This is a genomic window from Bradyrhizobium sp. AC87j1 (genome assembly GCF_002936975.1).
In the GTDB taxonomy this organism is placed as follows: Bacteria; Pseudomonadota; Alphaproteobacteria; order Rhizobiales; family Xanthobacteraceae; genus Bradyrhizobium; species Bradyrhizobium shewense.
The window spans coordinates 1-57671 of record NZ_PTFE01000016.1; the positions used below are offsets into that span (position 1 = coordinate 1).

General features: G+C 57.8%; 44 protein-coding genes (1 of these 44 running past the window's edge). 19 read left to right on the forward strand and 25 right to left on the reverse strand.

Annotation, left to right across the window (positions count from 1 at the left end):
- Window positions 1–273: 273 nt before the first annotated feature.
- From CV770_RS11205 to CV770_RS11230, 6 genes are all read right to left on the reverse strand, one after another.
- On the reverse strand, window positions 274–765 hold the full coding sequence (locus CV770_RS11205) for a hypothetical protein (RefSeq protein WP_104462374.1): 492 nt from the start codon (window positions 763–765) through the stop codon (window positions 274–276).
- Between the two features lie 696 nt (window positions 766–1461).
- Window positions 1462–2013, reverse strand: a complete 552-nt coding sequence (locus CV770_RS11210) for a MarR family transcriptional regulator (RefSeq protein ID WP_245453722.1) — start codon at window positions 2011–2013, stop codon at window positions 1462–1464.
- A 401-nt stretch (window positions 2014–2414) separates the two neighbouring features.
- Window positions 2415–2858, reverse strand: a complete 444-nt coding sequence (locus CV770_RS11215) for an SET domain-containing protein (RefSeq protein WP_104462376.1) — start codon at window positions 2856–2858, stop codon at window positions 2415–2417.
- 702 nt (window positions 2859–3560) lie between these two features.
- The gene (locus tag CV770_RS11220) at window positions 3561–4679 is read right to left on the reverse strand and encodes a hypothetical protein (protein WP_104462377.1); all 1119 of its coding nucleotides are present in this window, start codon (window positions 4677–4679) and stop codon (window positions 3561–3563) included.
- Window positions 4680–5349: 670 nt separating this feature from the next.
- Window positions 5350–5583 carry a hypothetical protein gene (locus tag CV770_RS11225; RefSeq protein WP_104462378.1) on the reverse strand — a complete coding sequence of 78 codons (234 nt, stop codon included), beginning with the start codon at window positions 5581–5583 and terminating at the stop codon, window positions 5350–5352.
- Complete coding sequence (locus tag CV770_RS11230; protein WP_104462379.1) at window positions 5580–5843, reverse strand: hypothetical protein; 264 nt, start codon at window positions 5841–5843, stop codon at window positions 5580–5582. The genes CV770_RS11225 and CV770_RS11230 overlap by 4 nt, the downstream gene beginning before the upstream one ends.
- A 699-nt stretch (window positions 5844–6542) precedes the next feature.
- Here CV770_RS11230 and CV770_RS11235 point away from each other — a divergent pair.
- A complete protein-coding gene (locus tag CV770_RS11235; protein WP_104462380.1) occupies window positions 6543–7652 on the forward strand; it encodes a hypothetical protein in 1110 nt (369 codons plus the stop codon).
- 18 nt (window positions 7653–7670) lie between these two features.
- A complete protein-coding gene (locus CV770_RS11240; protein ID WP_104462381.1) occupies window positions 7671–9044 on the forward strand; it encodes a DUF2272 domain-containing protein in 1374 nt (457 codons plus the stop codon).
- 120 nt (window positions 9045–9164) lie between these two features.
- Here the strand turns inward: CV770_RS11240 and CV770_RS11245 are convergent, their stop codons facing one another.
- The 6 genes from CV770_RS11245 to CV770_RS11275 are packed head-to-tail and all read right to left on the reverse strand — an operon-like array spanning window position 9165 to window position 15993.
- On the reverse strand, window positions 9165–9935 hold the full coding sequence (locus CV770_RS11245) for a DUF3616 domain-containing protein (RefSeq protein WP_146101270.1): 771 nt from the start codon (window positions 9933–9935) through the stop codon (window positions 9165–9167).
- A 27-nt stretch (window positions 9936–9962) separates the two neighbouring features.
- Complete coding sequence (locus CV770_RS11250; protein ID WP_104462383.1) at window positions 9963–10721, reverse strand: hypothetical protein; 759 nt, start codon at window positions 10719–10721, stop codon at window positions 9963–9965.
- 14 nt (window positions 10722–10735) lie between these two features.
- On the reverse strand, window positions 10736–11521 hold the full coding sequence (locus tag CV770_RS11255; RefSeq protein WP_104462384.1) for an ABC transporter permease: 786 nt from the start codon (window positions 11519–11521) through the stop codon (window positions 10736–10738).
- Window positions 11522–13363, reverse strand: a complete 1842-nt coding sequence (locus CV770_RS43225; protein ID WP_245453723.1) for an ABC transporter permease subunit — start codon at window positions 13361–13363, stop codon at window positions 11522–11524. It abuts the gene before it with no gap.
- Complete coding sequence (locus tag CV770_RS11270; RefSeq protein WP_146101272.1) at window positions 13364–14380, reverse strand: ABC transporter ATP-binding protein; 1017 nt, start codon at window positions 14378–14380, stop codon at window positions 13364–13366.
- Between the two features lie 56 nt (window positions 14381–14436).
- A complete protein-coding gene (locus CV770_RS11275; RefSeq protein WP_245453724.1) occupies window positions 14437–15993 on the reverse strand; it encodes an ABC transporter substrate-binding protein in 1557 nt (518 codons plus the stop codon).
- 243 nt (window positions 15994–16236) lie between these two features.
- On the opposite strand from CV770_RS11275, the gene CV770_RS11280 reads away from it, so the two are divergent.
- Both CV770_RS11280 and phnF read left to right on the forward strand, forming a co-directional pair.
- Complete coding sequence (locus CV770_RS11280; protein WP_104462387.1) at window positions 16237–17736, forward strand: alkaline phosphatase family protein; 1500 nt, start codon at window positions 16237–16239, stop codon at window positions 17734–17736.
- 19 nt (window positions 17737–17755) lie between these two features.
- Window positions 17756–18556, forward strand: coding sequence for a phosphonate metabolism transcriptional regulator PhnF (gene phnF, locus CV770_RS11285; protein WP_104462388.1), 801 nt, complete (start codon window positions 17756–17758; stop codon window positions 18554–18556).
- A gap of 250 nt (window positions 18557–18806) precedes the next feature.
- Here phnF and CV770_RS11290 read toward each other — a convergent pair whose 3' ends face one another.
- A complete protein-coding gene (locus CV770_RS11290) occupies window positions 18807–19598 on the reverse strand; it encodes a phosphocholine cytidylyltransferase family protein (protein ID WP_104462389.1) in 792 nt (263 codons plus the stop codon).
- Between the two features lie 312 nt (window positions 19599–19910).
- Entirely contained in the window at window positions 19911–20768 is an 858-nt protein-coding gene (gene aepX, locus CV770_RS11295) for a phosphoenolpyruvate mutase (protein ID WP_104462390.1), read from the reverse strand.
- Window positions 20769–21370: 602 nt separating this feature from the next.
- Here aepX and CV770_RS11300 point away from each other — a divergent pair.
- The 5 genes from CV770_RS11300 to CV770_RS11315 all read left to right on the forward strand — a co-directional run bounded on the left by CV770_RS11300 (window position 21371) and on the right by CV770_RS11315 (window position 27329).
- Window positions 21371–21583, forward strand: coding sequence for a response regulator transcription factor (locus CV770_RS11300; protein WP_018321443.1), 213 nt, complete (start codon window positions 21371–21373; stop codon window positions 21581–21583).
- A 219-nt stretch (window positions 21584–21802) separates the two neighbouring features.
- Window positions 21803–21985, forward strand: coding sequence for a hypothetical protein (locus CV770_RS44215; RefSeq protein ID WP_502693595.1), 183 nt, complete (start codon window positions 21803–21805; stop codon window positions 21983–21985).
- Between the two features lie 1412 nt (window positions 21986–23397).
- The gene (locus tag CV770_RS11305) at window positions 23398–25251 is read left to right on the forward strand and encodes an alpha,alpha-trehalose-phosphate synthase (UDP-forming) (protein WP_245453725.1); all 1854 of its coding nucleotides are present in this window, start codon (window positions 23398–23400) and stop codon (window positions 25249–25251) included.
- A gap of 1043 nt (window positions 25252–26294) precedes the next feature.
- Window positions 26295–26906, forward strand: a complete 612-nt coding sequence (locus CV770_RS11310) for a prolyl oligopeptidase family protein (protein ID WP_104462437.1) — start codon at window positions 26295–26297, stop codon at window positions 26904–26906.
- Between the two features lie 216 nt (window positions 26907–27122).
- A complete protein-coding gene (locus tag CV770_RS11315) occupies window positions 27123–27329 on the forward strand; it encodes a cold-shock protein (protein WP_201759801.1) in 207 nt (68 codons plus the stop codon).
- A gap of 410 nt (window positions 27330–27739) precedes the next feature.
- Here the strand turns inward: CV770_RS11315 and CV770_RS41540 are convergent, their stop codons facing one another.
- From CV770_RS41540 to CV770_RS11330, 4 genes are all read right to left on the reverse strand, one after another.
- On the reverse strand, window positions 27740–28003 hold the full coding sequence (locus CV770_RS41540; RefSeq protein ID WP_146101273.1) for a hypothetical protein: 264 nt from the start codon (window positions 28001–28003) through the stop codon (window positions 27740–27742).
- A gap of 552 nt (window positions 28004–28555) precedes the next feature.
- A complete protein-coding gene (locus tag CV770_RS43230; protein ID WP_245453726.1) occupies window positions 28556–29659 on the reverse strand; it encodes an omptin family outer membrane protease in 1104 nt (367 codons plus the stop codon).
- Complete coding sequence (locus tag CV770_RS43235) at window positions 29643–30260, reverse strand: outer membrane protein (RefSeq protein WP_245453727.1); 618 nt, start codon at window positions 30258–30260, stop codon at window positions 29643–29645. Before CV770_RS43235 ends, CV770_RS43230 begins: the two co-directional genes overlap by 17 nt.
- Window positions 30261–31010: 750 nt before the next feature.
- Window positions 31011–31568, reverse strand: a complete 558-nt coding sequence (locus tag CV770_RS11330) for an MATE family efflux transporter (protein ID WP_349627973.1) — start codon at window positions 31566–31568, stop codon at window positions 31011–31013.
- A gap of 788 nt (window positions 31569–32356) precedes the next feature.
- Between CV770_RS11330 and CV770_RS11335 the strand changes: the two genes are divergently transcribed.
- The 4 genes from CV770_RS11335 to CV770_RS11350 all read left to right on the forward strand — a co-directional run bounded on the left by CV770_RS11335 (window position 32357) and on the right by CV770_RS11350 (window position 37154).
- Entirely contained in the window at window positions 32357–32656 is a 300-nt protein-coding gene (locus CV770_RS11335) for a hypothetical protein (RefSeq protein ID WP_104462394.1), read from the forward strand.
- A 1005-nt stretch (window positions 32657–33661) separates the two neighbouring features.
- Window positions 33662–33970, forward strand: a complete 309-nt coding sequence (locus CV770_RS11340; RefSeq protein WP_104462395.1) for a hypothetical protein — start codon at window positions 33662–33664, stop codon at window positions 33968–33970.
- A 626-nt stretch (window positions 33971–34596) separates the two neighbouring features.
- Window positions 34597–35895, forward strand: coding sequence for a glycoside hydrolase family 28 protein (locus CV770_RS11345; protein WP_104462396.1), 1299 nt, complete (start codon window positions 34597–34599; stop codon window positions 35893–35895).
- 257 nt (window positions 35896–36152) lie between these two features.
- A complete protein-coding gene (locus CV770_RS11350; protein WP_104462397.1) occupies window positions 36153–37154 on the forward strand; it encodes a pectinesterase family protein in 1002 nt (333 codons plus the stop codon).
- A gap of 828 nt (window positions 37155–37982) precedes the next feature.
- Here the strand turns inward: CV770_RS11350 and CV770_RS11355 are convergent.
- Entirely contained in the window at window positions 37983–38606 is a 624-nt protein-coding gene (locus CV770_RS11355; RefSeq protein ID WP_104462398.1) for a J domain-containing protein, read from the reverse strand.
- 2063 nt (window positions 38607–40669) lie between these two features.
- On the opposite strand from CV770_RS11355, the gene CV770_RS41545 reads away from it, so the two are divergent.
- Window positions 40670–41011, forward strand: coding sequence for a hypothetical protein (locus CV770_RS41545; protein WP_146101274.1), 342 nt, complete (start codon window positions 40670–40672; stop codon window positions 41009–41011).
- 137 nt (window positions 41012–41148) lie between these two features.
- Here CV770_RS41545 and CV770_RS11370 read toward each other — a convergent pair whose 3' ends face one another.
- Window positions 41149–42975 carry an NEL-type E3 ubiquitin ligase domain-containing protein gene (locus CV770_RS11370; RefSeq protein ID WP_104462401.1) on the reverse strand — a complete coding sequence of 609 codons (1827 nt, stop codon included), beginning with the start codon at window positions 42973–42975 and terminating at the stop codon, window positions 41149–41151.
- 688 nt (window positions 42976–43663) lie between these two features.
- On the opposite strand from CV770_RS11370, the gene CV770_RS11375 reads away from it, so the two are divergent.
- From CV770_RS11375 to nolL, 3 genes are all read left to right on the forward strand, one after another.
- Window positions 43664–45385, forward strand: coding sequence for an NEL-type E3 ubiquitin ligase domain-containing protein (locus tag CV770_RS11375; protein WP_104462402.1), 1722 nt, complete (start codon window positions 43664–43666; stop codon window positions 45383–45385).
- A 662-nt stretch (window positions 45386–46047) separates the two neighbouring features.
- Window positions 46048–48180, forward strand: coding sequence for a hypothetical protein (locus CV770_RS11385; RefSeq protein WP_245453728.1), 2133 nt, complete (start codon window positions 46048–46050; stop codon window positions 48178–48180).
- A gap of 666 nt (window positions 48181–48846) precedes the next feature.
- Window positions 48847–49953, forward strand: a complete 1107-nt coding sequence (gene nolL / locus CV770_RS11390; protein ID WP_104462404.1) for a nodulation factor fucose acetyltransferase NolL — start codon at window positions 48847–48849, stop codon at window positions 49951–49953.
- Between the two features lie 770 nt (window positions 49954–50723).
- Here the strand turns inward: nolL and CV770_RS43240 are convergent.
- The 3 genes from CV770_RS43240 to CV770_RS11405 all read right to left on the reverse strand — a co-directional run bounded on the left by CV770_RS43240 (window position 50724) and on the right by CV770_RS11405 (window position 55043).
- Window positions 50724–50789, reverse strand: a complete 66-nt coding sequence (locus tag CV770_RS43240) for a hypothetical protein (protein ID WP_349627974.1) — start codon at window positions 50787–50789, stop codon at window positions 50724–50726.
- Window positions 50790–50823: 34 nt separating this feature from the next.
- Window positions 50824–52635, reverse strand: coding sequence for a hypothetical protein (locus CV770_RS43245; protein ID WP_245453729.1), 1812 nt, complete (start codon window positions 52633–52635; stop codon window positions 50824–50826).
- 1004 nt (window positions 52636–53639) lie between these two features.
- Entirely contained in the window at window positions 53640–55043 is a 1404-nt protein-coding gene (locus CV770_RS11405; protein ID WP_245453730.1) for a carbohydrate porin, read from the reverse strand.
- Between the two features lie 479 nt (window positions 55044–55522).
- Here CV770_RS11405 and CV770_RS11410 point away from each other — a divergent pair, with 479 nt between their 5' ends.
- Window positions 55523–55705, forward strand: a complete 183-nt coding sequence (locus CV770_RS11410; RefSeq protein ID WP_104462406.1) for a hypothetical protein — start codon at window positions 55523–55525, stop codon at window positions 55703–55705.
- Between the two features lie 270 nt (window positions 55706–55975).
- Here the strand turns inward: CV770_RS11410 and CV770_RS42110 are convergent, their stop codons facing one another.
- Entirely contained in the window at window positions 55976–56272 is a 297-nt protein-coding gene (locus CV770_RS42110) for a hypothetical protein (protein WP_161499986.1), read from the reverse strand.
- Between the two features lie 102 nt (window positions 56273–56374).
- Between CV770_RS42110 and CV770_RS11420 the strand changes: the two genes are divergently transcribed.
- Window positions 56375–56893, forward strand: a complete 519-nt coding sequence (locus tag CV770_RS11420; RefSeq protein WP_104462407.1) for a hypothetical protein — start codon at window positions 56375–56377, stop codon at window positions 56891–56893.
- 406 nt (window positions 56894–57299) lie between these two features.
- Here the strand turns inward: CV770_RS11420 and hemN are convergent, their stop codons facing one another.
- Window positions 57300–57671: the end of an oxygen-independent coproporphyrinogen III oxidase gene (gene hemN / locus CV770_RS11425; protein ID WP_104462408.1), read on the reverse strand. The gene runs 966 nt beyond the window's last position; 372 of the gene's 1338 nt are visible here — the last part of the coding sequence; the start codon falls outside the window, past its right edge; it ends in the stop codon at window positions 57300–57302.

Consider the following 57671-nt stretch of genomic DNA (forward strand, 5'->3'; position numbering starts at 1 on the left):
CGAGATGCACACCTGTTGAACGCCATCATGCGGCGGCTGTAGAGACGACCGCGGAAAGAACCATGAACCCGGCAGTGGATCACTTTTGTCTATCGGGGTTGACATCGTGCCCGCGATTAAAGAACGGACGACTATTTCGCCGTCGCGGCGGTGCTCTTTTGGGGCGCTCTCTATTTTCTACTCTGTTTGGAAGTTGCCGTTCTAATCGTCGCGCTACCTGGTCTCACCCAATTTCATTCCGAATCGGCGCTCTCGCAATATTTCCGGGTACTTTCAGTCTTGCGTCGGCCCGAAGTCGCTCGCCAGGAATTGCTCGTGGGTCCATTGCTTCAGCGCATCGTCGTTGAGTACCGAGTTGACCAAGGCATTCCAATTCTCACCTGCCTCTCTCCATTTCGTTTTTCGGTCCGGAAGGTTACGCAGCAACCGAAATGCGCTCGTTGCGAACTTGCTTGCCTCTTTCCCTTCAGCAGCCTCGCGGATCACGTCTTTGAACAATTGTTCGGGAAAGGTCCACCCGGCGGCTGTGAAGCGGTCGGCAAACATGTATTCGAACGAGGCGCGAAACATGACCGCGGCTAGCGCATCTTCATATTCCGTGCCTGCGCCGCGCAGGTCGAACCATTGCAGCAGTCTTCGAACGGCTGCAGCAGGCGATAGCTGGCAGTCTCCGAGCGTGAGAGATACGAACATATACGCGATGTCTGATTGAAGTTCGTCGTCCAGGGACACGTACCAATGTTTGATTGCTGTGATAGGAGTCATGTGACAATTGCTATGGAAACGCGAGAATACAGGATGCGCCCCCGCTCAGGTGCGCTTGATCACGTAGCGCCATGGCTCTCAACCAGCCGGCTGCCGGCAGGGGCAGTTGTCCAGGAATCCCTGCTTCTCTGCTTTTAGACATCGACGATGGTGCTCGCCGCAATTCGATGGCAAGTCGTGGTTGGCTGCAAAAAAATGCGTTCTTAACAGAAGAGAAGTATCAAGCATGTAGGGTGCTGCCTCGTGCAAAATGAATCATCTCGGTCAGTTGTCCTCACATTAGGTTGTCCTCACATTAGACGGTGAAATCATTCTTTTTAGTCCAAACTGCGCAACCGAGAACGACGCCACGAGGTGTCGAGGATAGCCCATAAGCCCTGGGGCGGCGCTCGTAGAATACCGCGCCTCCGAGCAAGGGACTGGCCGAATGCCGCAGAGTTATCGCTTATCAGTCTCACGGTACAAGATGCAGAAATGATTGCTAGAGTCGACGTAAATCGCTGCGTTGGAGTTCTGTCGGCGCATGGCTCCTTCAGCATGCGCACAGCCATAGTTTGGAGCACCGAATTTGGTCACTCGGTTCCTGCTCGAGCTGTTCAGAGCGGCAGAGGATATCCAAGCTCCTGATCCAGGATTGGGGTTGTGCTCGCTGTGATCGCGCGGCGAGTAGGTCCGTGGTCTCAAGTTGTTGACCCGCTAGGCGTCCCGCAGCTGCTGCTCTCTTGAAGGTTCTTGCATCTTTAACGCGGCGTGCAGGCGGGCCTTTTCCAGCCGTTGCCTGACTCCGCTAAGGCAACTAGCCAGCTTTGCAAAGTCCGTAACATCGAGATAACCAGAAACAAACTCATCGAGTTCTTCCTGGTGCGCCGCGATGCTCGCAAGTCGTCTGCGAGCGCTGTCGGTTAGCGACAGGTTGACGATTCGTGCATCGTTCGCGCAGCGCTTACGTCGCACAAATCGCTTATCCTCAAGCTGTTTCGAATGCTTCGTAATGAAGGCCGACTCAACCTTCATCAACTTTGCAACCACGTTGACCGGAACACCGTCGCCCTGTTCCAAGTCGATCAACGCCATCAAGATCATCATTTGTGGTGCAGCAAGGCCCAGCGCATGCGCCTGGAAATAGCGAAGGTCGTCCAGACACACATTAATGGCTCTGATCTCCCATGTGAATCGCCTGAGTACATCCTGACTCGCGGCAGGGCTCTTCCCGAGCCGTCTTTTCATTCCTGGCAGCTTGGACGGCATCAGATTTCAGGGAGCCTCCATCCTCAAACTATTCCGGGCGAGAGAGCGTAGTTGGCGGGGACCACACATGCGCCTACTTCGAAGCGTCGAACCTCGGGTCAACAAGCAATCCCACCAACTCGCCTCCGTCCCAACCTTCTTTGCAGACAGTCCGGTGCCGAAGCTGCTTAGGTGCAAAGCAGCTTCACACACGCGCTCTGGTGAAATCACTCAAAATACAACTTTCATATGCAGAATTCCTGCTTCGCGAAGCGCTTTTGCACGCGATTACAGCGTCTAACGCCTGAACGTCGCGAGTCCGCTCAAAAGGCGACACTGCTCCGCCGCGTGATTGGACGGCGAGAACTTTTAGGTTCGAGAGCTGCTCACTGAATCACTAGAACAACGCGTACGCCGCAGGATCAACCTGTCGGAGCCGGCTCCGGGCTTCGAAAGCAGGAGCTGGAGATCGGCAATAGCTCCTTATTCCACGATAAGTCACACCCTGGATCGAAAGACAAATAATCACAAGTTAGTTCTTCACCAGGTTGTACGTCACGGGCTGTGAAAATTCTGCAATGATCGTCTTGATATGTGTTTGGATGGCTGCTGTGGTTCATGAAGCGAGCGTTGTCAGCATTATACTCTACGACGCCGTCATTAACCTTGTGGTCTCTCGGATAGGCATGCTTATCAAGTAGAGCTTGAAATGTTGGAGCTAGAGCTTCGTATTGTTCGCGCGTCACCGCAATGTCAACGATAGGGTTGTGAATCCAAAGTAGCGCGCCTTTAGGCAAACGAGTCGCGGAGAAAAGTCCAATGCCGCCAAACTGGTCTGGCTTCAAAATTGTCTCAACAATCAACATCGAAGAAATCTCCCAAAGTCACTAACACCGAGCAAGCTAACTGACGTGAGCTGCGAAATCTCCTGCACGAATTGGTAGGTCATCTATCCGCGCCTTCATCACGATTTGGTGTTCCTCAGGATTGGTTTCAGCTGCATGCTCCGGATCGCCTTCCGCGGCACCGCCATCGTAGTGATGCTGGAAGGGGCTGCAGGTCGGAGGGATTCCGGGCAAAGATCCGCGCCGATCAAGGAGGCGTGTGACTGTGACCTGTGGACTCTCACCTCGGCGGTATGCCAGACTTTCTCGCGACCCTGCAAGCCGCCGACAAGGCCTTCATCAAGGCCTTCAAGAGCAGGGGCCGATTGCGTCAATGCCCATTCGTTCCTGCGCCTTGCCAGAAAGAAAGTGGAGACATGGGCAGACATTATAGCGACGAGGGGCCCCTGAGGGGGCGGCAGTCGCCTTCGATTTTACTGCACTATCACCTCGCCGCAACCAGCCCGCAACGTGATCGCGCTCCTCACAAACAAGAAGGGGCCACGGCTGGGCGGCTCAACAAGGAGCCGCTAAGCGATGGCGCCCGCAAGTTCGTTGGGGCCGGCAGCGCTTATCCGCACCGCCCTGAACCCCACTAAGCTCGCAAGAGTCGCTGAAGCAAGCTATCGTCCATCAACATGTCCGCTACCTGAACTACCCTCACGTAGCGACTGTCCCTGGTGTCTAGTTCTGTGGATGATGGATGAGCCGAACGTCATTGGGCCCTCCCGGCCCTAAGAGGGCGGTGTAACGCTCGCCGCGAATGTCATATTGCTTCATCGGCTGCGCTGCGTCCGGCAAGAGGCCCCAGTGGCCGAGCTTTGAGATCATCGTGATTGGGGCGGGTTGGGTCCCGTGCGAAAAGGCCTCAGGAACGGCGAATGATGCAGCGTAAATCTCGCGGGCCGCGGGCGGCGTCGTCTCAGCTCTCGCGGACGCGGGAGCTGCTTGCTCCATCGTCTGTGCAAGCAGTGTTGGCGTGGGCCGATTCGCCGGCTGTACGCTCGGCTGCGAAACGCTTTCCGTTGGAGATCCGAAATGAATGGGTGCGCCTGACAGATTGAGTGGGGATCTGCCCCTCATCGCCGCCGCGGGCACGAACAGCGCCGTGAAGCGGTCGTTATGAACTATGAACGGAGCGGGTGGGGTGTCCTGGCTCGGGGGGACGCTGCTACCCTCATGCGCGCCTGACGTGCGCTGGTCGTCCTGCGACGAGTTGAAGGAACGAACGGCCGCTCCTGAATTTACGACGTGGTCATGAGGGGCGGCTGGCTCGAGAGACGACGATGAGCCGGCGTTTCCCAGCATCGCCCACAGCAGATCCTGATCGTAGCCCTCCGCAGGAAGGATCAACGGACCGCTGGCCCGAAAGGGTAGGCCGATGTCTTGAATCAGCTCGCGAGCGGCTGAATTGCTAAGCTCGCTGGGCTGGCGCTCAATGGCATCGCCTTCCGTCTGGCTTAGTGTCCTCTGCCTCTTCGCAGGCCTCAACTGGCCGGTGTAGTCCTCACCCATCAGGGCAGCGGCGTCATCGCGTCCGGTGACTGCGTGTTCGGGATGAGAACCGTCGGCCCTCTGGTGCTCAAGTCCCAAGGTCTTGGCGAGTCTGAGGCCTTCTTCAGACAGATGTGCATAGTTGGGATCAGGAAAAACAGGACCCTTTGCGACCGCAGAGGTACCAGCTTGCGGCACTTCATCCAAGTACGGCTCAAAATCCGCTTGCTGCTGTTGCTCTTGCGGGACCGTGGCGTTGTAAGCAGCGAACTCTGGGTCGAATGGGTTGATGCTGTTAAATGGGTCCATGTCCGCCCTCGGTTCGAGTGTGTCGCTCTCACTCTATTAGGATCAGCTGTCGACAAGCTGTCGCACTCAGAGAATTCGGTGAGCTAAATGGGCCTGCCCGATCGCCACACTTTGCGCGAAAAACGCGCAAGATGCCGGATTGCGCTTCAAGTGGCACGCCTTGCGGCATTTCAATTTCCTGCTGGATCGAGGTCGACCTGAACTAAAAACAGCTCAGACCTTTTGCCGGCTATAGCAGTCTTTAGGTCAAGGACCGCTACAGCCATCTGTTCAAATCGGACGACCACAATACTCGCTGGATATGATCACGGCATCGAGGTGCTGGCCTACGACTACGTTGAGGCCTTCGCGGAAACCTCACGGCTTTCGCCGAGCGAACGCGCCCGCGCGATCTCTACGATGTCGTGAATCTTTGTCGAAACGCCGGTCGAGCGGACAGAGTGTTGTTTCGATCGAGCGGCGTCCCCCTTTAGGGCGCCATAAAGTAATTTCAGGCTGATCGCCTTCCTCTTCGGGCCCATGCCTATTGTGAGGCAGAGACTTATGGTGGCCGCCTCACGACGTTACGGAAGCAATCGAATTAGAGGCTTTCACCCGTTCTGTCGACGTAAGATAATCTGGAGTGCCGCCCGCGCTTTCGCAACTGCAAGCGCGTCGAGATCAGATATATTCACTCGACCTCGTGGTATTCGGCCCGGTCGAAACCCGAGCCGAACAGCGCTGCTGCGGCGTCGTAGAGCGCGACGGTATTAACGGTTGACTGCATGGCGTACCAGGCGCGCAATGCCTCGATCGCCGATGCATGGGTTATCAACTGTCGCGACGGCGTTTGGCAATCGAGCATCTCCAGCTTGGGCTCCTCCCGCCTCGTGCCGCTCTCGATGATATTCCGATCGATTGTCATTTCTCTGCCTTCGCCGTCCTGGTTGGTCCGCCAGACTCTGTGCGCTCGCTACCAGCCTGCCAGTCTGCGCCGTGTTGACGGATCATTTCGCTATGGGACCGTTTAATGAAGGCGCGCTCGGCGCAAAAGCCGGCGGTGACTGAAGCGGCTACCGCTAGGCCGCAGGCAACGTAGTCATCCAGCAAACTCCAAATTATGTTACTGCCGGCGACGACGACAAAAGTGAGTGCCATGACGGTATTGCGAAATGCTTTAACCATACTTGTTCCCCCAGCCGATCGGCGAGGGATGTTAACATTCCAACCAAGACGTTCTGCGGCGTTTGAGAGGCATGGTTCGTCGCATTTCTGCTAGATCAGCTTGTGGTCGTGCGCGATGTCGCGCGCGGCTAGACAGCACTCAGCGGTGCGCCAGTTCGCGCGGGGGAATCTACAAGGCGTTCCGCGCTCATCGAACCTTTCGCCGGCTTGAACGGCACGATGATGCCATGTAGCCGCAGGTCAGACGAACGACTCGAAAGAAGTGGCGGCGGACGAAGTCGAAAGCCGGTGACTGACACGCGATGTGATCACCCGCCACGGGCGCGATCGGATGGCTGAGAAGTCGCCGACCTCTAGCGTCGTCACGACGGGGGAGTGGCTCGCGCCGCCCCTTCTCCAGACGGGGGTGAGATCCCGCGCGCGAACGGGATCGAGGGCTCGATCCCCGCCACATCCAGGCCGGCTGCACCGCCGGCGTGAGTGGCCGGATCCCATACGGGAATCCGGAAAGCCCGTACCGACGAACCATAAGCGGCGCTCCCCACGCCGTGCGGCCCGCACATAGCTTGGCTTCAGCTTCGCTGAAGCCCTCACCCGGCTATCCGCCGCGCCACCAACAAGCACCTAGTATGGTCCCTAGGAGAGCCAACCGCCGTCCTGAGGCAGTGTGCTTGGATCAAATAGCGTTGGATCGGAGCGATGAGCCTTTGGCCGAGCAAGACCGCCGCGGTGACGGCAGGTCCCGTCGAGACTGCACACGCGTCGATGAGGAAGCTGTCCGAGCGCGGCGTCGAAATTCCGTCTCACATTTCGACCCCGATTACTGCAGTGCAAACCACGAGCAGCTTGGTCCAGTCAAGCGCCGAAACCCAGTCCCGGTTCTGGGCCGCTTACAGCGCGCTCAACTCCAGGATCAAATCGCCGGAGGAGGCGAGGGACCACTACCGCCGATTTTTTTACGTAATCCTCGCCGCCTTGCTGCTTTTGCAGCTCTACTACTCCGCGTTTTTGTCGGTGCAGAAGGGGTTGTTGGAGGTCAACAAAAGCATCGAGGCCGCTGAAGTAGCAGCCATCGTTGCTGCAACTGCACCGGCTCCCGCCGTAACGCCAACGCCTGCTCCAACGGGTGTCGCAACCGCCAAGAACGAAGGGCTGGTCGGCAAACGGCAGACGTATCTCCACGCTGCGGACTATCTCATGGGTATCCCACGCAAGATGGCCGGCTTTCTGGGCATCATAGGGCTCGGCTCAGGTGACAATAACAGCAACGACAAGGCGGAGGTCGTGGCGCAAGTACAGCTGGACCTCGCCACATCGTTCGTCGGCGGGTTTCTCTTGCCGGTTCTCTACGGAATGCTTGGCGCGATCGCCTTCGTGCTTCGGCGCCTCTCCGACGAAACCTCGTTCGTCGAGGAAGCGACGGTCCTCAAACGTAAGTTTTCCTTGCGCGTCCCGATTGGCGCGCTGTCTGGCTTGGCAGCCGGCTGGCTACTGCAACCTTCGACAGGGGCCTCGGTCACCGCCTCCCTGTCGCCTTTCGCGCTCGCTTTCGTCGCCGGATACAGCGCAGACCTCGTGTTCACGGCTCTGGATCGCATCGTGGCGGCCTTCACGGGGCCGCCGTCAACTCAAACGCCACCGATTGCTACTCCGCCGGAACGGTCTCCCTCGCCAAGCGAGCCTGTCAACAACGAAGCCCGTCCCTCAAACGACGCGCGGCCGCAAGCAAATCCTGACCCGATTGGCGATCCGCCGAGCGCAAGAGAAGTGACGATGAGTTCGAGAGCTCAAGCAAACCAAGACGCATAAAAGCCGGAGGTCATTGCCATGAAGATCGACTACGCCGAGGTCCAGTCCCTAGCGCCTCGCATGATCGACGAATACGCAGCCGCATTCCGCTCGAATGACGCGAATACCGTGCTAGAAAAATACGAAATTTCGGCAAACCAGTTGAGGTTGGCGCATTTCTTTGCTCAGATGCTGCAAGAGACCGGTGGTTTCAAGATCCAGACGGAAAGCCTCTGGTATTCGCCTTCCCGGCTGATGCAGGTTTGGCCCCGTCGTTTTCCGACATTGGAAATTGCGCAACAATATGCGCACAACGAAGAGAAGCTCGGGGAGTACGTTTACGGACATAGGTTGGGGAACGACAGCCCGGGAGACGGTTTCAAATACCGCGGACGTGGCCTTCTGCAAATGACCGGACGGTCTGCCTATGCGAAATACGGACGGGGCCTCGGCATCGATCTCGAAGCGAATCCCGAACTTGCATATCACCGCGATCATTGTTTGGAGATCGCAGCGGCCGAATGGAACGCCAGCGGCTATCACGGCAAATCCTGCAATCAACTGGCGGATGCGGACGATATTGTAGGCGTCACCTATGCGATCAACGGCGGACAGACCGGAATCGAAGACCGCCGCTTCTGGCTGCGCAAGACGAAAGGGGTTTGGTCCGATAGACCGGCTCCAGATGCTGCTCGCGAACAACTGGCCAGCCGTGCGAGTGCAAATCTCGAACTTATCGCCGACACCTCTTCGGCATTCGCCGTTCAGCAAGCCGATGGGCTGACCATGGACGCCGCGGCTCCGGCTGGCTTCGGCGCCCGTGCGGCGTCCATTGCGCTCGACGAGTGGCGGAGGTTCGGTGCGCAGACCTACGATATTCGCGGGCATGCGATCAATGTCGGGCACAAAGAGGGTGAGACGCCGTATTGGCAGTATGTCGGCGAATATTGGAAGTACGGCGTCAATAACGATACTCTAACCGGACGAGATCACAGCGTACCATGGTCCGCGGCCTTCATCTCCTGGGTGATGCGCAGAGCCGGTGCCGGCAGCCGCTTTCACTACAGCCCGCAGCATTCGATCTATATTTTCCGGGCCATCAAGGATCTGCTGCAAGGTAAGCCCGACGCTGGGTTCTACTGCTACCAGCTCCGGGAGTGGAAGCCGCAGGTCGGCGATCTTGTATGCTGGGCTCGTCGCGACGGCATCGACCACCAACACCAGAATGGCGGCGATTATCCAGGTCACTGCGACGTCGTGGTCGAGGTCGGGGCCGACCACATAGAGATCGTCGGCGGGAACGTTGGGGACTCGGTTACGAAGCGTCCCTTGAGATTGAACGATGCGGGATTCCTGGAAGCCACCAATCAAGGGGGCGAGAACCTCTTCGGGATCATGAGATGCAGGCTCTAGACGGAAGCTTAGTTACTTGAAGAATACGCTAAATTTAGGAGAGCAGCTGGTTTAACACCATAAGGAGGTCGACGCCTCGCCGGAAGTTGCAACCGGCAGGGCAATGCCTGACTATGGCAGCTACGTGGCCGCGATGAAAGAGCGCGTAGAGGTGGCCTTGCCTGACGAGCCCGAACGTTCGCCCTGCCCCGAGACTTCGAAGTGAAGCTCCGCACCCTTGAGGTCCAACTCGATCGGGTTCCCGAACTTGGCTTCGCCTTTTCCTTCGATTAGGTCGGTCGGGTTTTCCAACGTAACGACCAGTGCCTTGTTTTCCGGGAGTGGATTACGGAAACCAATGAGCAGCTTGTTGTTGCCGCCGTCAGCCAATCCCTCGATGTTGAACGCGCCGTTCGTCTTCGGTGGCTTCGTTGCGGCTTCGGCCAGCTTGTACTTCGCAAAGCGCGGGTCCGATGAGAGATTCTCCACCAATTTTGAATAGGCCGCACCGATCGGCTTCAAGCTGGGCGGTGACGAGGTCGTGTCAACTGTCGTCGCAAAGAACCTCCGCCGTCGGTCTTGGACTTTTCCGTCCTTGTTCGTGCCGTGCGATGAGATCCAGTAGATCGTGTCTCCGATCCGCGCTGCGCCTTCAAGGTCCGATTCCTTGTCGGGCTTGGTGTCCAAGAATTTTGAGAGGTCGACCTGCTTGATTGAAGACGGCTGCCCTCTCTTATAGATGCGAAGCGTATTCATTTCATCGTCCGCGACAACGAAATGGTCCTTGTCGAGCGCAACCGCCGCAGAAGCATCGCACATTTCCTTGTAAGTCACGATTTCCGCTTCTGCTGCCAAAGCTTTGGTTGAAATCGCACTCACGGCGCAAAGGAATCCAACGAACATCAATCTCATTTTCTCTCCTTGATGGCTTGGCTGCGCTCAAAGTTTGTAGTTCAAGGCAACGAGATACTGTCTTTGCTTTATCAGCGTGTCCTTATCCAGGCCGTCAGTATAGCTGACCGAGACGGATGCCGCCCCGTCGGGCGTTATATTGAAGCCGACCTCCACTCCCCACAGCAAGGCATCGATACGGCGGTTGAATTCGCGGTGATAATTGACCGTCACATCGGCGTAGAAGCGGCCGATGAGGTCCGCAAAGACTGGTTCGGCGAATGGGTCGTAGATGCTGCGATCGGGGAACGGGGTGAGATGGAGCCGGGCCACTGCTCCGCCCCAGGTATAATCGCCTCTGGTCAGTGCCGTCGCGCCCACCACATCCACACGCTTGATGTCCGCTTCGGCCCGAAGTTGCCAAAACCAGTCGAGATATTTCGTGGCGGGTGCTCCGATCGTCCCTCCCAACCGAGCATTCGGAGCGAAAGGCTCCCACGCGGCGGTGAAACCGTATATTCGTGCCTCACCGCGAAGGTCGGTCTGCGCATACGGGCTTGCGATCACGTATTGCAGATCGAATAGAGGCCCACCGGCAATGGCAGCCTGCGCGTCTAAGCCGGTTTTCATTGCGCTCTTTTCGCTTTTGGTCCTGGGGGCGTTGATCGTGCCTTGCGCATCCGTCCACAACGCCACCGTCGTCCCGAACAAGGACGGAACGTTGAAGTCGCGCTTCGCGTACGGATCGTCCGACAGACCCGTGAAACAAGGGCTCATGGGGTCATTTTGCGACAGGACGTACGACACGCGCCCGTTGACCGTCAGGGATTGAGAGCGGTCGAGATCGTCATGTGCAAAGCTGGCGGAGGCTCCCTTCGCTTTGGATCTCGGCACAAACCCGGTGACGAACGTTCCCTCCCGGTATTGATACGTGTCCAGCCTGTCGCGGCGGATGAATAGCCTTTGCTGCTCTTCGCAGCCGCCTTTCGGAGGCTTGACGTCCGCCGCGACGCGTTGTAGGTCCGCGCCGCCGTTACATGGAGCCGATTGCGCGCCGTTAAAGCCAGTCCTCTCGCGATGCGGGCGTGGCGTTCCCAACCGTGCAAGCCCACAAGACACACAAAGAGTGCCAGCGAATTGCCAAATATCGTTATGACAAGCAGTGCAGTCATCATGAACGGCACAGCAGCCTGCATATCGACCAGTGCCATGACCCCCTCGTCGATCAGTCCGCCAAGCTCGGCAGCGAGGAAGCCCAACGAAACGCCCAGCAGGGTACTAATAAAGGTCCCGCCCACCGCAACGAGCATGCTGATTTGGATCGAATATATCAAACGAGCCAACACGTCCCGACCGAGCTCGTCGGTGCCCAACAAATGGTCCAGCGTGCCGCCGAAGAATAGTGGTGGCGAAAGCCGTACATCCAAGGAGATCTGTGCTGGATGATAGGGGGAGATCACCTGGGCGAGTGCGGCAATCAACAGACATCCGACAACCCATATCGCGGCAACATGCAGTCCTATTTTGGGTGGCTTACGCGCACCGCGTCGAGCTTTCGGACCACGAAAGATGTTCCAAGCCCATTCACGCGCCCAGACGGTGCTCATCTAAGTCTCCGAGGATTTCGACCGGGGATCGAGCCAGGTGTAACCGAGATCGACGGCCAGGTTGGTGATGATCATCGCAGTGCCAGCAAGCAGGACAATTGCCTGCACCACTGGAACATCCCTGTTTCCGACGGATGTGACGAAGAGGTTTCCGATACCCGGCCATGAGAAGACCGTCTCGACCACCGTCGAACCAGTTACCGCTCCGCCGATGAGCAGGCCAAGTATGGTCAGGATAGGCACCGCCGCATTGGGCAATACGTGGTGGATCAATATCCGCCAGAACGGAATGCCGCGCGCAAACGCGGCCAACACATACCGGCTGTCTAGCGATTCGCGAACGGCCACGCGGGTGTAGCGGGCAAGCACGGCGGAGCTTGTGGCCGCCATGGTTATCGCCGGCAAAACCAGGCTGCGCCAGCTATCCGCACTGCCGGTCGGCAACCAATTGAGGTGAATTGAGAACACCAGCATCAGGACGATCGCCAAGAAGAAGCTCGGAACGCACAATCCCACGACGGTTCCGATCGTACACGCTCGGCCTATGAAGCTCGACGGAAACACCGCGGCAGCTATTCCTCCCGCAACGCCCGTGATCGCCGCCAAGGTAAGAGCAGAGCAGGTGAGTATCAGCGTCAATGGAAGGTGGCTGATGACCACACCGAGCGCATCCTGTCGATAGACGTAAGAGACGCCTAAGCTTCCTCGGACGACGTCATGGAGGTAGGCCAGGTATTGTGCCAGGATCGGGCGGTCGAGCCCCAATTCGCCGGAGTAGGCGGCGCGCATGTCCGGGGTCGCGTCCGGCCCAAGTAAGACGGTTACCGGATCGCCCGCGCAGCGCATAAGAATGAATACGCTTGTTACCATTAGAACGAGCGTGACCAATGCGCGGGCAATTTTCCTCGCAAGTACCTTCTGGAGGTTGCGCCTCATGCGGCTATCACCTCTCCGCCGGCGAGTGCCGACGCCCTGCTGGCCGGGAACAAGGCTTTGAAGGTGATGCCGTTTCAAGGCGAGCCCAAAATTGGGTACCGCCTCGAGCAGGGACTTCATGTAATCCGTCTTTGGGTCGAGCAGCACCTCATCGCGTGAACCGCTCTCAACGATGCTTCCGCGCTTCAGGACGGTGATCTCTGAGCAGAGATAGGCAACGGATCTGATATCATGACTTATGAATAAGAGGGACAGGCCCCGGCTCTCACGCAGATCCGACAGAAGGTTCAGGATCTGAGCTTGAACGGTCATGTCGAGCGCGGAGACGGGCTCGTCACAAATCAGAACCTCGGGATCGAGAATAAGCGCCCGCGCTATATTGACCCGCTGCGCCTGTCCGCCGCTTATCTGATGCCGTAACTTGCTAAGGATCTCGCCCGATAGGCCGACGGCGGAAATTGCTGCAGCGAGCCGAGCCTGACACTCGGAAGACTTCATTTTGAAGTTCACGAGCAGAGGCGCGATGATTTGTTTGCCGATCGGGATGACTGGGTCCAGCGCGTCGAGAGGGCTCTGAAACACAGGTTGGACACGGCGGCGGAACGCAGCCAATCGATCCGGCGTCAGCAGCTCGCCCTCAAAAAAGATCTGGCCCGCTTGTGGCGCTGTCAGCCCAAGCAGAAGCTTCGCAATTGTGCTTTTGCCGCTGCCGGACTCCCCGATCAACCCATGGGCTTTCCCACGGCGGATGATCATGTTGATCTTGTGCAGCCTCGAGCCGCCAAGGACCTCCGCAAAGGACTGCCGAGCAGCCGGGTAGCAAAAATTGACATTGCGCAGCTCGAGAATGGGTTCGCAGGACGCGCGCGCTGTACGAACGCGAGGTGGCTTGATTGGCAACGTCATTCATCCCTCCAAATTGTGGCATGCCACCACTTGTTGTGGGATGCCCTGCAAGGTGGGCCTTGTGTGCCGGCAAATGTCCAGCGTTCCGGAGCACCGAGATGCGAAATTGCAGCCGGCCTGGCGCTGAGTAGGTTCAGGGAGGGTACCTGCAGGGCTGAGTAGACGCCGGGGGTCCCTTGAAAGTGGGGGGACAGCGGAGAATAGTGCGCGCGTATAGGGGTGCAGGGGAGTTCGAGCGACGAGATCGGCGCGCCCGACTTCGACCAACTGGCCGGCGTAGAGAACGCCGATGCGATCCGACCGCTGCAGGGCAACGCCCAGGTCATGGGTCACAAAGAGAATTGCCATGTCTGAGCGCAGCCGTTCGAGCAAGTCAAGGATCTGCTTTTGCGTGGTGACGTCAAGAGCCGAGGTCGGCTCGTCTGCGATCAGAAGCTTCGGCTTCATCGCGAGCGCCATTGCAATCATGACGCGCTGATTCATTCCCCCAGACATCTCGTGCGGGTATTTTCTCATCGTCTCATTGGGATCATCGATCCCCACATCGCTAAGTAGATCTGCAGCTCTTTCGCTCGCCTCTTTCTTGCTCAAACCGCCGATCATCTGGACGGTCTCGCGAAGCTGGAATCCAATGTTCCGAACAGGGTTAAGATATAGACTTGGCTGTTGGTAGATCATTGCACGCCGGCGCCGATCGACATCGCAAAGAGGCCTGCCTTCGATGTGAATATCGCCGAGACATTTCAGCTCGGAACTTGCTACTCCCATGATGGTCGAACACAGCACGCTTTTTCCGCTGCCGCTTTCGCCGACAAGCGCGAAAAACTCACCCTTCCGCAGCTCGAACCGAACGGCGTCCAGGAGGCGGGTCTCGGATCGGTCTGCAAGAACAACCGTCAATCCAGTAATGCTCAGGAGCGGCGGGCTGCCAGCCGCCATGGCTGGGCGCCCGGCATTCCCTTGCTCAAAACTTTGGACAAAAGGTGCTTCAAGTGCATGCGAACTGGTTTGGTCCATGATTCCATCTTCCGAGCAGACAATAGTCCTCTGCGTCTGGCCCAAGGCGTTCTCAGCTAGACGTTGATTGCGCCTGGCCGAAAATCCATCAAACCGGTTGGCGTCGGTGTCCACTTGATGTTGGCGCGCTTTCCGAAGAACTCGCCAAGCGAATGCAGCACCGTTCCTGGTGGATCAATCTCGTCGAATATGTCCAGCATCTCTTGATAGGCAGCTCGCCTTGCGGCCGGGTCCTGCGCCGTCAGCAAAGTCGTCTCCAGCACATTGAATCTGTCGTTCCGCCAATACCCACCCCTCTGAAAGTTGCTCTGTGACCCCCAGCGCGAGACGAACGATGCTGTGGGATCGGGGTAGTATGTCCCATCAGACGAGTTGTTCACACCGCGGCCCAGACGGTCTTCGACTTGGGCCCAATTCTCTTTCATTTGGATATCGACGTTGAGGCCGACAGCCCTCCACATTGCCGCGATGGCTTGAGTTTCGATAAGCTCGGCGGTGTAATAATTGCCGACCGTTTTGAAAGGAATTGCTGCGCCGTTATGACCGGCTTCGGCTAGAAGTCGCTTCGCCTCTTCCGGATTGTGCCGTGGGATTGGCCGGTCAGGATTGTAGAGAGCGCCGTAAGCAGGGTGTTGATGGGAAGGCGGCACACTTATGCGTTTGCGCCAAATACTGTTGACAATGGTCTGCCTGTCGATCGCCAGATTCATGGCGCGCCTGATGCGCGGATCCCGCAGCACCTCATTGGTCGTCGAATCATAGACCAGCGTGCGGAAGGACATCGTGTCGCCTCCAACCACGTCCAATCGCTTGTCCGCGGCGAGGATATCGAACTGATCCGGCGCTACGGTTGTGATGATATCGAAGTCGCCAGCGCGAAGGCCGGCGACGCGTGCCGCCGGCTCCCGCACCATCCGAAACTCGATCCCCTTTAGCGGCGGCCTTCCACCCCAGTACCCGTCGTGCGCCTCGAGACGTATGTAGCGGTTTTCGACGGCCTCAACGACCCTGTACGGCCCCGCCGCTATGGGAGCCCTGGCCCATTGATCGAATGTCGCCGCCTTCAGATAGGCCGATTTCGAGACGATGCCGGCTCCATAGGAGGTCAGGCGCTTGACGAAAACAGGATCGGGCGCCTTGGTGCTAAACTCGACAGTATATCGGCCGGTTGCCCGCACCGTGCTCATCGATGGAAAGCTGATCTGGCCAACGCCAAAACCCGGACTGTCCTTTGCCAGCATACGCTCCGCGCCGAAAGTAAATGCGACGTCCTCTGCCGTTAACTCTTCACCATCGTGGAATCGAACTCCTTTCCGCAGAGACACGCGATATGTGGTGCTGTCGAGCGCCTCGATGCTTTCAGCCAACATCGGCCGGATCTGCCCGTCCCGTTGATAGTCGATTGCAAAGAGCTTGTCGTAAATGCTCTCGAGCACCCGGAAGCTCACGAGCGCCGTAGCACGGGGATGGAGCGGATCGAGCTCGACGCGCAGATCCTGCATTGCGATCCGCAGTGCCGTCCGGCCCGCGTCTTGGGCAAAGACAGAGGTCGATGGAAGCAAGCTCAGCCCACCGACCAATTTGAGTACCGCGCGCCGATCACAGGTATTCATCACACATCTCTTCTTAGTTGCACAAACCATTGAGTGCCGAGCTTGCAAACCATGCAGCTTCGCCTGCTCACGCTCGCGCCGGCGGACTCGGACAATGGTTTTCTGAGGAGCGGTTCGAGTGTTGCGAGATATAATTCACACCATGTGACACCATCATGACAGGCCTAGGTGCCTAGGTAGCTGGACAAGGAGGCGGCTACTCCCGTAGGTTGAGGCTCGGAATCGGAGCTGAAAGGTGGCCGAATGAAATTTGTCATTGTCATGCTGGATGGCCTTCGTCCTGACCAGCTAGACGAAGCAGTTACGCCCAATCTCACCGAGCTGTCCAAAATCGGCCTTCGACTTGCTCGCCATACCTCATCTTTTCCCAGTGAGACGCGGGTTTCATCGGCCGCGCTGGCCACGGGCGGACATAGCTCGGCCCATGGAATCATCGGCAACCGCTTTTTGGCAAACGGTCGGTCGATCGATGGATCCTCGCTCTCGGCGCTCATGACGCTCGGCAGCGAACGCGGTGGCGTCCTCACCGCCACGACGATTGGCGAAGTCTTGGCGGCTCATGGTCGTGCGATGCTGTCGATCGGGTCTCAGTCGCAGGGCTCTTTTGGACTTTCGGGCTGGGGGAGTTGGCAGACAGGTGCGCCGGCGTTCTGGGTTCATGACCCGTCAATGTTCGGTGGCAACGCGGCCGTTCGCCGGATTGCGCCAACCTTTCCGATGCTCCCTCCCGACGAACGGCCGGCGCGTGCGACCATTGAACGCGTCGTCGATCTATTCTTCTCGTTCGTGAAGAATGAAGCACTTCCGGACGTCAGCCTGCTCTGGCTATCGGAGCCGGACATCACATATCATATGTTCGGTCTTCAGCATCCTACGGCGCGTGAGGTGCTCCACGAGGTCGATCGCCATTTTGGGCGAATTTTCGCTTGGTGGAGCGAGAAAGGAGAGCGGGAAGGAGTACAGCTTATTGCTGCATCCGATCACGGACACGCCATCATTGGAGAAAAAGTCTCCGTATTGAAACACCTGCAGCAGTCGGGATTCAAGGTCGGATACGAACTCACGCCTGAGGTAGACGCCGCAATAACAGCTCAACGGGTTGTCAACATTTGGGTCCGGGACAGAGAGAGTCATCTTTTGGCAGAGTTGTATCACAGCCTGTCAGAGGAGCCATGGTTTGGCGTTGCTTTCTCACGTAAGGCTTCCGATGGCGTTCCACTTATCGCGAGCACCCTCCCGCTTTCGGCTGTCATGGCCGAACACGAACGAAGTGCAGACCTGTCGTTTGTTCTCGCCGATTGCGGCGCGGCTAATCGGAGCGGTTCGCCCGACGCCGTGTACTACGATGGGACCTATCCGATCGGCGTTGGTATGCACGGAGGGCTTTCGGCGCACGAGCTGTCTTCACTATGCATCCTCGCTGGCGATGCCTTCAGAAGCGGAGTTGTTGCGGCCCCAACCAGCATCGTTGATCTGGTACCGACGATTCTTTCTAGCTTGGGACTGCCGCTACCGTCGACGGTGCACGGCCGTATCATCGACGAAGCTTTGCAAGATCGCGAGGACTCGGGCCAGTATGATGTCGAGGATGCGAGCGTCTCAATTGCCTCTTCAGCGCGCCGGTCAACTATCTTCCGGGAGCTTTACCAACAACGTATTTATCTGAGGGGAGCGGCTGTAACGCGGCTCGCGCAACCGAAGAATGATAAACCCGACGCTAATCCCATGGCATTGAAAGCCTGAACCACGGACCATGTTACCTATGTATCAAGGAAAGCGCTGGGAGTTTGTTCGGTCGAACATCGAAGAAGCCATTGCCTCGAGCCGATTTCGGCCAGGCGAAAAACTTCCAAACGACGTAGAGCTTGCTCTCGAATATGGTGTCAACCGGCACACCGTAAGATACGCCATTCGGGCACTCGAGCAGGAGGGACTGCTCCGTGTCGAGCAGGGGAGAGGCACTTTTGTTGTCGAACATCCAATGCCCTATCTTCTCTCGCCTCAAACCCGGCTGACCGATAATCTCATTTCGCAAGGCCGCCTGGCGCGTCGTAAGATCCTGTTTGCTGCAACGATAAAAGCAGACGAACGGCTCGCCGGCTACCTCGACTTGCAAGCCCGTGACGATGTGCTGCGCATCGACACGCTGAGCTATCAGGACGAGATCCCTATCGTCATTGCGCATAGCTACTTCCCGGCGAAACGCACTCCCGGACTGCTGGACAAATTCTCTGGCGCCAACTCGATCTCGACAGCTCTCAGGCGCATTGGAATTGATGACTACTCGCAGCAATGGGTGACGATAAGTGCGCGTCTGCCCTCTGCGCAGGAGGCGCGCCTGCTTGAGATGTCCACTTCGGCGCCGGTCTTCGTCAAAGAGAGCCTTGATTGCTCCGGCCGTATTCCGATCAAATTTGGCGAGAATGTACTTTGCGCGCCAAGAATCAGCTTCAGATTCGATTTCAAGGAGATAAGTTCCGCGGAGCAGTCGCTTGTAGGAAAACCTCGATCCGGAAAAGCGCAAGCGAGGAAATCGAAATCATCTGCCTCTTTGAAGGTCTAGGCACGTCCCATTCCTGCGGTCAAAGCGGCTGGGGGCGAAATAACTGTTTCGCTACCACCATCGCTTGTGGGTGTGTTTCACACTTCATGCCGGGACGAGTCGCTCGCGTTTTGCTGAGGCAACAGGCGGCCGCGTTGGTTGCGGCCCCCCGTCAGCGCGGGTCTTGGCATCGTGACGCGGCTGGTGTCAGAGGCAGCCGCGCAGGTTGTGAGGAGGCTTAGCGTCAAACCTTCCGTGATCGTCGTGAACCTCACCCCGAGGCAGTAGGATCAGACGTATCGGCTCTTGCGAAGATGCGCTCGGCGGTGCGCAAATCTTCCGCATCATCGATTTCGTACCACCTGAGATCGCCGCATCTCACGGCGGCAAGCTGCAGGCCTTGTCTTTCCACGAGATAGGAAAGAAGCTCCTCGGTGTAGGCCTGGGTAGCTCCGGCCTTAATCATATCGTCTAGGGCCGGAATGACCTCCGTCCGCAGAGTAGACGCGGACAGCCGTAACAGATTCATCGTCTTGTAAAGAGGTGGGTCAGCCGCGCTGAGATTTCTCGCTGTTTGTTTCAAACGAAATTCTGAAATGAAACCAAGATTGGACAACAGGACCGCTGATCCCTGCATCAGCTCATCGAAGGGAGCGACAGCAGCCGCGTCGGGCGCTTCACTGATGAGCAGCTGCCGCAATACATTTTCCTCGAAGAAGACGTCGCCCTCAAGAAGGAAGTGGTCCCCGGAAACGAGCGCGTCACGCGCCAACCAGAGCGAATAGGCGCTCCCAGTGCGGTCGTAAACAGGGGATTCGACGTATTTGATTGCAACACCGCCAAACCGATTGCCGCAAGCTTCTCGGATCGCCTCTTTGCGATACCCGACAACAATCGTCACCTGTTCCACGCCGACGCGCCCAAGGTTATGTAGCGCGTTGTGCAGGATGGGAGTGCCATGGATTTGGAGGAGAGGTTTCGGGTTTAGATCCGTTAGCGGCCGCAGTCGAGAGCCCACTCCAGCGGCGAGAATGAGAGCATGCTTGGGAGCATTCAGAGGCATTTCATTCGCCTTCTTCATCCCGAGTGTCGCTCCGCTAGCATCGTGAACGCCTCTGTTCAGTGTTACGTGCCGCAGACTTGTCCGACCACCTCAGATATTGAAGCGGGTATGTGGAATTGTCATCAACGCATACACCTGCTGTGTGTGCTTCCTTAAGCGGCAGGAACAGATGTTTAGCCATGTCCGGAGCTGTCCAGGATGTTAGGTCGCGGCCTTGCTGGGTGACACTGGAGCGAGACGGACGAGAGGCCAGGGGCGCATTGGGCGGTTTTGAAGAAAGGAAGCTCTAAGTGCCAACCCTGCTGACATGGACTAGTTGGGCTGCAGATACTGCTTTTCGGCCACGGCGAGTTCGTCATACCTCAGGAGCTCGAATATCTCACTTAGCGGCGCGATATTAGATTCAATGCTCGCAACGCTCTCTTGAGCTGCGATGCTTTCGCAGATGCGCCGCATTGCAGCTGCCGCAGCTCGCATGGAGTGATTGGCCCAGACGACTGTGGAGATTCGCGCATCGCGATAGGCAGAGACTGGCGTTCGAAAGTACGTCGTCGGAACAATCACGACAGGGAGCCGGTTCCGCCACTCGATGACGAACGAAAGCATCTCGTCCGCGGTACTCTTTCGCGAGTGAATCAAGATTGCATCGGCTCCCGCGTCGGCATAAGCGTGAGCACGCAAGATAGCTTCGTTCAATCCGTGCCCGGCGATCAGCGCTTCGATCCTGGCCACGAGAACAAGATTATCGGCGACTGCATCCTTCACAGCCCGCAGACGGCCTGAGAATTCATCGATATCGGCGAGCGGATGCCGTTCACCAATGAGCGAGTTGAGCTTCGGAAAGCAGCTGTCCTCAAGCGAGACGCCCGCCGCGCCAGCCTGATGTAGTTTGCGTGCGAGGAGGCGAGCATTGTTGAAATTGCCGAAGCCGCCGTCTCCGTCAACGAGCACAGGTAGCTCAGTTGAGTCCACTATGCGTTCGACGCTCTGGACGAGCTGGGTCCATGAAGCTTCATTGGCATCGCGATAGCCGAGCGAGCTGGCAATCGACAGGCCAGAGGCCCAGAGCGCCTTGAATCCTGAGCGCTGGGCGATTGTAGCGGACAGGCCATCATGCGCTTCCATCAGAAACGAGAGCTCATCATTCGAGCAGACCTGGGCGCGAAGCATTTCGACTGGCCACTGCCTTGCGCATTGACGACCTGCGGTAGGCCGAACGGATTGTGGTTGATACTGCATGCCTAAATCCTGGAAGCAGATCCTCGATTGGCGCCAACGTCACTGCTCATATCGTTTCGGCGTGATGCCGATCAATGACCAGCATTGGTAGTTTATTGGGACGCAAAGGCTTGCATGATCGCATAGGATTCGCGCCGAACGCAAAGCTTTCGCTATGATTTGATTGGCGTCGTGCCTAAAGGCTGGAAAGAAGGGCTTTGGATGCAGATGAATGACCTTGGTTCGCGAGCCAGGTGCTACGGCCCCCAGAGAGAATTCGCCCACTCCTTGGCGGGGGAGGAGTGCTTGGTGAAACGGTGATATCCGGCTCACATAGATTTCGACGCTAATATCGACAGCCACGATTGTCGTAATGCTGCTGTCGGATTTACGACAATGTCGAAAGCCCCGTCGATAGGGCTGCAGTAGGATGGCAGCCTCGCGCGAATGGAGCGCAATCGCCGAAGAACTTGTCCTGCTTCGCTGATAGTTTACGGGCGCCACTGAGTGGTATGGCATTTGCTGATGCCTCTCCTCGACTCCAGGAGAAAATCATGGCGGATGTGCAAGAGGTTGTGCTGTCGGAACGTGAAAGACAGTGCTTGCGATGGGTCGAGGAGGGGAAGTCATCCTGGGCCATCGGAGTCATCCTGAAAGTGAGCGAGAACACCGTCAACTTTCACGTCAAGAATGCGATGCGAAAGCTGGAAACGACCAGCCGTACCCAGTGCGTCGTCAAGGCGCGGCGTCTGCGTCTTATTGAGTAACGGCCGCGGTTCCGTTGCCGCTGATGCAGATCTAGCGAAATGTAAGGGGCGACTGTGGGTTGCTCCGGCGGAATGCGAACGAATTACGCGTCCGCAGCTGTATAGCCATAATACAGCTGCTGTTACTATGAACAAGGCGTGCTTCGATTTCGTCGCATATCGGCACTGCGGGGCGCGGCGGACCACTAGGCGAGGTGAGATCATCGGCGCTTAACACTGTTGAAAGCTCGATGGCCGGTCGGATCCCAATGTCAACGTTGTGGTCGTTCCGTCCCCCTGCTGCGGACGCGCCGGTTGTATACCTGTCGCAAATTGATGTGTGGTGATCGTAGCGGCTTTGGTGCTGAAGTCGTGGTCATCGGCGGCGTACACGGTGTGGGCCGGGCAGAAAGGCGGCAATAATAGTCCGTAAGCGGATTTCCAAAAGTGCAGCTGCTGGTAGACGCTGCACGATACTCTAGCGCTCTGCGTGCTCAACCATGTTCGGGCGATCCTCACGAAGCTTAGCTAGCTCAATGAACTGCGTTTTTCCGGAACACCAATGCGAAGGGTGCGTTCTTCGATGGTCTAGCGGATTCGAGCCATGAGCTGAATATGTTTGCGGCGGACGTCGCGATGCGGGTGTCTCTGAGTATCGCTGCGAATGAGATGGCGTTAGGCTCGCGAACGCATTCCATCTCAAGATAGCCCAATGCAGATGAAACCGACTAGTTCGTTGAGTTGTGCGCCATGCTGGCGTAATGAAGCGCGTGCCAGATAGAACAGTCGTATCCGGTCGTACTTAACCACCTCCCAGCGTGAGACGAATTTCGTCGCGAGATGACCATTCCGCGCAGGAAATCCTCGAGGGTGAAATATACGACGAAATCTTCCGTGACAAAGGCCAAACTTGATGGGGTCGCTATCAAAGTAGGGATCAGGGGCCTTGCCGCCGGGCCTCTGCGGCGGGCAAGGAGCGAAGCCGCAAAGTCGGCCTTTCGGATGAGAGGTCCGGGCCTTCGTTATTTGACAAAGATGTAAGCCAAAGCGAAGCCGAGGCGCAATCGAGCCGTGCCGCGTGATAAATTCGTTGCGGAAACGGGATCTTGATTGAGGCCAGCCAGCTACTCGCCCGCTGGCGAGGGCGCACCACGGCGCCGCATTGTTAGCGCGGCCGGCAGAGCATTGCGCCGACCATATCGGAGGTATCCTCCTGACGGTATGAACAGGGGCATGTCATGGAAGCGGACCGTATCACCGCGCAGGGCGACAACCTGATAGAGCGAAGGCTGTGAGCCGCGGCAGTTTGATAGAAGAAGCTTCTCTGCAGGTTACTACCTTGTATTCGGATGCGCGCTAATGCGCCGGGGGCGGACCGCGCCAGGATCCCTATGATGGCCGTCTATATCGTAACGTCGGAAGGCCGGAGCGGGCGGCCGATGTTGGCGAACAAGATCTACAACATCCAGAGAACTGACCACTCCATAGACTCGTCAATGCGCGCTGACGCCATTCTAATGGTGCCGATCAGGACGGTTACCTCGCCACAGCGCCCGAGTCTTCCTAGCGTCGAGGTCCATTGTGCGTCGCCGCCTATGGCAACAACGCTCGGCGTGTACTCATCAAGTCGATGAAGCCAAACGTCGTCTTGCCTTAATCCGACATCTCCTCCGCCATGACCGCCTCGAAGTCCTGGATGGATGCAGCAATCCGACCATTTTGCTAGGCCGGTCAGCTTTCCGAAAGCTAGACCTATCATCCTGGGGAAGTGGAGATATCTCGGGGCTGATCTGCGACTGCACCAAACGTAAACATCGTCAGAACGGAGTTGCGAGATGGTTCGAATCCAAGAAGCGCTCGATACGGCAACCTTAGACACCGGCAGCACATCAGCAGCCATTGGGCAAGATGAAGCCATAGGCCAGGCCGACTTTGACCAGCACCTGGACGAGAGACCTCATGAGCAACAAGCTAGTGCAGGTCCTTCCAATCCTAGTGTATCGGACGAGGTAGAGGATCGCCTTGATATCGTCAACCAGCAACCCGATTTGAAGCTTGTCGTCATTTCGAACCGCATTGCACCCTTCGACCCCAATAAACCCCAGACCGGCGGGCTCACCGCGGCCCTCGAACCGGTCGTGGAACGTTCCGGCGCGGTTTGGATAGGCTCTTCGGAGACCCGCGGCGATGGGACCGAGCGGCCCCTGCCACTGGTGCCAACTGGTGCAGGCCACGTCGCCAGGCTCGATCTGCCGGCCGCAGACCATCCTGGCTACTATCGAGGTTATTCGAATTCAACGCTGTGGCCAGCATTGCACTCCCTGCCGGACCGGATGTCGGGCTCGGAAGAGGATTATGCCAGCTATCGAAGGATCAACGACTTCATCGCGCGCGCGGCTTTCGACGTACGAGATCGAGACGCATTCTGGGTGCATGATTATCATCTGCTCCCGCTTGGGGCTGATCTGCATGACCTCGGCATTGAGCGGCCAACAGGCTTTTTCCTCCATACGCCATGGCTCACGCCCGACATGATAGAGTGCGTACCCAACCATCGCGAACTGATGAAATCGATGCTGAAGTACGATCTGCTCGGCTTTCAGACGAACCGGGATCTGAACAATTTCCTAGCCTGCCTGCGAACCCATTTCGGGCTGGAGAGCAGGGATGGCGTTGTGACCACGGAACGTGGCCAGACGCGACTTCAAAAGTTCCCAATCGGTATCGATCCCAAGCAGTTCGCAGAGTATCTTGCAGCAGACCTCTCTCCCGCAGAGCAAGAAAAAGTCTCGTCATTATTGCAAAACTTCCAAGGCGCCAAGTTTGCCATCGGCGTAGACCGGCTCGACTACACGAAAGGCATCGATAAACGGGTCGAAGCGTTTAATCAGCTTTACACGAAGGAGCCGCAGAGCATCTCGCTGTTACAGATCGCCCCGTCCTCGCGCGCCGACGTCGAAGAGTATCAGAATTACAAGGAGGACGTGGAGAATGCGATCAACCACGTCAATGCCGAGCATGGCACAGACGAGTGGAGGCCGATCCACTACACGAATGACTCGTTCAGCCAGGCTGCACTCGCGCGTCTTTACCGCGCGGCAAAGGTAGGTGTCGTCACGCCGCTGCGGGACGGCATGAATCTGGTAGCGAAAGAATATGTTGCTGCACAAGATCCGCAGGATCCGGGCGTTCTGGTGTTATCGAAGTTTGCGGGGGCGGCTGAAGACTTCAACGAAGACGAGGCGCTGCTGGTGGATCCAACCCATCCTGACGAGATCGAGGCTGCGATTTCTAAGGCCGCCCATATGCCGCTTGAGGAGCGCGTCAAGCGCTGGCGGTCAATGATGGACAAGCTTGAATCCTATACCATCCACGACTGGTCGGCTGACTACGTCCGGGAGCTGGACAAAAGCCGTGTCACCGTTCCGGCTGATCAGTGCCTCAATCTCGGTCGCGGCTGGACCAACGAGGCTCTGATGCCGCTGTATCGGAACCATGCCGAGGCGCTTGCCACCTATAATGAGATCGACCCCGCGGATGTCGCCCTGAAGGAGGCTGCCTGTGCAGACGAGAAGAAGGCCTATGAGGAGCTAGAGGCCCGACTGATGCACACACAGGGCAGACTCTGGGATCTGCCGATACCCACAGCCTTCGGCGGTCGTCCCGAAGAAGAGCCCGGTGCCGGGTAGGACTGAGAAGACGAGGAGCACAGCGCGACAGGACTAAGCTATTCCGCAGCAGCACAGAGGAACAATCCAGATCTTTAGCGCTGACGCGGTGCTTGCAGGTTGCGCAAGCTTAGATGATGACCGGGAGTGCTGAAGGAGCTGCATCAAGGTATCACGTGAGTGATCCATAATGGAACGGGAGGTGTGCAGCCAACGCGTTGTTCCGTACCCGTAAACGACGCTTCTGCAAGTGGCGCACCAGCGCGCTCTTGGTCGTTCCGCGCCGGAAAGTGGCAGCTGCCTGTTGCAATGAAAGGGCCGCAACAGGAGCGTTAGAACAGTCAGCAGTATGGCGCTCACTCCGCTCGCGCCTGCCAAGCTGCTACGCTAGCAACGGGCATTCTCGATCGACATTTCGCCCTTCGTCCTTCGCGTGGTACGCCTTCGATGAAGGACCACGGGCTTGTGCGCCCTTTGCCGCCGGTAAATTCGGGATCATTGAGCCTGACCCTAGCGACCATAAGAAGTGCTGATGACAGCTTCGTTTAGTCATCTTATCGAAAGACGGAACCTGACCCGGCGCGTGAACCCGTTTGGCTAGCGGCTCGACCTCAAGACGCTACTTTGATCTATAGTCGATGCCTCTGCTCTCATCGTTCTTGAGTGCAATCCCCTGAGCAACGCGCTGTTCTTTGTCATGATGACCCCGTTGACAAGTCTGCCAAATGAACTCGCTCGAAGGAATCTACCTCATATCTAGAGGCAGGCGTTGTGATTGGAGGCGGGGCGTGTTCCGTTCTTGGCCGCTGAAACCGAAAAACCGGTGGTGAACGGACTCTCCAGCTTGACATGCTGTCGGTGTCTGCTTGTCAACCAGTGTTGGGAAGCGGACATGGTGCTGCTACAGCCGGAGCGGCGGAAACTTGCGACTCGCAACTTGCAGTGAGCAGCGCATGACATAGCGCAAGCCGCGCTATGTCATGCGCTTGCGCGCTTTCCGCCGCTTCTGCTTGACGCGCCAGGGCCCGCGAGCGTGGCCGCTCGACCTCAGCCGGAGCAAATCCATGAAGACATCACTCCTCTCCGCCTCGCTGCGCTTGATTGCCTGCTTCACCTCCACGATGCTTTTACAGGAGCGAACAGATGCCGCGGTGACTGATGACCCATTCCTTTGGCTCGAGGAGATCGAAGGGCCAGGCGCGTTGGCTTGGGCTCGCGCCGAGAACGAGAAGACGCTTGGCGTGCTTCGGTCAGATCCTCGCTATCGGCGCTTCTACGAACAGGCGCTCCCCTTCCTGCAGGCGCGCGGTTTGGGGCATTTCTGGCAAGACGAGAACCAGGTGCGCGGCGTCCGGCGGCGCACCACGCGTGAGAGCGATCGTAGCCAAGACCCAAAGTGGCAAGCCATCCTCAACGTGGACGCCTTGGCTGCCGCCGAAAACAGAAACTGGGTCTTTCAAGGTAGCAGCTGCTTTCCGCCTGAAGAGGGCCTCTGCCTGATTAGTCTTTCCGATGGCGGCAAGGATGCCGTGTCCGTACGAGAGTTCGAGCGCCTCGCCAAGACCTTCGTTGCGGACGGCTCTTATTTTCCAGAGGGCAAGCAGGACGTCAGCTGGGTCGATGGTGACACACTTCTTGTTACACGGGACTGGGGCGAGCGGGCGCGCGACGGGTGAAGCGAAGGTCAAAACGTCATCTGGGCTGAAGCCTTGAGACGAAACTGTCGTCGACGTCAGGATTCTTGTCGCTTGCAGGATGCGGCCGCAGCTAGACCGCGCGATAAAAGAATGAGCGCGTGACCAGCGCAGCGACGCTGGGTGTCTCTTGCCGACCGTCTTGATAGCAGGGAGACTCTTCGCTAGATCACAACGGTTCACTATGGAGATGCCGCCGTGGCAATGGGTATTGTGAAGTGGTTCAACTCGACCAAAGGTTATGGGTTCATCAGGCCTGAGGACGGAGGTCCAGATGTCTTCGTGCACATCAGTGCCGTCGAAAAGGCCGGTTACACCACTCTCGAAGAGGGGGCCCGGGTAAGTTATCAGCTCACGGCGGGGCGTTCGGGTAAGATGTCAGCCGAGGATCTCCGAGTTGGATGATCCGACTCGTCTTGGGAAACTGCTCTCTCAAAGCGTGTTCTCGTACCTGTCCGGCGATGCCTTGTCACGGCGCGCCGGCATTCGGCCTTGCGACCGTCGCTTCCAGCCATGAGGCTGTCTCACAAACCGCTGACAGCCTTGGTCTCCTGAGGCCGTCGACCGGTCACTGCCGTCAGAGTTACAGGAGTTGCAGCCCGGTCGCAGTGTGGGCGTGGCAAGATATTCCTGCCCGCGGGCCACAAACGGTCCGAACCGTACACTCGCGACCAAATGCGGGGAAGTGCACGCCAGCCGGGCTGGTGCTCCCCTGTCCAGGCGTGATGCATGTAGTTCATGAAGGTGCTCGCAAAACCGGGCTCGTCCGTTATCGACCATACTGGCCGGCTGCGCTGCGGCTGCAGGCTTTTCTGTTACGCTGATGCGTGAGCCTCCGAGGGTCCGTGTAAACAAAACCGGATTGGCTTGATGAGGCGAGGCGAGGTCAAATCCCGGGTGCCCTTCACCGGGCCGATCGCATGGCGCGGTTGGCCGTACACGCGCCGGATCTGAATATCTTTTCGGCGAATTTTGTATTTCGCGATGCTCTCGGCTGGGAAATTGCGCAAGACGGGCGGCAATTCCTGTCTGCGACCGCAAAGGCCGTCGCCGGTCAAAGAGAGGCCCTGATCAACCATCTATTTCTCGTCCAGCGAAGTCGCTGATGCTGCAAAATTGCTTATTCCTGCGCAGTTGCCGTCAGAGGCCGCGGCGACGCTGGAACGGCTGGTCCAATCGACGCACAGCGTGACGCAGCAGTCGCCTCGACCGCCACTCCGGCTGCGAGGCGAGCGCGGCACTTAACTCAGGTAAAGTTTTATTGTTCTCAGAGGGCATCGATCAAATCGACAGCGATTGTTGATGGGCCCGGAATGATTGTCTTTCCGAGCTGAGAAAGCGTGCGCGCAATCGTCGCTAGATAAGGTCGTAATCAGATTTGTTCAGCTGTCACTGTGCTGCGCCTGTGCGGTATCGCAGCACGCGATGGTCTTTGGGGCGAGCGCAGGCGCTGTTGCGCTCGCGCGCCCATGCTGTTGATCAAGATCGGGTTTCCACTCTTACGCTCGCTGATGGGTATGGTCCCGCCATACCCAATGGCATCGACGCACAGTTCTGGCGCCGATGTCTTTACTCGCGAGCCGGCGTCGGATGTGTCGAGACGAATCTGGAGCTTGGCTTTTGTAGACCTTTCAATCGAACTTATAAGAGGCCTGGAAGAACGTACCCCAGCGCTCCATGCTGTACTTCCCAAATACGGACGGATCACCAATGCAGCCGCTGCTGCTGCACAGAGAGTCGCCCCGTTTTTTGGTCCACATGGCCCAATAGCGGCCTCCGACCCCGACGCTGATGTTCTGGGTGAGGAAGTAGGACAACACGCCCTCAATCTGGACTCCCCGACCACCACTGCCACGTTGTTCAATGAAGGTGGTCTCGTCGCGCAGGAGGTGATTATCCCGCCCGATGAAATAGGTCCACGACAGGTAAGCGACATCAGCGTTCAGACGCCAACGCTCGCTCAGCATGGTTTCGGCGCTCAAGCCGATTCGAGGCGCATTCCATTGCGTATCCTCGCTGCCAACGATCCTGTTGTCACCCGGCTTAAGACATCGATTAAGCGGATTAGCGAACTCGACACAACCGATCGTGTCCGAGCTCTGGCCGTAGTACGTCCAGCCTAGAAATCCCCCGATCGTGTAATTCGTGTCGCGCAGGAAATCGTAACCGACGTCGGCCGTGTAATATGTGAACCTTCCGTTCGACTGACGTGAAAGGGTGTTCTGGTACGACCGTCCCTTGTGTGGCAGCCAATCTTCATCGTTCATCTTCCCTTTGTTGAAGCCCCCGATACCCAGATTGCTCTTCAGGAACACTCCCCACGGGCTGTCGACACGGCCGAATAACTCCACGGAAAGTCCGTCCAGTCCATGATAAGTGAGCCTCGATACCAGTATGCTGGGGTCTTCAGGCCGGCCATACGGAAATGCGCTGTGATCCCACTGGAATCGTCCCCGGCTCAGCCAGAGCCGCGAGCCGCCTTCGAAGGACCAGCCGGGCGCGTAGAAAATGGGCGGTACGCTGCGGGCTGATTTCGCATAGCGCGGCGCGCCGGACCATTGTGCGGCCTCTGGGTCCACACCAAAGTGGTAGTTCAGGCCAATCTTTCCGATGTGATAGTTGCTGGTCAGGCTGGTTGTGTCCGCCGGCAGAATCGCAAACGGAGGCAACTGCACTGTCGAGGCCGTCGCGACACTCGGCCCATTAAAATGCAGATAGTCATATTCCAGGTTCACCGACCATGCAGGCGTTAGGGCTTGCTCGACGCCCAGCCCGATGATGCCACCGACCCGACCATAGTCGAAATGGGTTTTTCTCCTGTGGCAAGCCGCGGCCTTCAAAGTTGTTGACGACATCGCCCCGATTGTTTTGCCAGGCTAGGCCTGCCTTGAGATAGGCCAGCGTGTGTCCGAGCGCGCCAAAGGCGTAACCGACGCGACCGGTCCCGGTGGCAAAGAGGCTCGGACCTGCCTTGCAATTTGCACTCACAACCAAGCCCGAAGGGGCGAGGCATGTATTTGTGCCCTCGGAGACCGCACCGCTCGCATCCAGCTCGATGCCAAACACCCAGCTGTTGTTCTGCCAGTTGTAACCGATCTGGCCACCTGCAAGGAAAGCCGGGGTATCGACGATGCCGCCATAGATTGATGGACCGTGTGGATTGCTGAAGGAGGTGCGGCCGTACCCACCGCCGGCGTGCCCGCCAATATAGCCTCCAGACCAGTTCCACACCGCCTGTGGCAGTTTAAGTTGTGGCTCAAGGTCCGCCGGCTTGGCTGCGCTGCTTGCGACGAGCGCAATTGTTGCCGCACCGCAAAAAATAGTTCTCGATCGCATCAAAGTTTGTCCTGCACTTCCCGGTTCACGACCTGCCTCCTCAAGTATTGCCGCACGACAAATCATCGGACAGCCAAACACGCGGTAACGCTCGCCAGGTCGTCCCGAAGATCACCGCACTACGATCGGTGATGATTTCCCGAATGGAGCAAACCGTGTGCCGATCGAATTCGTGCATTTCGCAGAATTACCAAGAGTGTCTCGCGTCAACTTCCCGACATTGGTCTCAAGGCTGACAGTCGACCTGTCCGGATGAGAGGCACGGTCGCAGCAGACCTGGTTAAAATTGCCGTCCGTTGAGAAGCAGCGGAGGGAGGCGAAAGCGCCGCACTGAGCTTATTGGACGAGGTTTCCGGGGGACACTCGATCATGAAAGAGAAGGCTTTACCCGCAGGCTTAAGAAGTGATCCGCAGGCGAGCTCATATTCGTTCGGTCCGACGGCTGTGGGCCGGTTTAGTGAGGACGGCTCGCCTGTTCCCATCCGATAAAGAGTAACGGTCGTGAAGAAAGATCCGGCTCAACGAGCAAGGACCGTCGCCGTGCAACTGGCGGCGCGAGCGGCATGTCGTCTGCTGCGCAGTACGAATGCAGATGGCGAAAACATAAATCAGCATGGTCAGTGAGCGTAGATCCGGCTCATTGCGCGAGAAGTCAGGACCGAAGGTTGCACAATATTGTCTGCCAACTGCACGAGCGGGCGGTATGAGCCCGACACATTTATCGCAATCGTCAAAACCTCTATCAGGACGCTACCTCTCATTCGCCGAACGTGAGGAGATCGCCATGAACAGGACGCTCGCGTGAACAGCGGACCTGCACTCGTCCCGAAATGGCGCTGAGGCAGTGCGCGCTGCCATTGCCGCCATGAAACTGCGGATCGCCAGGACCACAATGCCGGCAAGATGCCCCAGGCCAGCCCGAACAGATGTTGTTGAGCCAGCCGCGATGGCCGGTTCATGGCAGAGCGCAAGCACAATTTGCTCGCCCTGCAGCGGCAAAACCATGATCGGCACCCACAGAAGGATTGCAACCCATAGCCCAATGCGCTCCGAGCGCCGTACCAGAGCTCCGTCACCACATGCTTGGGCCGCGAGCGGACCCACCGCCGAGATCACACCGGCTGCGAAGGACAAGCCGACCGACGAGATCATGCCGGCAATCGCGGCTGCCGCCACTGCCTCAATACCGATATGGTCGATCCAGGCCAAATCCGTCGCCATCATCGCGATCTGTACGACCTGCGTGGGCGCGATCGGGGTGGCGCGTATTGCAGTTGCGGCGAGTTCGTCGGTGAGGTTGACGGCCAGCTACCCATTTCACCAACCGACGAGGCCGCGATGCGGGCGGTTTTTCTGCTGCCTTCCTCATGAACACGCTGCCCCGGATTGCGCGCTTCAGCTATTCTTGGGGCTCGCTGACACGATCTAATCGCTGCGATCGCGTTCGCATCATCGGCGCCATGGCCAGCGATAGCATGTTCTCACACAACAACGCACCGTTCCAAAATGGTGGGAGCATTCTGGCCGACGTCCGAAAAATCTTCTCTCTATATTGACCGCTGCCCTAGTGAGCGCTGCTATGGCCGTCGCGGGCTGCGGCTTTGACTGTCTCGTTCAAGACGTCGTTTGTTTCAAGCGCGACAACAGCACCGCCTGCAACTACGTATTGCGGGAAAACCGACATCGTTTCTTCATAAAACGCTCAATCGGCATTGGCATGCCGGTTGCCTGAAGATGTGAGGAAACCACTTGTGACTATGATGCTCGTTCAGCATCCGGTCGAGGTATTCAGATGAACTTGCCCGCTTGATCGATGGCAGAGGTCTCCTAATGCGCTTTCCAAAACGTGCGCCTGCGCCGCGAACTCTGCCATCTTCGGAACGCGCTCCGGTTTGCCGGGCAGAACCCGATTGTCGTGTAAGGGGCTCGCAACGAATGGTGGTCCTCAACAAGATGGTCCACCCCAGGGTAAAGGCGCTATACCTCAGGACGATTGTTTGCGTCACTTTTGGCCGGTGGCTCAACTGCGGGAATCTGCGAGATGCTGAGCCTGGGTTCGTGAAGCTAAGCGGCGGCCTTCAGTCGGTGCTCTGCAGATGGTCAATGAGCTGATGCACGACGATTGGGATCGTGAGAAAATACTCAGGCAACAGGACGAGCTCAAGGTCAAGCTGCTTCGCGCCCAGTCGGTTGTCGCCGAATGTAAGGCAGGATTGGCGGATCTGGAGCGGAGGCTTGAGCGTCGAGCGGTCTCATCGCTGAGCGATGAACGCCAGCGCAACTCTGCGGCAAACAATTCAATACGTAACCCAGGACCGCCCAAATCGCGAAGCGTCGATGATCCTGTTGACCAGGATGCTGCCGTGGCGTTTTCGCCTCGATCATGGGACCGCTGAAAGCTGCCGCCGCGCACGTTAACGGCGACAGGTTTTGTCACGGACCTGGCGAAGATCTTGAGACCCATGGTGTTGCGAGCCCGGCGGGCGAACTGGACAACTGGGTGCGGCCCTGCCTATAGGCTTGGCTGTTGGTTGATCGCGGTGCGTTGGCCAGGGGATGCGCGCAGAGTAGCACCACATACGGGACGTATCGCCGCGTCTTTGGCTAGAGTCTCCTGTTTCGGGGGCTGCTCACGTAGATGTCCCCCGAATGTCAAAGAGCTCTCCACCTTGAGCCAGCCAGTTCGCTCGTTTTGTCCGTCGTCAAGGCGCTCAAATTACCGGTAGACCCGTCTGGAGGGGGCGCGAGGGGCGCGTTCAAAGCACGATGGTCTGCTATGGCCGTGGGGCAAGGCATGCGAGTCACCGGCGGTCCTGACCGCGGAAGCCGACCATGCCTCATTCTCATCGCATGGATGATGAGGAGAACTGGATGGCTTTGTCCGCAAGCGATCACAATGCGATGCGAAAGAGGGCGGGTAACGGCAGTCACCTAAGTTCGTGCGGACCCAGGAAGAGGGTTCCCAGGCGAATGCGATCCGGTGCCGGCCGTAGCCTCGTCAGCTTCTCGAAAGCTTCTCCGAATACGGAAGAACCCGATCCTCGACGGGAGGCTGGCATGGACTCGCACATTTTCGGCATATCCAATGCAGCACCTCCGGCATCGGTACAGCACGCTGTTCCAGACGATCAACCGAACCAGGCGGAAGACGCCTGTTATTGGATAATGAACCTACACCGACTGAGCCGGATCAACTCGCGCAAGAGGTCGCAGGCTCGCTAGATGCACAAGCCTCTGTTATCGCTCGAGCACCCCTTTCGCCTGGGGAGCTTTGGCGACTGCTGGATGATGAATCCACAGCACCGCTGCCAGATCAGCTATTCGATCAGCACTCAAGCTCGATAGGTCCAAATGTTTTCAGTTCCGAATCTCTGCCGCTTTCTCCAGGGGAGCTTGGTCGAATGCTCGATGATCCACCGGGCGGAGTGGAGCAGTTCGCCGGCCACTTGCCGCTCATGGCCGATACCGCGGCACTCCACTTCGAGTACCTGCCATTCTCATCAGGCGAGCTTCGTGGACTGCTGAATGATGAGCTCGTGCCGTCCGGCCCGGATCAGCCGGTCGGCAATTTTCCTGTTTCGGCTGATCCAGATGCGCTTATATTTAACGAGGAGCAGATGCCACCAGGAGAGCTTCGGCGATTGCTTGAAGATGAGCCGGCATCCTCAGCGGCCGATCAACCGCCACGCCGGTTGCCCAGCGACTATTAGTGAACACGAGCCAGTGTCGCAGGCGCCCCTGAACTCGCTATCGCGACCGCTTAAATTCCCAGGAAAACCTGCGCCACATTTAACTTGTATCGAGCGTATCGCGCTGCCTTTCGGCGAACCGGCTAGGTGAACAGTCCATGTTCTCAACCCTGCAGGCGCTCGACCTCGATCTTGCCGCGTGAAAGCCGATCCGGCTCCCGCTTTCGTCCAACGACGTGTCGCTACAAATCTTGCGGCGCGCCTTCCAGGCTGAACGGCAGCTTCGGTGTCGGGTGACCCTGGGAGCTGCTGTCAGTTCTTGTAGTGCGGGTCTTTGATCGAACGCCGATGCGACGGAGCGTACGGATTGACGCGCAGTTGAGATGCCGCAAATCTGGACCTGTTGGGCGCCTAAAAACTGTGAGAACGCTGGGAAGCTGTTTGGATTTCGGACTATCGCACAACGCTTCGTCGTTTTCGCATAGGCAAGGTGCTACGGTGCGATCGCACGGTCGAGGTCTCTGCTGCGTCTTATAAATGTCATCTTGCGCGGGCCAGTGACGCGCGCGACGGCTCGATCGAGCCAGCGCGCTCAATACCAGACAAGCACGCGGCAAGGATGCGTGTGACAAAGCACGAGCAGGTCGATGATAAAGCGGTTTCGCAACTGGGCCCTATTGTCCATACTCACCTCCATGGTTGTCTGCCCCGCCGCAAAGGCGCAAGACCGCCGGACTATCGCCGAACCTGTTGCACCTCATACGGTCTGCGATCGCCCTGTGCCTTCCGGCAAGAACGATACAGTTAGCCTACAGGACGCCATTGAACATTGCCCCGCTGGGGCTGCAGTTTATCTTGGGCGCGGCGAGTTTCACTCAGGTCCACTCGAGATGAAATCGGGCGTGACCTTATGGGTCGGACGCGGTGCGACGCTGATCGCCGTTCCCGAACCTGCTGCTTACGACAAGGGCCTCAGACAATGTGGTCGCATCGCGGAAAAGGGCGACGGTTGCCGGCCATTCATCATCTTTTCTAAAACACGTGGCGGCGGCATCTACGGAGAGGGCATCATCGATGGTCAGGGCGGCGCAATTATTGGCGGCGGCGCGGAAAGCTGGTGGCAGCTAGCCCGCCGCGCCCAAGCCCAGGGCGGCAACCAGAACGCCCCGCGCTTGATCCAGATCGATCATGCGCAGGACATCACGTTCTCTGGTGTCACCTTGCGCAACGCTCCCAATTTTCATGTCGCGATGAGCCGGGTCGAAGGTGCCACGTTTTGGGGTCTCACGATCGATTCACCGGCGGATGCCCGCAACACCGACGGCATCGATGTTGGCGCGAGTCAGGATGTGACCATCACCCACAGCTTGATCCGTACGGGTGACGACAACGTCGCAATCAAGGCCGGCGATAGTGGCTCAAGCAGCCATATCTCGATCATTGATAACTATTTCGGCTGGGGGCATGGCATGTCGATCGGCAGTGAGGTGAATTCCGGGGCCAAAGACATATTGGTGCGTAATCTGACGCTGGATGGTACGACGTCTGGCCTGCGCATCAAGAGCGATGTTAGTCGAGGCGGTCTGGTCGAGAGCGTGACCTATGAGTACGTGTGCCTGAGGGGCAACAGGTGGCCCGTGGCTTTCGATACAAAGTATGATCCGCGCGCACAAGGCGCAAGGATACCGGTCTATCGGCAAATCGTTCTCCGTCATGTGTATGGCGACACCGGTGTACTGCTGATGCGCGGCGTAGACGAGGGGCATGCACTTGACGTGACACTCGAAGATGTCCGATTTGCCAATTCCGCGACTTGGCAAGTTGAACATGCGAACGTCACCGCAAAACGTTCTGACGTATCACCGCCGCTGCCCGGACGAGCTGCAGAACCGCTGCTGCGCGGATCGGAGGTATGTTCCAGGGCATTCCGCGACGGCAATCGGTAAGCACTCCATTCGGCGCCGAACTCGGGTGCTGAGTTCCGCATCTGGGGCAAGATGACCGGTGTTGAAGAAGGTCAGCCTCACGCCCCGAGTTGGTTGCAATTGCCCGACGGTTTGCAGAGCCGGGAATGTGAAGATGACGTGCAGGTTCTGATTTCGACGCGAAAAATGTGTTTGACCATGCGCGGCGGCTATCCCGCGGCGGCACCTTATATCGACTGCGTCGAACGTGCCGCGGACTCAACGAAGAGTGAGATCACATGCGAAGTTTCGTGCCGTCTGCGCTTCTGGGCGGATGTTTATGCATCTCGGCAGCGCACGCTCAGCCACTATGGGTGTCGCATGCCGGAAATGCAGACTATCACTCCGTGCAGCAAGCCATCGACGCGTTGCCGGCGGAAGGCGGAAATGTCCGGATCGCGCCGGGCGTCTATCGCGAGAAGGTTAAAATCTCAAAATCCGGTATTCATCTCTCAGGGACTGGTAGCAATCCGGAGGATACCGTCATTGTGTACGGCGACGGCGCGATCAATGTAGGAGGAAGCGCCCACTCGGCGACGCTGAGTGCCACTGGCGATGACTTCCGGCTCGAGAATCTGACCATACAGAACGACTACGCCCTCAATCCGGCCAATCCACCCTCGCAAGCGGTTGCACTGTCCCTTACCGGAGACAAGGACATCGTTACGCGCGTCCGTCTGCTCGGCGCCCAGGACACGCTGTTTGCCGGCAAGGGTCCAAACGGCAGAATGTCACGCCAATACTTCTCGAACTGCTACATCGAAGGGCATGTCGATTTCGTATTTGGCAACGCCAAGGCCTGGTTCCGGCAATGTGAGTTGCACGGCATCTCTAATCAAGCGGTCGTCTTTACCGCACAGAGCAAGGCAGCTCCTGATGAGGACAGCGGCTATGTTTTTGATCATTGCAGCCTAAGCGCCGACCCTGCCGCGCGCGATATCGCGCTTGGTCGCCCCTGGCGGCCCTACGCCACAGTGGTCTTCCTATCGACAAAGATGGATGCGCAGGTCGTTGCGGAAGGCTGGCGAGAATGGGCTCCCGGCAAGACCAACTCCTTGAGCACGAGCTATTATGCCGAATATAGATCCTTCGGGGCCGGGGCTAACCCCTCAGGCCGCGAACCTCATTCCCATCAACTGACCGATAGCGAAGCCTCGAGATGGTCGCTAAGAGTGTTCTTCGGAGGTGCCACAGATTGGCTGCCAACGGAACGACATCGAGGGAACACAAAGCGACACTGACGGTGAGGAAACGACGGTGCTTCTTGGATAAATGACGGAGGAGAGCGGATAGACGCGGCGTGCTGTCCCACACCTCACTGACATCGGCTGGGCGCCGTCGTCGGAGGACAATTTGTGAGGAAATCGAAAGCCTTACCAGACGGTTACTCACGAACACGGGAAACGCCCTCCAGCAGCGTGCGATAGCCTTGTGCTTGATGAACTCGATGCACGTTGAAGGCGATCAAGTTCACGATGCCCACCTTGCCTCGCGGCGATCGGCAGAGCCCTTGAGATAGGTGAGTGGCGCGGGCGCTGCTCCCCCTGCCTATGTCAGAACCGGCCGCGAACCCCGCGATTCATCGGGCTCTCGTGATCGATCGTTGATCGGAGACCACCGAGCGAATAGGTCCGGACGGGTCGCTGCAGCGCCGTAACCCTTTCCAGACAGCCAACGCGTGTCCCCGGAAAGGTTTGTACTTTTCGTGTTGCCCCTCGAACAACGGAGGGATCGATCGTGCGCAACTCCTGTTGAAGCTTCGAAGATGGAACCGCAAGTAGTAGCGACTCAGCCGTCAGGAATGGACAGAACTGCTTGGCATTTCCACGAACTCACCGCTCGGCCGATGCAGCCGCCACTTGCGCACGGTCTTGCCGCATCCTTTTTCCAGCCCTTCTTCCTGATCGCTGCGCGGAACGAAACGAACCGCTTATCATGTCGATTGTTCGCCATGCTCGGCCGAAAGCGTTAGCCAGGGAAGTCAAACTGCCAGCGTAACCAGAGCAAAGCTCTGGATGGTTCCGTCCTCCACTTCCGATGCGCCGTTGAGGCCCACTGAGATGTTCGGGCTAGCTCTCGCGCACCACGGTCTTCAGGTACTGGTAGGCCTTGATGATCTCGACCAGGCGATCCTCCGTGGAGCGGTCGCCGCCATTGGCATCGGGATGGTGCTGCTTGACCAGCGCCTTGTACTTCGCCTTGATATCGCCGAGCGTCGCATTGGAATTCAGGCCCATCACCTGCAACGCTTTGCCCTCGGCATTGAAAATCTTGCGCGCCTCAGGCTTGGCCTCCGCGCGATGACGGGCGCCGGCGCGTCCGTTCAGATCGACGAGCATGCAGAGGGCATGCCAGTCGTCCTCGAAATTGGCAGTGCTGCCGTTCATATTGCGGGCGCTGATGCTCTCGCCTATCCTCCAGGTCGGACGATGGCCGGTCAGCGCGTCCTTCTGGTAACGCGCGACCGCTTCCGCGTCCATCCCCGAGAAGAAATTGTAGGATTGATTGTATTCGCGAACATGGTCGATGCAGAAGTGCCAATAGTCGCGGGCATTTTCGCGGCCCTTGGGCGCGGGATGGGTAGCCTTGTTCTGGCAACCAGGCCATTCGCATAGCGCCGCGGTCTGGCGCTCTTGCGCTTCCTGCTTGTTGATGCGAATGGAATCGAAGATTTCGGATCTGTCGATCAGCATGATCTGGCTCCGTTGGCGGAGCGGCAGTTAACAGCGCCGCTTCTATGCTAGTGACTTGGTTGACGGCAAGTTCGGTCTGACTCGGCCTCTGCGTCTAGTTAGTGGCATGATGTAGCAGGCACTTCCTAGCAATCGACATGCCAGGACTGGCGAACTTGTTCAGACCATCATCTCTTTGCGTTTTCAGATTGATTCGGTGGCAATTTGCTGTCGGGTTCTGCACATGGAGGTCTTGAACGGGACCGGGTGAGTACTCTCAAAGGCCAAGCGAACGCACTGCTCGGCGGTAATCTGCGCAACGGCGAAGGCAAGCGGCGTCTTCTGAATCTTGTATAGAAGCTTGGAAAGTCTATCGTCTTGCGCAGCGAAACAGAAAGCGCATTGACTTGATTTCAAAGGCATTCGGAGCCAGTCGTTCACGGATCAACGTAAGTCACAGCTGCCCGCCGCTGACGAAGCCCCAGCTCACCAGCCTACTCAGCAAAGTCTCGAACGATTCGCTGTTGGAGCGGGTGGATGCTGGCGCTGCCACGGCAGCCGGGATAGTAGGAGGTGCTTGGCAAGGCGCTGGTCCACGTCCCGGATGCAGCTCTAAATGGTTATGTCGAGGCAATTCGTTTGCCGGGCCGGTCGGTGCAGCCGGATCCCCATGCAACACCAGTTTACTGCCTCAGAGCATCGTGTGCCGAAGCGTCACACAGCGCGGCGATGTCGCCTTTGGACAATCGCTTTCGAGTTCTCACGCCTTTGGCGGTTTGGCGACGACGGGAAATGCACCGTGAATCAGAAATTGGATCTCGATTATGCCGTCGTCGGGTACTGGAATGCATGACCCAAAACTAGCGAGACGAAATGATCGTGTCGATCACTCAGCGAATATCCGTCCTTGAGGATGGGAGGAGAGCATTTCAGACATCGTGCACGAGTACAACCCGCCTGCTGTCGGAGTTGCAGCCCTATGCGCATGCGGCCCTGACGGCCCGCAGTGGCGGCGCTTGGCTGCCGGCAGCGGCACTGTATCTGCCCGAAAAGTTGCAGAGCCCGGACCTCACGCTTCTGTACGAAACAGTTCGGCGAATCTATAGAGCGAGCCTCGGTCAACACGTGAAATAGCAATCGGTGCGAGTTCGTTACTAAGTCGAAGCCCATGATCGATTCAAACTCTCCCTCCGCGGCTTTGCCCGCGCAAATCATCGTTGCCGCAGATAGCCCTGCCCAATCGAGACCAGAAGGTCGCCTTGACCGAAGGTGTCGCGTTTGAATGTCGCGCCGCCGCCCGTAATTCCTATTGCAAATCGGTATCTGCGGTAATCGGCGGACCAGAGCAGGACCCCCCTTAGGGCATGGCGCAGCTATCGGCCTGAGAGGCGATTCCGGCTGGCAACCCGTCAAACAACTGCTTTGCATCCGGAAGACCGGCGCGCAGCGATCCCCGGGACTACCTTTCTGCCCGTTATGTACAAGTGCCCTATTGCCTGCACGTCTGCCTGCACCGTCTCATCATCGGATGCCGAACTAGCTTCCCCGCCGTAGAAGTCATATCGAGAGACATAGGCTTGCATGCCGCGTGGTATGCGTCGCGGTCCGACCATGAGGGGGCAGCCCGGCCGTCGGGCTGCTTCGAAACTGGTTGCTAACTTCCAAACTGAATGTGTCGGTCAATTCACTGCTTTCGCCGACTGCCTGTCGGCAACGCAATAATTTTTTGTGGGTTGTCGGGGCTGGATTAACCGCTCGAACCCACGTGGTACATGCTCGGAGTACTATAATGCGTTTTGACTGCGTTTTGCCGCTCGCCATGAAGATTCTCTGCTCAGCTTAGGCTGTGCGCGCGGTTATTCAACGTTCGTGCTGCCAGTGCACTCCGCAAATCTAAAACGAGGTATGCAGTCAGTCGTTGATGCGCGCAAAGCGGACGACTGCATTTAAATAAATTTGTTAACTTTGGCCGACTTACAACCGGAGCGAACACGCAGCCGCTGCGCATGTATGTCGAGTTATCCGCAGAACCATTCGCGTGACTGCGCGCTCGTATTTTTGAGACACTTTGGTCGAGGTTCGAAATGCTCAATGTCGTGAAGTTTTGTCGACCTGGTGCGCCCATGCGGGGCAGTGAGCCAATACCAACGATGGCGATTGCTAAGCGCGACGCGCCACTAGCGCCGTTCGCAATGCCATGTGATTTCGGTCGAGGTGCAAATCAGCGGCTCAAAGCCGCCCGCGCCAACGCCAAGCTCACGATCGAGCGTGCGATCGCAGCGCTGGAGCAGAACCATCGTCAGATACGAGCGGCCATACACAAGATTGCCGATGCTTCAGCTAGGGCCAGGCTGGAAACCGATCTCGATCTAATCGAGCGAGAGCTTGCTCTCGCCAAACGGAAATCTTCCAGCCTTTGGAGCTGACGTAGAGAGTTAGCAGCCAGTCTGCTCCAAGCGTCTACCTGACCAGCATCTAGTGGCAGCATAATAAACAGGAGCAACGCTAGCTTCTCCAACAGAGGAACTGCAACAGAATAACAGATTCTACGGCAAAGGCCGCTTCACAGGGTGAGGCCGTGCTCATTGAGCACCTTGTCTCTAAGAGCCCCCTTGATCTCACGGGCAATCTCTTTGCGAATTGCGGGGCCCAACGTTCGCTTGGCATCTTCAACCAGGTCAGCTTCAGCCCCGGTCAACCCTTGCTCGGCGAGCTGTTGCTCCAGTCTTCTGTCGAACTCCCGCCCCATTGCATCAATGAGCTGGTCCTGCGCCTTGGCGTGGTCTTCAGGTGCGATGCGACGCACCACATCGTCCCAAGGCTGCCAGTCCATTGCTAAGTAGTCGGCAAATTCAACCGCCTCCCTGTTCCTCACGGATGTCTCTGCGCGGTCAACGTCGGCGTCGGTGACGCCGGAGACCTCAAAAAAGCGCATCTCCGGCGCGACGTGTTGCAGGCCCAGCCGCTCGCGCAGCTTGTTCTGATAGGCAAGGAAGATCTCAATATCCTCGATGTCTTCGGCATCGTCAGCCGAGCCGAGAGAGTGAGCCTTCTCGCGCGCAATGGCCTCGAGCGCGTCCATGCGGAACATGACACGCCCCAAATCGACGAGATCGGCAAGCCGTGCTTTGTCGTCATAGAAGCCGTTCTCGACTTCTGCGATGAGGCGCGCGGTCTGCATGCCGTTCCACGTTAAAGTTCTACGATCCTCGCAGCTTTGGTTGGCATCCCACGCCAGTTGAAAGTACTGCGCACGCAATTGCGGGACTTTTGCCGCCTGCCGCAGATCATTGGCCACCGATTGCCGGAATCCTTCATTGCTAGAGTTGACGGAATTGAACAGCTTGCCGAGGAAGAGCCCGTACTCCCGGGCGCCCGGCTCTTCTGCAAAGTTCTGCCAAGCGGCGAGCACCTCCCGATCGCTCTCCCTTGGATCGCTCTTGAGCCATTCTGCAACCGTTTTAGCGAGGGCTTCCGCCTGCTCATCGTCTGTCCCGGACGCTTCACTTTCGTCGTCGCGCGAAAGGTGGACGGTCGGACCGGCATAACCCTCCGCGCTTAGGACTGTATTCAGGTCCGTCAGCACGTGCTCGGATAGCGGATTTTCAGTCAGAACTATGGTGGCACCGGCGTCCAACCCCGTCAGTAGGTCCTCCGGCAAACTAGTCAACTGGTTTAGGCTTGCGTCGAGAAACTCGAGCGAAGCGGGGAGAGCCTCAGGCAGCTCCGTCAGCTGGTTTTCGCTGACATCGAGAAACCGGAGCGTAGCAGGAAGGAGCTCTGGCAGATTTGTTAGATGATTGTGGCTGGCGTGGAGAAATCGCAGTGAAGAAGGGAGGCCTTCGGGCAGGTTCGGCAACCGATTGTCGTTGGCGCAGAGAAACTGGAGCCCGGCAGGCAGCACGGTAGGGAGACTCTCCAACCGGTTGGAGTTTACGTCGAGGGCTCTGAGCCCGCTTGGCAGCGCGGGCAGGCTGCTCAGCTGATTGCCACTGACATTGAGACGCTGGAGCGAAGCAGGAAGTTCGTCAGGCAAATTCGTAAGCCGGTTGAAGGGCACATCGAGCACAACGATTTGGCTTGGAAGTCTGGGCAGACTGGTAAGGGACAGCGACTCGAGATCCAGTATGGCGTCTTCACCCAGCGCATTCAACCGCCTTGCCGCTTCTTCGCGGTCCTCGAGGGGACCCACGTCCTGTTCAGCAAGCCAATTTTCGAGCGCCTCGTCTTCTTCAGCCGCCGCATGAGGTGAATGCCCAGAGTTCGATGCGAAGCCCGTGACGACTTCATCCCACTGTGCCGCTCCCCCGTCTTCCCCCGCGTCTTGTCCGGAAGATGCAGAAGAAATGCTTTCGCGGCGCCGAATCTGTCCTGCCTCAAAAGGATCCATTCCACTTTCCTTACCACACCGTGCCAACCCGGCCCGTGACAACGCGGTCCAGAACTTAGGGCATCTATCTTTCGACAAGCTGACAGACCTATCGCGGCAAGGGTATCGATGGCTTCGAAACCGACATGACTTCGGTACAACAAATCGATCGCGGTCGCGGGCAGTCATCTCCCATCTATACGTTTCGGCATCTAACCGACGCAGCGGCGGCTTAACATCGCGCCCCAGCGCGGCAACGGTGGATTATCTCAATGGCACCCAAGGGAGCCTCTTTCGGTTGAGTGCGTCAAAAGGAAGATCGCAGTCGCTCGAACGCTCAACTCCGGAGCGGTCCTTTCATGTGGGTAAGGCAATCGGTGCAACGCTGGTCGTTTCCTTGGGTAACAAATCGTCCAACTTTTGTGTTTTGCAGCGAGACCCGTCAGCTAATCGACAGGTGGCCGTAATAGGGGCAGAACGATTTCACGTTGGCGGTCCTCTAGATCTGTCCGATCAACGGAACGGTAGGAAACGTTGCAGCCGCATCGATCCATTCGCCGCCTCAAACCGCGTGAAGCTGTACCGCTTCGACCAGGAGTGGGTCGACGCGTCGCACGCTCGAATGATTATTGCGCCAGCGCGCAAACTCCTGCTTCGCAGCATTGCGGGGCGGCAGACGTATTCCTTGAGTTTCTGATGATGGAGAGAAATGGTGGACACAGGACAGACACAGCGGAGCGCAGGTTCCAGCCCGGACGCTTTTGAAGAAGGGGAGCGTGAAAGCTACATCGGCGGCTTCAACCGTGCCCTGGCGAATTTGGTCGAAAGCTTGACAGGATATCGGACCCCGGCCTCCGCGCGCGCGCGAATCCTGGACGACTGGGTTGCCGAGGAGGGGCAGGGCGAAGCCGAGAACAGGCGACAGGGGCGCTCACGAATCAGGGCTGCGGATAACATGCGCTCGAACTCGGTCGATTTGTCATCCCTGTCTTTAATCGTTTTGCCCGACGCCCTTGCGCCGAGGCTACTGAACCTCGGCGCCATGCACAATGAGCTAAGTAGCCTGCCTGCAAGCCTTCCACCTGGTCTCCGCGAGCTTCTTATAAGCCATAACCAATTGACCAGTTTGCCAGACGCTCTTCCGGCGAGCCTCTATCGCCTCGAGGTAAGCGATAACAGGTTGACCAGTCTCCCAGACAGCCTCCCAGCGGAGCTGGGGATCCTGAACGCAAACAACAACCGACTGAGTAGCCTGCCCGAGGCTCTTCCAAGCAGCCTCACCTCGCTGTCGGTTAGTGACAATCAGCTGACCGAGCTTCCCGAGTCCCTCCCATGGGGTCTTGTTGAACTCGATGTCAGCCGCAATCAATTGGCCAACCTCCCCGAAACCCTTCCGAACTGGCTTCAATCAATCAATCTCAGTGGTAACCGGCTCACCAGCCTGCCTGAACATCTGCTACCTGGAAGTTTGAGCTATCCGCTGGAGAACGTCGAATTCGGCGATAATCCATTCCCGGACGAGGTCCGCGTTCGCCTTGCGGCACCACGTCTTGGGCAGCTGCCTCTGTACGAGGCTGCCGCGCACTGGCTGGGGGACGATCCGGCGGCGCTGGCCGAATGGCTGCACTTTGCGGATGAGCCTGGCGCCCAAGACTACGCCCGGTTCCTAAAACGGCTACGCGGGACCGTCAATTATGGAAGTGCCGAGTTTCGGCAGGCCGTGGCTGATGATCTCCGGCAGGCGGCGGCCAATCCGAGATTGCGCGAACAGTTTTTCACACAGGCTTCCGAAGCCAACGCCAGTTGCGAGGATCGTGTTACCCTGCATTGGAATGGTATGCGGACCGCGCGCCTCAATGCTGACGTGGAGGAGGGGGGGTATGATGATAGGCTCGACCAACTGATCCAGCGCGGCCGCGTTGCATTCCGCCTAGACGCGCTGGACGGGATCGCGCGCGACCGAGTGAACTCGCTCCTCACCCTGCACCCGAACCTAGACGACGTCGAAGTCTACTTGGCCTATCAACATCTTCTGCGCGAGCCGCTGGAGCTGATCCACGTCGCCCCTGACATGCGCTTTCTGACGGTTTCTCACGTGACGTCCGACGATGCGGCGCGCGCTCTGGACTTGGTTCGTGAGCAAGAAGCGAACCAGTTTACCGACTACATGGCAACCCGCTGGCAACCCTGGGAGACGGTGCTAAGACGAATCGCTCCTGATGAATATGAAGCGATGCAAGAACGGCTCGTCGCAGCCATGGGCGAGGAGTTTCAAACCCGCTTGGATCAGCGTCTGGCCCAGCACGGTCTTCCAGGCAATCCGGATGCGGAGCGGGTGCTCGGAGCCCAAGTCCGAAACGAGCTCGCCAGCGAGATTAAACGCGAGGTCATGCACCGCGTGCTGGCCGCGCGTGGCGGCCTCGAGTTATGAAGTCTCAAACCGCCGCAGGTATATCATCATTGCTCTGCGGCGGAAGAAGATCGATGCTGCAGTCCCGCCAATTGCTGACAAGGTGCTTTTGCGCTTCGACGGCGCGCTGCGTCGATCAGTTCCTCTCGGTGTTGCCGAGCTTTGAAAGCTGGGACGCAAGGCGAGGTGTACTCCGCTCGAAAGCCTCGTCGGGGCGAGAGCTCCCAGTTGAAAGTTGTTGATAAGACCAAGGTGGCGCGGCGGTGAAAGGAGTTCTTCCATAGGCGCTACCGCAGCGAACCAACTCGCTTTGGTTGACGTTCAAGACAAAGCTCGCCGGAGTGGCCGGAACTTAATTGATCTGTGACTGCGCGATAATCCTTGTCGAGGCTGAGTGATCCCCGCTGTGACGTTTGAATTCCTCTCACGATCGACAGGGCGATCCATTGATATCTCGTCGACTGGAATAGGCCCGGCGAAGAGGTGCGGAAAAGCGGGAGCGCACCCGTCCTGTCGCCAAGCGGTCGGCCGGACGAGAGGCCGTCAATCGCGCAGCAATGTCCAGATCTCGTCAGCTTTTCGAAAGGTTGCAGCTACAACAATCGAGAATCGTGTCTCGCTAGACGATCTGCTGCCGGCCGTGCGGATTGCTGCATTGCCAATACAAACATGAGGAGAGCAGGATGGATCCGGTTGACCCATTCTTGAATTCAGGAGCCTGGATGCGGGAGTACGCTGCCTTGCAGGGGCGAAATGGGCAGCGAGAGGATAATCCCTCCGAGCAGGGTGAATTTGAAAGGCGGCTGGAGGGCTTGAACCTCGATCCTTCTGATGAAACCAAATCAACGTCGCCTGATCGGGCTCTTACCGCACGCGGACGAGCAGTCCGGAGGGATGAGCTAGGTGGGTCGATGCGGGTGCCGCCACACTCCGCATTTAGGGAGAGTTCGATAGGCCCGACGCGCCGGAGCGTAGACATTCCTCGGTCTCAGCTTCCCGCTTTGGCGCAAGTGCCGCAATCCAGTTTGCGCGATGATCTGTTCAGCAGCGCACGCTATACCTTTCCGGACGCGGAGCCTGCCGCGTCGACCAAGAGCGGAAAAAGCCGCGGATTATGGTCACGCTTCAAGTCTGGAATCGGCAAAGCCCTTGGAGGGAGCGGCAGTGAAAAGTCCTCGCGCGAGGCGGGGCAATCTGAGCCCTCTTTTCCGACGAGTCTACGAATTGATTATGCAAGGCAACCGGGCCGGACGCGCGGGGTCTCTGCCGCTGATGAGGAGCTCATCGAAGATTTCAGAAACAAGGCGACGGGTAACCTCAGCGACGGCACGATCAAGAATGCGGCAACCGATTTGCGCCATTTGAGCGCGCGCCTGAGCGCGGCCGGCAGGCCCTCAATCGCGGATCGAATTCGCCGGGAATTGGAAAACGCGCAGCAGGACAATCCGGAGGTGGGCAGCCACCAGCTGGAAGCTGAGCTCGATGAGGACGTTGACACCTACGCAAAGGACCGCGCCAGGCGCATCAAGGCCGCCTTGAAGAAGCTTCGTGAGGTGGGCGCCGGAAACAGCCTGGTAGCCGATGTCCGACGACTGGCTCCTCAGGATGCTGACGCAACCCTCATCCGCATGTGGGCGGCGGCGGAAAAGGCGACACACAGGATCGACCCAGGGACGATCGACAGGCAAACTCGCCGCATGTTCAGGCTGAGTGAGTGGCTGCAGACCAATGATAGGCAGCCGATCGCCGGCCGGCTGTCCACCCCTGGCCTCGCCCAGGATGTGGAGGAGTACGAGCGCGAAACGGAGGACAGCAAGATCAACGCTGATCTGGTCAGGCTCGGCCGTTACCAGCAAATCCTTCAGGCGAACAGGGCGCTCGGATTGCTGCCTCCTCAGGACCCTGGTCAACCGTCTGCGGAAGGTACTCGGCAGGTTCACTCGCCGCAGGAACTTCCCGCAACGCCGGCAACGCCGAGCGCGGGAGCCTGGGACTGGCTCGGGGAGCAAATCCACGGTCCTGCGTCACCGGTTCCAGCGCCGCACTGGGCCGCCCAGGCTGATCTGCCAGTCGGACTTCCTGCGACTCCCGCTACCCCAAGCCAGGGCGCATGGGCCTGGCTTGGGCAACAGATGCAAGAGCCCGCATCGTCGTCGTCAGTTCGGCCCCAATCGTCAAACATCTATGCCGGCCTCGATTCCTTCGTCGATCTGGACCCGTCAACGCCGTACCACTTGCGTGACGATGCGCACTCTGCGCCAGCACCTGAGCTTGCAGCCGCATCGTCGTTCGCAGGACTGCCGACCGCGGCGCCGGAGCTACGGGATATCGGCACAATTGTTGGCGCCGGCTGGCGCCACCGCTCGCAGGCGGCTTCAGACGTGTTGATCGATGTCCTGGGCAATATCAATCTGCTGCCAAACCAGTTCGGACCGAGTCAGTTTGCGATCAACGGTGAGCTCTATTCGGCTACGTTTGGACCAGGCGGTCGCAGGGATGTTCGCCTGGTTCATCACCCGCGCGCCGGTGGGACGAACGAGGCCGGGCCATCCCAGTCGCTGCATCGCCCACCGCCAATCGTAAGCGCAAGGCAAACCGAGGAAAGTGCAGTCGATCTTGGCTATCTTATCCGGGGCGGCTGGGAGCATAGGGAGCGATTCCTGCCGTCTTACCTCGTGCGCGTTTTGGAAGGCGAGCGCATCATGCCCCAGCCTGGGCGGCCGACCTATTTCGAGATCCGCGGAGTGCCTTACAGGGGCGAGTTGGTGGAACGCGAGGGACGCCAGCGCGTTCGCATTTTTCCTGAACGTGGCTGAAGAGGCAGCAGGGCAGCAATCCCCGTCTCTCGGCGGGGCAGCTCGCGTGCGGCGTTCCTATACGCGGCTTTTGGCAGGCGAGATCGGCTGCTAGGTCACGGACTGAACCGTGCAGCGTCCTCATTGTAGAACCAGGCAGGCTCATTGGATCCTACGAATTTGGTGCATGCCCTAAGATGCCTTCTGCATCCCTGATCCTTTCACAAAAACTCGCCAATTCTTCTTGAAAACCTTCGCTCAGCGAGCCCTGCAGATCGAGCGCGTTTGTCATCGAGGGAGCACAGCGCGGAGTGCAGCCGACGGAACAAGCACCAAGAACATGGCTACCAGACAAAGGTTTGCTGACGAATTCTTTTCGTAACGATGGGCCAAAATCCGCGGCGGGCGTGTTACTTCGCAGCGTGCATACGCTTAAGCCTTCATGCGCAGTTCAGTTATTACGCTATGGAATGACTCCTCGCGATGACTTTCAAACAGCTCTTCCGCTCATTGGTTGGTCGAAAGAAATCGATAAACCATCGTATAGCTCGTTTCCCCTTTCCTTTGGGTCTTTATCGCACAGTCAGCTATTGGAGTGCAGACTCGAGCGGCGATTGTCTCCGCCGTCATCGGACAGGTCGATTTGTCGCGAGCTATGTATTCGGCTAATTGGAAAAGCGTGGCGAGATGTTGCTACATCATGTAACAGGAAAGGTCATGCCTGAGAGAGCGCGCGATCGCGATCTCGCTTTGGACTTCACCAAAGGAGTGCTCATTATTTTAGTGATCGTCGGCCACCTGATCCAATATATCCTCTACCGAAATGAAGGGTTTTGGGATTCGGCAAGTTTCAAATGGATCTACATGTTCCATATGCCTCTCTTTATGGCGATAAGCGGTTATCTTTCCTGCCGAGCGCTAACGGGAAAGCCCTTCACGAAAGCCATCTGCGATCGTGCGATGCAGCTCCTGTTGCCTATGCTGTTTTGGTGCTCTCTCCTGGAGACATTAAAGTTGACCGTGTTTCCCCGACCCGCGGGCGCAGCAGATAGCGTTTTGCAGTTCCTGAATGATTTCGCCGGCACATACTGGTTCGTCTGGGCCGCGTTCATCTGCTTTCTTCTCGCCAAAACTATTTCGATCTTCAATCATTCCTCGTCCTGGGTCTTCTTGGTATCGGTCATTCTGGTCGTCCTCGCACCTCTGACCTTTTCCATATTCCCTCTCATAAAGTACACGTACCCGTTTTTCTGCTTGGGATTCGCATTTGCGCAGTCGAGAGAGCGGTGGACGAGCATAGTGCGCTCTCAGGGGCCGTTCTTGATTATGTCTGCCTCAATGGTGGCGATGATGTGCTTTCTGGTCTGGCGCAACGACACTTATGTCTACAACAATCTCGCTTTGGTCCAGGATTTGCAGTCCGCAAAGAATGTGCTTCTGATGTTTCTTGGCTCCGCAGCTGCCTCAGCGGTGATGATTGAGGTCCTACTTCGATCATGGAATGTTGGCCGCTCAAATCGGGTGGTCCGCTTTATCGCCGCGAAACTGGGACCGAGCACACTGGTGCTGTACTTGATCCAGGGTACGGTATTCCGTCTTTTGGATTCGATACAGTATGGAGAATTGTGGAGCCCCACAACGAGGGCGGCCGCGGCTGCATTTCTCGGGGCAATGATTGTTGCCGTCGCGCTTGCGGTTCGCTGGACCGTGCGCGACATTCCTTATCTGTCCCAGCTCATGCTCGGAGTGCCACCCCGCTCCTTCGTTTGTCGAACCAGCCCTGCCGATAAGTAGCTGTAACCGAAGCCTGGTCGGAAGGCTCTCGCAGACCATCGTAGATTTGACCTGCGACTGAGTATTTGCTCCTGGAAGGAGTTAGAGGACGGCCCGAAGAAGGACGAACAAATGAAGCGCGCCAGGTTCACGGAAGACAGATTGTCGCGTATTGAACGAGCATGAGGCTGGGGCGAAGTCAGCCGACCTGCTCGCAAGCACGGTGTCATCTTGATGTGCTTGTGCCGATCTTCTGGGCCAAACCTCACTTTATCGCGCTCCTTCATGAAGTGAAGGCCAAGCTACCAACCCTGGTAGGCATCCCACGAGCGCTCTTGGCGCTACAATTCGCAGTCCCTGGAGCTTGACGACACTCCTGGGAAAGGCGAGGTGGTAGCTTTGTTATGGCAAGGCAGCCCACCCAAGTTAGCGGCGCGTGGTAGGGACAGCGCTTTTCAGGGCCGACAAAAGCGTCGAATCACGTTGCCGCTAACTTCCACTTTGGTCGAAGTCGACGGTGATCATAAACGGGAGAAGCGTTCGCCGGCCGAGCTGAGGCGGCTGGGGCGGATATTACGCGCTGACCAGATGACACCTGGGGCCATCGTCAAATGCCGACGCAATCGCCTTTTGCTGTTGCCGGAGGATGCGTTCGGGGGGCATCCCGCGCATTCAGCCTTCACGCTCGCAAGGCGCTGACTGGTATCTGGGAGGGGCGTCCGGCCTACCTATCGGGCAGACCCCCTTGAGAGCGCTGCCAGAGTGGGGCTCAACGTGCGGACCGGCGATCATCAGCAACACTCGACGAGCAGCGAAAGGACATTGTCGGGTTGGATGCCGTCCACCGTCGTCTTGATGTACTTGTGCCCGTCGTGAGTGGCTCACATCACATCAACCCTGCGGCGGTATTCTTCGACATAGAACTTCCATTCGCCGCTCTCGATGTCTTTGATTGCCGTCATCGATGGATCGCTTCCGCTGCGTTCCGTCGGGGTTTAGTCCGCCGACGTGTGTGATCCTTTCGTGAGGGTTCTTTCCGTCCTTCTTGTTGGTGCGACGAATGCGTGCGCGTTTGGCCATTCGAGTCTTTCCTAGATCGGCCACCAGCTTAGACGAGGGTAGTCGATCAACGCTGCCATCAATCATGGTAAGCTCGCTGGAGTCCTTTGCGATACAAGTTGGCGGTACCCCGTATCGCGATGTGCCCTTGCACGAAAGCGGACGGGGCGGGTTGATCATCTCGGCTTTCCGAAAGCTCCTCTGCTTATTCATCATCAAGCATGCGCCGAAGCTCACTTGGAGGGAATCGCTCCAGATCCAAAGCAAAGTCTTCTGGATCAATAGACGCTGGAGCGGCAAGGTGATTATCCTGTCGTCCGTGAAGCTCGTCATGTAAGTCCTTTTCCAGTTGCTGGAGCTCCTCGGAAGGCACGGAGACTGGGACGTGTTGATTATCGACAAGATCGAGTACTCGCCGAAGCTCCCCCTGAAGAAGCTGCTCTGAATCGAATGCCACTTGCTCCTGGATAAGAGACGGCGAGGCGAATTGATCATCGTGCCCTTCCTGTAGCTGCTCTGCGGGCTCATCATCAAGCAGTTGCCAAAGCTCCTCTGGAGGGGACCGCCCTGGATCGAAAGTAAATTCTTCTGAATCAATGGAAACAGGAGGAGCGAAGTGATCATCCCGTAGTCCGTGAAGCGCGGCGTGCAAGTCCTTTTCCAGTTGCCGCAGCTCCTCTGGAGGGACGGAGACTGGCGAGTCGCTGGGTTGATCATCGAGATGATCCAGTACTCGTCGAAGATCTGCCTGAGGTAGCTGCTCCGAATCGGATGCGTCTTGCTCTTGGGCGAAAGCCGAGGTGCGGGTTGATCATCTCGCCCCTCGGTAACCTCCTGTGCGTCTTCATCCTCCAGCAGTCGCCGAAACTCCGCTGGAGAGAACTGGTCTGGATCGAAAGTAAACTCCTCCGGATCAATGAAGAACGAAGGAGCTGCATGATCCTCCAATCGTCCCTGAAGTTCGTCGTGCAAGTTCTTCTCCAGTCGTTGAAGCTCCTCCTCTGAACGGACGGGAACTGGCAGAGGGATTGCTTCGTCATCAAGATGGTCCAGTCCGCGCCGAAGCTGCTCCTGAGGAAGCTGCTCTGGATCGACCGCGACCTGTCCTTGGAGGAGAGCCGACGCCAACGGGACGGGTAGGTTTTCCTGCACCTCCTGATGCTCCTCTTGCCGCTTAGCTACCTGCAACGCGCGGTGCTGCGCAGCGGCGCCGTCGATGCGTATCGGGTCCGTCAGTGACGCGGTTTCGGGATTGATTGGAGGCACGTTGGGAGGATTGAGCTTAGCGCGAGTGCGCCCCGGACGCACGATGGGCACGACTACGCCCGTCGACCGAAAGGTCCGCAGATGCTCTAATGCTATAACGAGTCTGTTGCTATTAGAGGAACCGCTGAACTCGCGCACGTCACTGCCATCGCTCAGCGATTTGCCGTCTAGCCGAGCAACAATGCTTGGCTTGTTGTTTGCGAAGAGCCAACGGCTATAGCCAATAAGAGAACCTGCATGCTGCTTCGCCGTAACGGCGGCCGTCCCGCCCTCAATAAGCGCTTCCTCAAGCCTGAAGATATCGGCAGCATCCTCGGGATAAAGAGGCCGCCTGTCCCACTGCCCCCGGATTATGACGCCCGTTGAGGCGACCGGCATTGCTCCGCCACTTCCTCCCGAAGCGGTGCTTGCGCTCGGTTTCCGATATACGAGAACTTCTTCCAGATCGTTCAGCGTCCTCTGTCTTTTCGCTGCTCTCGATTGAGCTCGTCATGTTCATGATTGATGGTGGCGTCCTCGCTTGCCAGAAGATTACTCCGGGCACGTGCATCCATCGCTTCGTCCGGGGATTGCTTGCTATCGTTAGATGCGTCTTTCGCTGAGGGGAGCGCGCGCGGTCGCCCGCGAGAAACCAAATGACCGGAATCATGATACGCACGAAGCACGTTTACGCCTGTCTTCATGAGGGCGTTTTTCGGAAAGTAAGTATCTAGGTGATTAACCAGGGACTGGTGGTCCCTTAGTCGTTTGGCCACGGGCGCGGAGGTCATTCGCCAGTCGACTAAGTGCCTGAGTATAGAGCTTGGCCGTGTTCGGTTGTGGGTTGTTCTGAGCCGTATATTGAGCAATCGCCCTGTCGATAAGGTCCCGGTCTTCTGTAGATAGATGTGGATAGGAGCCTCCAGCGCCGACGGGAGTGGGTTCGGCCTGCCTCGCCTCACCCAAGTGCTGCTCAAAGCCATCTTGTCCGGCCTGGCTTGTCTGCGGCTCTTGCGAGACGTCGTGCTGCACCTGCGACCGAGCTGGCACGTTAAACGGGTCAAAATTTTGCGGGTCCACGCCAACCTCACTCCAGGATCCCTGAACAGGTCTGCCTAGTCGGGCAAGCTTTCGAGAACCTGACCTGGCCATGGTTCCGTACGGGAGGTTATTCGCGCTGGCCAACCTCGGAAATGACGGCGCTCCGACATCTTCTCCTTAACAATCCGCCCAATTTGCCTGGAGAACTAACGACGTCCTTTTCCATAATCCTTTTAGCTGGCGCCTCATATCCGACCTAACCGGCTCGTCTGGCGCAGATGCGGCCGATCCTTTCAAAGAGATGGCGAAGCTCAGGTCCCATGCGTCACGAGCAGGTGGGAGCAGAAGAGCGATTGCCATGATCAGAAGAATATCAAAGTAGACACTAACACATTCAGTGCGTGTTCAGTTTGGGGCGTGTGCGTGATGCTTGTGGGGTTATGAACGTATGATAATCCCACGCCTGCATATATTCCCGGAGCAAGATGGGCGGTATATGTTCCGGTGATTGCCGTGGTATCACGATGCGCAAGCTGGCCTTTAGCCAGGGCAGCATCCACCGCAAAGTTGCTCCAGCTCGTCTTGCTAGCAACGAGTGCAATCAGATCACTGGGCCGGCTATCAAAGGGCCCTTTCGCATAAAGACGAAGCTCGTAATATTGGCTGATCTTGTTGAGGATCGGCGGAGCTCCCATGATGGAGAAGCCGCCATAGATGCCGCGAGACGGCGTCCCACTCGCGTCAATCTGCCAGAGCTGCCTGTCCGCAGCGATGTAGTGAAAATGGTTCCCGCTCTCCCTTTGTTGCTTGGGATCCGCCAAATTCGTGTAGCGGCTATTGTTCAAACCAACGCCCGCCCGCAGCCACGTGTCGGGTACGCCTGCAGCAGCCTTGCTCTTGTAGCCGGCTTCGTCAACGAGAAGGATGCCCGCATTGGCCGTGCTCCAGTTCAAGCCGGTGGGATTCTCGGTTATGTGGGCATAGGCACCATCTGGACTGATTGAGCGCTGGACGGAGACCTTGTTGTAAAAGCGATCGTCAAAATTGTACTTCAAGTTAACCGCCGGCGTCGGCGCAGCATTGGTGCTCATCCCTCCCTGGAACAAGGCAGACATGTTCGATCCTGTAATCCCTCCAAACAATGTGCCGGTGAACTCATTTTGATTTCTGAGGTAGCCAAGTTTGAGTTCTAACGTTCTGTCGAAGAAAGTCTGGTAGTAGGCGAGCGTATTGATTCCCGCTCGATCTGGTCCCGGTCGATCCCACGTCCAGTATTGCTGCTCGGCTCCTACGACAATCTGTCCGTCGGCAATGCCAAACCGGCTGAGATCGTAGGTGACGATCATGAAGTTTGCCGATGCGAAGGTCGGGTTCTGGCCCATATAAAGCTGGTTTGCGATAGTGCTTCTGGCCGCATTCGGCAGCTGGTTGTTTACAAAGCTGTTGTGCGTCCAGCCGATGTAGCCGATGCCGACATCTGCCAGCGCCGATCTAACGCCGTCATTGTCCTGACCAATCGTGTCCGCAGGGCCAGGTATGTTGAACCACAACCCTTTTTCACGCAGCTTGTCGTACCTTTCGAAGGGATCGATCGTCTTTTGCGGTCTCGTCTGGGCACCCCTGCCCGTATTGCCGCGCTTCTCAAAAGGCGCTCCGGGACCTGCTGCTGGCGCCGGAGCAGGAGGGCGGATTGCCTGACGGATCAGGTCGATCCGGAGCCTTGCGGCCCGATCGGAGGTCTTTCCTCTTTTGCTGGCCTGATCCATAGAACTAGGATCAAGTCCGCTCGCGGTTTGTCCCAGTACGGAATTGCCGACCAGACAAGCCGCTAGCGAAAATGCGATAACAAGCGCAGATTGCGTTCCCCTGGGTCTGAAATTGAAAGAAAGTGCTGCCGTAGCCGAGTATGTCCGAGGCGAGGTCGTCGTAAGAAGGCAATCACGCATGGCGTACTTCGGGTCCACGTCTGCTGGCCATGAATAGGTTGAACTGCGCCTGATTGGCCCAGAGTGAGCTCCCGACGTTTTCGCGTCCGAGGGCGAGGGGGACGAGCCAGAACACGATCCATCCGAAGAGGACCACTCAGGCTTGCTGAACCTCTCAGCCCCCAGCGCGATGATGATCTGGTCCGAAACTCTGCTGGTGCATAACGCCGGTGCGCCGAGAGCCAGAGAAGGGCGCTGCCTCGGCAAATGCTCACGATGAGCGCGCGAGGGCATGCTGTCCTGGCCACCAAACATTGCGAATGTCCGCCCTGCTCACTGTGGGTCAGGCGGGTCTGGCGGTGTCGCGCATCTGCATCGAAGGCGGCATTCTGGACGAAACGGCAGCTACCGGAAAGCAAGGCTCGCCGTGCAAGAGGCTTGGATTCACGAAGCACTTTAGCGGTATCGTTGTCAGCGAAACACGAGACAATCTCCAGGCTTGAAGTTGCGCGCGCGGCAACCTCACCACAACATCCAACGTGACGGCCCAGGAGACCGGAGGAATCGACCATTGAGCGGCTTTGGCGGGAATCGGCGAACAGTTGCTGGCTGCCGTGAGCGCGGCACAACCTTTCTTGCATCCGAATCCTTGACGTGCGCGGCGTTCGTTGGTCACGCTTGCCACGAGCCCGTCATCTCGAACAACCTGCCGGAATTGGTAGTTGATCAGGTGCAATGGTTGCCGGTCCAATCGGCCATTGCCGTTCGGCCGATCAGCCGTTGCGGTTACGTGGCGAGTCCCAGAGGAAGTTGCTGGTCTCGGCAAGCCGTGAGGGGGGCTCCATCGAACACACTTCAGGAACGAGTGAACGGTGTGCATTCGTGCCGTGGGTAAGAAAATCTCCAGGGTTCTTCTGAATGGTGAAAAAATGCTGCGCCATCGCCAGCGAAGATGAGTACCGTTGCTCGCTGGTGACGCTACCATGGAGGACGCGCGCAAATTGTCGCGTTGCGTTCCTCAAGAAGTAGCGCTTCATAGGAGCAGGGTAGCCGATCGGGAAGCTCGGCAAGATTGATTATCCTCGACGCTCGTAGCTCCTGGAGCGCGTGAGCATCGCAGCCTATGGCGTCGACAAAACAAGCCTGCTGGATGGGATCTTAGGCGAGGGACAATGGACTTGATTGATCAAGCGGCCGCTTCAGACTTGCGGCCGCTCTTGCGCGGGCCGTCAAGACGAATTCTCCCGATTTTGGCGCTCCCGCTTGTCCTCGTCAGCTCGTGTGCTGCTGGCGTCTGGCTTTGGGCTCACCTTGAAGCGTTTGTCGAGACGCCGGAAGCCCGGGACGTCGCTTCAACGATGAGCCTCTCACTGGAGGACAGAGCAGCCTTGTTTGAGATGAACTGGGCACAGCAGAAAACTGGCGATGAGATCGCATTACTCAACAGCCGGATCAATGCCCAGCGGGATGACCTCAAAGGGATCCTGGATCAGATCACCATGCTGACTTCGCGGATCGATTCGCTGCAGAGTTTAACACCTGTCCCTTCTGCTGCTTCCGAGCCTCCTTCGGCGCCAGCCCGGGCGGTTTCGAGCGTCGTCAGGAAACGCTTCGGGCGGTCCAAACCACAGGCACCTGTTTCCGTCGGAGGCGCGCCAGTGATCGCCGGACCGAAGGCAGCCGAGCCTTGAGGTCTGAGACGCTGCAGGCGTGTCGAGTCTCCAACTGTGCTCGATGAGGTGGACCGTAGCTTCGCAAAGCTGCCTCCGGCCGTAAAATACCCGAGCTTGTGCGGGCGCCGTCGTCTCCAGCGGCATGTCACTGAGGCCGTCACTATCATCGAGAGTGCTCCGGGGGGAGGCGGGGCGGAGCACTTTCCGCATGATCGAGGCGTGGCCCTGAGCGGCTGAGCGCGCTGCGCCTCTCCTTGCGATCAGCTCCCTTTTTAATCAGCCCTCGCCAGTTCTGAGACTATACCTGAAAGCTCGTGTCATCACACCGCCGCTGCTTCTTCGAAATCAGCCTGTCCCGAGGCGCTTCTTCCGATCGCTGCCTCGCAAAGAGCTTAGAGCTCTGGGGTCTGCTCACATGCGTGGCTTAGTTAATTGGGATGCGGTCGAGATAAGTGTCGAACGCGGCAGCAACAGCGCGAATGACAAACCGGTGCTCCTGCTTGACCCGAATGAATCCCTCTTCAATCTCCACTATCCCGTCTTCGGCAAGCATTCCCAGGCGCTCGGCCGAATTGAGAAGAGGAAACGGATCAAATCCGTGAGCAGCACAGATCGCTGGTACGTCGGCCTGCAAATCGCACATCAAACGCTCGATGATCGCGGCGCGGAGGCGATCTTCGGCGGTGAGACAGTAGCCTTTTGAAATTGCCAGACGGCCAGCCTGAATGTGTTGGTGATAGGAAGCGGTTGCGATCTCGTTCTGGACGTAACCGTCACGCAGACGGCCGATGGCTGA

What these genes read in the sequence shown, in the direction of transcription:
- CV770_RS11205 (WP_104462374.1), bottom strand. Translation starts at nt 765, where the DNA reads ATGACTCCTATCACAGCAATCAAACATTGGTACGTGTCCCTGGACGAC.
- CV770_RS11210 (WP_245453722.1), bottom strand. Translation starts at nt 2,013, where the DNA reads ATGCCGTCCAAGCTGCCAGGAATGAAAAGACGGCTCGGGAAGAGCCCT.
- CV770_RS11215 (WP_104462376.1), bottom strand. Translation starts at nt 2,858, where the DNA reads ATGTTGATTGTTGAGACAATTTTGAAGCCAGACCAGTTTGGCGGCATT.
- CV770_RS11220 (WP_104462377.1), bottom strand. Translation starts at nt 4,679, where the DNA reads ATGGACCCATTTAACAGCATCAACCCATTCGACCCAGAGTTCGCTGCT.
- CV770_RS11225 (WP_104462378.1), bottom strand. Translation starts at nt 5,583, where the DNA reads ATGACAATCGATCGGAATATCATCGAGAGCGGCACGAGGCGGGAGGAG.
- CV770_RS11230 (WP_104462379.1), bottom strand. Translation starts at nt 5,843, where the DNA reads ATGGTTAAAGCATTTCGCAATACCGTCATGGCACTCACTTTTGTCGTC.
- CV770_RS11235 (WP_104462380.1), top strand. Translation starts at nt 6,543, where the DNA reads ATGAGCCTTTGGCCGAGCAAGACCGCCGCGGTGACGGCAGGTCCCGTC.
- CV770_RS11240 (WP_104462381.1), top strand. Translation starts at nt 7,671, where the DNA reads ATGAAGATCGACTACGCCGAGGTCCAGTCCCTAGCGCCTCGCATGATC.
- CV770_RS11245 (WP_146101270.1), bottom strand. Translation starts at nt 9,935, where the DNA reads ATGAGATTGATGTTCGTTGGATTCCTTTGCGCCGTGAGTGCGATTTCA.
- CV770_RS11255 (WP_104462384.1), bottom strand. Translation starts at nt 11,521, where the DNA reads ATGAGCACCGTCTGGGCGCGTGAATGGGCTTGGAACATCTTTCGTGGT.
- CV770_RS43225 (WP_245453723.1), bottom strand. Translation starts at nt 13,363, where the DNA reads ATGACGTTGCCAATCAAGCCACCTCGCGTTCGTACAGCGCGCGCGTCC.
- CV770_RS11270 (WP_146101272.1), bottom strand. Translation starts at nt 14,380, where the DNA reads ATGGACCAAACCAGTTCGCATGCACTTGAAGCACCTTTTGTCCAAAGT.
- CV770_RS11275 (WP_245453724.1), bottom strand. Translation starts at nt 15,993, where the DNA reads ATGAATACCTGTGATCGGCGCGCGGTACTCAAATTGGTCGGTGGGCTG.
- CV770_RS11280 (WP_104462387.1), top strand. Translation starts at nt 16,237, where the DNA reads ATGAAATTTGTCATTGTCATGCTGGATGGCCTTCGTCCTGACCAGCTA.
- phnF (WP_104462388.1), top strand. Translation starts at nt 17,756, where the DNA reads ATGTATCAAGGAAAGCGCTGGGAGTTTGTTCGGTCGAACATCGAAGAA.
- CV770_RS11290 (WP_104462389.1), bottom strand. Translation starts at nt 19,598, where the DNA reads ATGCCTCTGAATGCTCCCAAGCATGCTCTCATTCTCGCCGCTGGAGTG.
- aepX (WP_104462390.1), bottom strand. Translation starts at nt 20,768, where the DNA reads ATGCTTCGCGCCCAGGTCTGCTCGAATGATGAGCTCTCGTTTCTGATG.
- CV770_RS11300 (WP_018321443.1), top strand. Translation starts at nt 21,371, where the DNA reads ATGGCGGATGTGCAAGAGGTTGTGCTGTCGGAACGTGAAAGACAGTGC.
- CV770_RS11305 (WP_245453725.1), top strand. Translation starts at nt 23,398, where the DNA reads ATGGTTCGAATCCAAGAAGCGCTCGATACGGCAACCTTAGACACCGGC.
- CV770_RS11310 (WP_104462437.1), top strand. Translation starts at nt 26,295, where the DNA reads ATGAAGACATCACTCCTCTCCGCCTCGCTGCGCTTGATTGCCTGCTTC.
- CV770_RS41540 (WP_146101273.1), bottom strand. Translation starts at nt 28,003, where the DNA reads ATGGTTGATCAGGGCCTCTCTTTGACCGGCGACGGCCTTTGCGGTCGC.
- CV770_RS43235 (WP_245453727.1), bottom strand. Translation starts at nt 30,260, where the DNA reads ATGCGATCGAGAACTATTTTTTGCGGTGCGGCAACAATTGCGCTCGTC.
- CV770_RS11335 (WP_104462394.1), top strand. Translation starts at nt 32,357, where the DNA reads ATGGTCAATGAGCTGATGCACGACGATTGGGATCGTGAGAAAATACTC.
- CV770_RS11340 (WP_104462395.1), top strand. Translation starts at nt 33,662, where the DNA reads ATGCTCGATGATCCACCGGGCGGAGTGGAGCAGTTCGCCGGCCACTTG.
- CV770_RS11345 (WP_104462396.1), top strand. Translation starts at nt 34,597, where the DNA reads ATGATAAAGCGGTTTCGCAACTGGGCCCTATTGTCCATACTCACCTCC.
- CV770_RS11350 (WP_104462397.1), top strand. Translation starts at nt 36,153, where the DNA reads ATGCGAAGTTTCGTGCCGTCTGCGCTTCTGGGCGGATGTTTATGCATC.
- CV770_RS11355 (WP_104462398.1), bottom strand. Translation starts at nt 38,606, where the DNA reads ATGCTGATCGACAGATCCGAAATCTTCGATTCCATTCGCATCAACAAG.
- CV770_RS41545 (WP_146101274.1), top strand. Translation starts at nt 40,670, where the DNA reads ATGCTCAATGTCGTGAAGTTTTGTCGACCTGGTGCGCCCATGCGGGGC.
- CV770_RS11370 (WP_104462401.1), bottom strand. Translation starts at nt 42,975, where the DNA reads ATGGATCCTTTTGAGGCAGGACAGATTCGGCGCCGCGAAAGCATTTCT.
- CV770_RS11375 (WP_104462402.1), top strand. Translation starts at nt 43,664, where the DNA reads ATGGTGGACACAGGACAGACACAGCGGAGCGCAGGTTCCAGCCCGGAC.
- CV770_RS11385 (WP_245453728.1), top strand. Translation starts at nt 46,048, where the DNA reads ATGGATCCGGTTGACCCATTCTTGAATTCAGGAGCCTGGATGCGGGAG.
- nolL (WP_104462404.1), top strand. Translation starts at nt 48,847, where the DNA reads ATGTTGCTACATCATGTAACAGGAAAGGTCATGCCTGAGAGAGCGCGC.
- CV770_RS43245 (WP_245453729.1), bottom strand. Translation starts at nt 52,635, where the DNA reads ATGCCGGTCGCCTCAACGGGCGTCATAATCCGGGGGCAGTGGGACAGG.
- CV770_RS11405 (WP_245453730.1), bottom strand. Translation starts at nt 55,043, where the DNA reads ATGGATCAGGCCAGCAAAAGAGGAAAGACCTCCGATCGGGCCGCAAGG.
- CV770_RS11410 (WP_104462406.1), top strand. Translation starts at nt 55,523, where the DNA reads ATGTCCGCCCTGCTCACTGTGGGTCAGGCGGGTCTGGCGGTGTCGCGC.
- CV770_RS11420 (WP_104462407.1), top strand. Translation starts at nt 56,375, where the DNA reads ATGGACTTGATTGATCAAGCGGCCGCTTCAGACTTGCGGCCGCTCTTG.